The 54,249-nt window shown below is 67.5% G+C and carries 54 protein-coding genes and 1 pseudogene; 25 read left to right on the forward strand and 30 right to left on the reverse strand.

The genetic code is table 11. The annotated features are described in order from the left end of the window. From ACN0RJ_RS21630 to ACN0RJ_RS21645, 4 genes and pseudogenes are all read right to left on the reverse strand, one after another. Positions 1 to 77: pseudogene (locus tag ACN0RJ_RS21630) on the reverse strand (electron transfer flavoprotein subunit beta/FixA family protein); the annotation flags it as partial. Continuing rightward, positions 74 to 823, reverse strand: a complete 750-nt coding sequence (locus tag ACN0RJ_RS21635) for an enoyl-CoA hydratase (protein ID WP_417725638.1) — start codon at positions 821 to 823, stop codon at positions 74 to 76. The gene ACN0RJ_RS21635 and the pseudogene ACN0RJ_RS21630, both read right to left, overlap by 4 nt. 9 nt (positions 824 to 832) lie before the next feature. Further along, positions 833 to 1,852, reverse strand: a complete 1,020-nt coding sequence (locus tag ACN0RJ_RS21640; RefSeq protein WP_417725639.1) for a phosphotransferase family protein — start codon at positions 1,850 to 1,852, stop codon at positions 833 to 835. Continuing rightward, positions 1,849 to 2,808 carry a hypothetical protein gene (locus ACN0RJ_RS21645; RefSeq protein ID WP_417725640.1) on the reverse strand — a complete coding sequence of 320 codons (960 nt, stop codon included), beginning with the start codon at positions 2,806 to 2,808 and terminating at the stop codon, positions 1,849 to 1,851. Before ACN0RJ_RS21645 ends, ACN0RJ_RS21640 begins: the two co-directional genes overlap by 4 nt. A 154-nt stretch (positions 2,809 to 2,962) precedes the next feature. On the opposite strand from ACN0RJ_RS21645, the gene ACN0RJ_RS21650 reads away from it, so the two are divergent. Then, on the forward strand, positions 2,963 to 3,469 hold the full coding sequence (locus tag ACN0RJ_RS21650) for a PaaI family thioesterase (protein ID WP_417722530.1): 507 nt from the start codon (positions 2,963 to 2,965) through the stop codon (positions 3,467 to 3,469). 50 nt (positions 3,470 to 3,519) lie between these two features. Beyond that, positions 3,520 to 4,236 (forward strand): TetR/AcrR family transcriptional regulator, encoded by a 717-nt coding sequence (locus ACN0RJ_RS21655; protein WP_417722529.1) that lies wholly within the window; start codon positions 3,520 to 3,522, stop codon positions 4,234 to 4,236. A gap of 15 nt (positions 4,237 to 4,251) precedes the next feature. Here the strand turns inward: ACN0RJ_RS21655 and ACN0RJ_RS21660 are convergent, their stop codons facing one another. Beyond that, entirely contained in the window at positions 4,252 to 5,403 is a 1,152-nt protein-coding gene (locus ACN0RJ_RS21660) for a CaiB/BaiF CoA transferase family protein (protein ID WP_417722528.1), read from the reverse strand. A gap of 220 nt (positions 5,404 to 5,623) precedes the next feature. Here ACN0RJ_RS21660 and ACN0RJ_RS21665 point away from each other — a divergent pair, with 220 nt between their 5' ends. The 9 genes from ACN0RJ_RS21665 to ACN0RJ_RS21705 all read left to right on the forward strand — a co-directional run bounded on the left by ACN0RJ_RS21665 (position 5,624) and on the right by ACN0RJ_RS21705 (position 14,733). Beyond that, entirely contained in the window at positions 5,624 to 6,781 is a 1,158-nt protein-coding gene (locus ACN0RJ_RS21665) for a 2-hydroxyacyl-CoA dehydratase subunit D (RefSeq protein WP_417722527.1), read from the forward strand. Between the two features lie 26 nt (positions 6,782 to 6,807). Then, positions 6,808 to 8,145 (forward strand): 2-hydroxyacyl-CoA dehydratase subunit D, encoded by a 1,338-nt coding sequence (locus tag ACN0RJ_RS21670; RefSeq protein ID WP_417722526.1) that lies wholly within the window; start codon positions 6,808 to 6,810, stop codon positions 8,143 to 8,145. A 28-nt stretch (positions 8,146 to 8,173) separates the two neighbouring features. Next, entirely contained in the window at positions 8,174 to 9,142 is a 969-nt protein-coding gene (locus tag ACN0RJ_RS21675; RefSeq protein ID WP_417722525.1) for an acyl-CoA dehydratase activase, read from the forward strand. A gap of 436 nt (positions 9,143 to 9,578) precedes the next feature. Continuing rightward, on the forward strand, positions 9,579 to 10,775 hold the full coding sequence (locus tag ACN0RJ_RS21680) for an ABC transporter substrate-binding protein (protein ID WP_417722524.1): 1,197 nt from the start codon (positions 9,579 to 9,581) through the stop codon (positions 10,773 to 10,775). Positions 10,776 to 10,845: 70 nt separating this feature from the next. Continuing rightward, entirely contained in the window at positions 10,846 to 11,730 is an 885-nt protein-coding gene (locus tag ACN0RJ_RS21685; RefSeq protein WP_417722523.1) for a branched-chain amino acid ABC transporter permease, read from the forward strand. 1 nt (position 11,731) lies between these two features. Beyond that, complete coding sequence (locus ACN0RJ_RS21690) at positions 11,732 to 12,745, forward strand: branched-chain amino acid ABC transporter permease (protein ID WP_417725641.1); 1,014 nt, start codon at positions 11,732 to 11,734, stop codon at positions 12,743 to 12,745. Then, positions 12,742 to 13,548, forward strand: coding sequence for an ABC transporter ATP-binding protein (locus tag ACN0RJ_RS21695; RefSeq protein WP_417722521.1), 807 nt, complete (start codon positions 12,742 to 12,744; stop codon positions 13,546 to 13,548). The genes ACN0RJ_RS21690 and ACN0RJ_RS21695 overlap by 4 nt, the downstream gene beginning before the upstream one ends. Beyond that, positions 13,535 to 14,266 carry an ABC transporter ATP-binding protein gene (locus ACN0RJ_RS21700; protein ID WP_417722520.1) on the forward strand — a complete coding sequence of 244 codons (732 nt, stop codon included), beginning with the start codon at positions 13,535 to 13,537 and terminating at the stop codon, positions 14,264 to 14,266. The genes ACN0RJ_RS21695 and ACN0RJ_RS21700 overlap by 14 nt, the downstream gene beginning before the upstream one ends. Then, complete coding sequence (locus ACN0RJ_RS21705; RefSeq protein WP_417722519.1) at positions 14,263 to 14,733, forward strand: MaoC family dehydratase; 471 nt, start codon at positions 14,263 to 14,265, stop codon at positions 14,731 to 14,733. Before ACN0RJ_RS21700 ends, ACN0RJ_RS21705 begins: the two co-directional genes overlap by 4 nt. A gap of 56 nt (positions 14,734 to 14,789) precedes the next feature. Here the strand turns inward: ACN0RJ_RS21705 and ACN0RJ_RS21710 are convergent, their stop codons facing one another. From ACN0RJ_RS21710 to ACN0RJ_RS21740, 7 genes are all read right to left on the reverse strand, one after another. Next, the gene (locus ACN0RJ_RS21710) at positions 14,790 to 15,557 is read right to left on the reverse strand and encodes a 3-ketoacyl-ACP reductase (RefSeq protein ID WP_417725642.1); all 768 of its coding nucleotides are present in this window, start codon (positions 15,555 to 15,557) and stop codon (positions 14,790 to 14,792) included. Continuing rightward, complete coding sequence (locus tag ACN0RJ_RS21715) at positions 15,557 to 17,212, reverse strand: class I adenylate-forming enzyme family protein (RefSeq protein WP_417725643.1); 1,656 nt, start codon at positions 17,210 to 17,212, stop codon at positions 15,557 to 15,559. Before ACN0RJ_RS21715 ends, ACN0RJ_RS21710 begins: the two co-directional genes overlap by 1 nt. Positions 17,213 to 17,274: 62 nt before the next feature. After that, on the reverse strand, positions 17,275 to 18,153 hold the full coding sequence (locus tag ACN0RJ_RS21720) for an SDR family oxidoreductase (protein ID WP_417725644.1): 879 nt from the start codon (positions 18,151 to 18,153) through the stop codon (positions 17,275 to 17,277). A 9-nt stretch (positions 18,154 to 18,162) separates the two neighbouring features. Further along, the gene (locus tag ACN0RJ_RS21725) at positions 18,163 to 18,963 is read right to left on the reverse strand and encodes an SDR family NAD(P)-dependent oxidoreductase (protein ID WP_417725645.1); all 801 of its coding nucleotides are present in this window, start codon (positions 18,961 to 18,963) and stop codon (positions 18,163 to 18,165) included. 95 nt (positions 18,964 to 19,058) lie between these two features. Beyond that, complete coding sequence (locus ACN0RJ_RS21730) at positions 19,059 to 20,417, reverse strand: 2-hydroxyacyl-CoA dehydratase subunit D (protein WP_417722514.1); 1,359 nt, start codon at positions 20,415 to 20,417, stop codon at positions 19,059 to 19,061. Between the two features lie 14 nt (positions 20,418 to 20,431). Then, positions 20,432 to 21,586: a 2-hydroxyacyl-CoA dehydratase subunit D gene (locus ACN0RJ_RS21735; protein WP_417725646.1), complete on the reverse strand. Its 1,155-nt coding sequence runs from the start codon at positions 21,584 to 21,586 to the stop codon at positions 20,432 to 20,434. 170 nt (positions 21,587 to 21,756) lie between these two features. Next, positions 21,757 to 23,400 (reverse strand): class I adenylate-forming enzyme family protein, encoded by a 1,644-nt coding sequence (locus ACN0RJ_RS21740; protein WP_417725647.1) that lies wholly within the window; start codon positions 23,398 to 23,400, stop codon positions 21,757 to 21,759. A 144-nt stretch (positions 23,401 to 23,544) separates the two neighbouring features. Between ACN0RJ_RS21740 and ACN0RJ_RS21745 the strand changes: the two genes are divergently transcribed. The 3 genes from ACN0RJ_RS21745 to ACN0RJ_RS21755 all read left to right on the forward strand — a co-directional run bounded on the left by ACN0RJ_RS21745 (position 23,545) and on the right by ACN0RJ_RS21755 (position 26,294). Further along, complete coding sequence (locus ACN0RJ_RS21745) at positions 23,545 to 24,690, forward strand: acyl-CoA dehydrogenase family protein (protein ID WP_417725648.1); 1,146 nt, start codon at positions 23,545 to 23,547, stop codon at positions 24,688 to 24,690. A gap of 78 nt (positions 24,691 to 24,768) precedes the next feature. Continuing rightward, positions 24,769 to 25,530: an SDR family NAD(P)-dependent oxidoreductase gene (locus ACN0RJ_RS21750; RefSeq protein ID WP_417722510.1), complete on the forward strand. Its 762-nt coding sequence runs from the start codon at positions 24,769 to 24,771 to the stop codon at positions 25,528 to 25,530. After that, entirely contained in the window at positions 25,527 to 26,294 is a 768-nt protein-coding gene (locus ACN0RJ_RS21755; protein ID WP_417725649.1) for a tyrosine-protein phosphatase, read from the forward strand. The genes ACN0RJ_RS21750 and ACN0RJ_RS21755 overlap by 4 nt, the downstream gene beginning before the upstream one ends. Before the next feature lie 38 nt (positions 26,295 to 26,332). Here ACN0RJ_RS21755 and ACN0RJ_RS21760 read toward each other — a convergent pair whose 3' ends face one another. From ACN0RJ_RS21760 to ACN0RJ_RS21790, 7 genes are read right to left on the reverse strand one after another with little or no spacing between them, the layout of a single operon-like run. Then, positions 26,333 to 27,199: a MaoC/PaaZ C-terminal domain-containing protein gene (locus ACN0RJ_RS21760; protein WP_417725650.1), complete on the reverse strand. Its 867-nt coding sequence runs from the start codon at positions 27,197 to 27,199 to the stop codon at positions 26,333 to 26,335. Next, a complete protein-coding gene (locus ACN0RJ_RS21765; RefSeq protein ID WP_417722507.1) occupies positions 27,184 to 28,098 on the reverse strand; it encodes an SDR family NAD(P)-dependent oxidoreductase in 915 nt (304 codons plus the stop codon). Before ACN0RJ_RS21765 ends, ACN0RJ_RS21760 begins: the two co-directional genes overlap by 16 nt. A 32-nt stretch (positions 28,099 to 28,130) precedes the next feature. Beyond that, the gene (locus tag ACN0RJ_RS21770) at positions 28,131 to 29,306 is read right to left on the reverse strand and encodes an acyl-CoA dehydrogenase family protein (protein WP_417722506.1); all 1,176 of its coding nucleotides are present in this window, start codon (positions 29,304 to 29,306) and stop codon (positions 28,131 to 28,133) included. A 13-nt stretch (positions 29,307 to 29,319) separates the two neighbouring features. After that, positions 29,320 to 30,195: an HpcH/HpaI aldolase/citrate lyase family protein gene (locus tag ACN0RJ_RS21775; protein WP_417725651.1), complete on the reverse strand. Its 876-nt coding sequence runs from the start codon at positions 30,193 to 30,195 to the stop codon at positions 29,320 to 29,322. Beyond that, positions 30,192 to 30,644: a MaoC family dehydratase gene (locus ACN0RJ_RS21780; RefSeq protein WP_417722504.1), complete on the reverse strand. Its 453-nt coding sequence runs from the start codon at positions 30,642 to 30,644 to the stop codon at positions 30,192 to 30,194. Before ACN0RJ_RS21780 ends, ACN0RJ_RS21775 begins: the two co-directional genes overlap by 4 nt. A 13-nt stretch (positions 30,645 to 30,657) precedes the next feature. Then, positions 30,658 to 31,860: an acetyl-CoA acetyltransferase gene (locus tag ACN0RJ_RS21785; protein ID WP_417722503.1), complete on the reverse strand. Its 1,203-nt coding sequence runs from the start codon at positions 31,858 to 31,860 to the stop codon at positions 30,658 to 30,660. 3 nt (positions 31,861 to 31,863) lie between these two features. Then, on the reverse strand, positions 31,864 to 33,294 hold the full coding sequence (locus ACN0RJ_RS21790; RefSeq protein ID WP_417725652.1) for an OB-fold domain-containing protein: 1,431 nt from the start codon (positions 33,292 to 33,294) through the stop codon (positions 31,864 to 31,866). 151 nt (positions 33,295 to 33,445) lie between these two features. On the opposite strand from ACN0RJ_RS21790, the gene ACN0RJ_RS21795 reads away from it, so the two are divergent. The 6 genes from ACN0RJ_RS21795 (at position 33,446) to ACN0RJ_RS21820 (ending at position 38,776) form a co-directional block, all read left to right on the forward strand. Continuing rightward, positions 33,446 to 34,189 (forward strand): glucose 1-dehydrogenase, encoded by a 744-nt coding sequence (locus ACN0RJ_RS21795; RefSeq protein WP_417722501.1) that lies wholly within the window; start codon positions 33,446 to 33,448, stop codon positions 34,187 to 34,189. Further along, positions 34,189 to 34,620 (forward strand): PaaI family thioesterase, encoded by a 432-nt coding sequence (locus ACN0RJ_RS21800; protein WP_417722500.1) that lies wholly within the window; start codon positions 34,189 to 34,191, stop codon positions 34,618 to 34,620. Before ACN0RJ_RS21795 ends, ACN0RJ_RS21800 begins: the two co-directional genes overlap by 1 nt. Before the next feature lie 10 nt (positions 34,621 to 34,630). Then, complete coding sequence (locus ACN0RJ_RS21805; protein ID WP_417722499.1) at positions 34,631 to 35,425, forward strand: enoyl-CoA hydratase-related protein; 795 nt, start codon at positions 34,631 to 34,633, stop codon at positions 35,423 to 35,425. Then, the gene (locus ACN0RJ_RS21810; RefSeq protein ID WP_417725653.1) at positions 35,425 to 36,624 is read left to right on the forward strand and encodes an acetyl-CoA hydrolase/transferase C-terminal domain-containing protein; all 1,200 of its coding nucleotides are present in this window, start codon (positions 35,425 to 35,427) and stop codon (positions 36,622 to 36,624) included. Before ACN0RJ_RS21805 ends, ACN0RJ_RS21810 begins: the two co-directional genes overlap by 1 nt. Before the next feature lie 88 nt (positions 36,625 to 36,712). After that, entirely contained in the window at positions 36,713 to 37,873 is a 1,161-nt protein-coding gene (locus ACN0RJ_RS21815; protein WP_417722497.1) for an acyl-CoA dehydrogenase family protein, read from the forward strand. Positions 37,874 to 37,882: 9 nt separating this feature from the next. Then, positions 37,883 to 38,776 carry a DMT family transporter gene (locus ACN0RJ_RS21820; RefSeq protein WP_417725654.1) on the forward strand — a complete coding sequence of 298 codons (894 nt, stop codon included), beginning with the start codon at positions 37,883 to 37,885 and terminating at the stop codon, positions 38,774 to 38,776. Positions 38,777 to 38,897: 121 nt separating this feature from the next. Here the strand turns inward: ACN0RJ_RS21820 and ACN0RJ_RS21825 are convergent, their stop codons facing one another. Then, positions 38,898 to 39,830 (reverse strand): 3-keto-5-aminohexanoate cleavage protein, encoded by a 933-nt coding sequence (locus ACN0RJ_RS21825; protein ID WP_417722495.1) that lies wholly within the window; start codon positions 39,828 to 39,830, stop codon positions 38,898 to 38,900. 221 nt (positions 39,831 to 40,051) lie between these two features. On the opposite strand from ACN0RJ_RS21825, the gene ACN0RJ_RS21830 reads away from it, so the two are divergent. The 3 genes from ACN0RJ_RS21830 to ACN0RJ_RS21840 all read left to right on the forward strand — a co-directional run bounded on the left by ACN0RJ_RS21830 (position 40,052) and on the right by ACN0RJ_RS21840 (position 42,292). Further along, positions 40,052 to 40,567 carry a MarR family winged helix-turn-helix transcriptional regulator gene (locus tag ACN0RJ_RS21830; RefSeq protein WP_417725655.1) on the forward strand — a complete coding sequence of 172 codons (516 nt, stop codon included), beginning with the start codon at positions 40,052 to 40,054 and terminating at the stop codon, positions 40,565 to 40,567. A 76-nt stretch (positions 40,568 to 40,643) separates the two neighbouring features. Continuing rightward, positions 40,644 to 41,789 carry an acyl-CoA dehydrogenase family protein gene (locus ACN0RJ_RS21835; protein WP_417722493.1) on the forward strand — a complete coding sequence of 382 codons (1,146 nt, stop codon included), beginning with the start codon at positions 40,644 to 40,646 and terminating at the stop codon, positions 41,787 to 41,789. Continuing rightward, on the forward strand, positions 41,789 to 42,292 hold the full coding sequence (locus tag ACN0RJ_RS21840) for a PaaI family thioesterase (protein WP_417722492.1): 504 nt from the start codon (positions 41,789 to 41,791) through the stop codon (positions 42,290 to 42,292). Before ACN0RJ_RS21835 ends, ACN0RJ_RS21840 begins: the two co-directional genes overlap by 1 nt. A 46-nt stretch (positions 42,293 to 42,338) precedes the next feature. On the opposite strand, the gene ACN0RJ_RS21845 is transcribed toward ACN0RJ_RS21840, so the two are convergent. After that, on the reverse strand, positions 42,339 to 43,106 hold the full coding sequence (locus tag ACN0RJ_RS21845) for an enoyl-CoA hydratase/isomerase family protein (protein WP_417725656.1): 768 nt from the start codon (positions 43,104 to 43,106) through the stop codon (positions 42,339 to 42,341). Next, complete coding sequence (locus ACN0RJ_RS21850; protein WP_417725657.1) at positions 43,103 to 43,984, reverse strand: SDR family oxidoreductase; 882 nt, start codon at positions 43,982 to 43,984, stop codon at positions 43,103 to 43,105. Before ACN0RJ_RS21850 ends, ACN0RJ_RS21845 begins: the two co-directional genes overlap by 4 nt. Before the next feature lie 172 nt (positions 43,985 to 44,156). On the opposite strand from ACN0RJ_RS21850, the gene ACN0RJ_RS21855 reads away from it, so the two are divergent. After that, complete coding sequence (locus ACN0RJ_RS21855) at positions 44,157 to 45,473, forward strand: enoyl-CoA hydratase-related protein (RefSeq protein WP_417725658.1); 1,317 nt, start codon at positions 44,157 to 44,159, stop codon at positions 45,471 to 45,473. A gap of 55 nt (positions 45,474 to 45,528) precedes the next feature. On the opposite strand, the gene ACN0RJ_RS21860 is transcribed toward ACN0RJ_RS21855, so the two are convergent. Further along, the gene (locus ACN0RJ_RS21860; protein ID WP_417722488.1) at positions 45,529 to 45,966 is read right to left on the reverse strand and encodes a PaaI family thioesterase; all 438 of its coding nucleotides are present in this window, start codon (positions 45,964 to 45,966) and stop codon (positions 45,529 to 45,531) included. 129 nt (positions 45,967 to 46,095) lie between these two features. On the opposite strand from ACN0RJ_RS21860, the gene ACN0RJ_RS21865 reads away from it, so the two are divergent. Beyond that, positions 46,096 to 46,893, forward strand: a complete 798-nt coding sequence (locus ACN0RJ_RS21865) for an enoyl-CoA hydratase/isomerase family protein (protein ID WP_417722487.1) — start codon at positions 46,096 to 46,098, stop codon at positions 46,891 to 46,893. 230 nt (positions 46,894 to 47,123) lie between these two features. Here the strand turns inward: ACN0RJ_RS21865 and ACN0RJ_RS21870 are convergent, their stop codons facing one another. The 7 genes from ACN0RJ_RS21870 to ACN0RJ_RS21900 all read right to left on the reverse strand — a co-directional run bounded on the left by ACN0RJ_RS21870 (position 47,124) and on the right by ACN0RJ_RS21900 (position 54,188). Then, complete coding sequence (locus tag ACN0RJ_RS21870; RefSeq protein ID WP_417725659.1) at positions 47,124 to 48,125, reverse strand: branched-chain amino acid ABC transporter permease; 1,002 nt, start codon at positions 48,123 to 48,125, stop codon at positions 47,124 to 47,126. Next, positions 48,122 to 49,003: a branched-chain amino acid ABC transporter permease gene (locus tag ACN0RJ_RS21875; RefSeq protein WP_417722485.1), complete on the reverse strand. Its 882-nt coding sequence runs from the start codon at positions 49,001 to 49,003 to the stop codon at positions 48,122 to 48,124. Before ACN0RJ_RS21875 ends, ACN0RJ_RS21870 begins: the two co-directional genes overlap by 4 nt. Positions 49,004 to 49,012: 9 nt before the next feature. After that, entirely contained in the window at positions 49,013 to 49,705 is a 693-nt protein-coding gene (locus ACN0RJ_RS21880) for an ABC transporter ATP-binding protein (protein WP_417722484.1), read from the reverse strand. After that, positions 49,698 to 50,450: an ABC transporter ATP-binding protein gene (locus ACN0RJ_RS21885; protein ID WP_417722483.1), complete on the reverse strand. Its 753-nt coding sequence runs from the start codon at positions 50,448 to 50,450 to the stop codon at positions 49,698 to 49,700. The genes ACN0RJ_RS21880 and ACN0RJ_RS21885 overlap by 8 nt, the downstream gene beginning before the upstream one ends. A 102-nt stretch (positions 50,451 to 50,552) precedes the next feature. Then, positions 50,553 to 51,746, reverse strand: a complete 1,194-nt coding sequence (locus ACN0RJ_RS21890; RefSeq protein ID WP_417722482.1) for an ABC transporter substrate-binding protein — start codon at positions 51,744 to 51,746, stop codon at positions 50,553 to 50,555. Between the two features lie 187 nt (positions 51,747 to 51,933). Then, the gene (locus tag ACN0RJ_RS21895) at positions 51,934 to 53,076 is read right to left on the reverse strand and encodes an acyl-CoA dehydrogenase family protein (protein WP_417722481.1); all 1,143 of its coding nucleotides are present in this window, start codon (positions 53,074 to 53,076) and stop codon (positions 51,934 to 51,936) included. Beyond that, entirely contained in the window at positions 53,073 to 54,188 is a 1,116-nt protein-coding gene (locus ACN0RJ_RS21900) for a CaiB/BaiF CoA transferase family protein (protein ID WP_417722480.1), read from the reverse strand. Before ACN0RJ_RS21900 ends, ACN0RJ_RS21895 begins: the two co-directional genes overlap by 4 nt. Between the last annotated feature and the right edge of the window lie 61 nt (positions 54,189 to 54,249).

Here is a 54,249-nt window from a genome sequence, read left to right on the forward strand (position 1 = left end):
ACCCCGCTCCCGTCCGCTTTCACGCGAACCTTCACGTTGTAGTCGATCACGCGCTTCACGGGTACGAGTACCTTCATGTTCCTTCTCCCTTCCCGGTCGATCCTTCTGCCGCGAGCGTGACCTCGCGGTTGCTGTCCATGGCAAAGCGCGACTCGAAGGCCAGCGCCTCGCCCAGCGGCAGGGCGAGCCCGCCGTCGATCAGCGCCTTGATGTTGCGTGTCCCCGCGCGCGGCCACCGGGCCACCTCGCGGGCCAGCGACAGGGCCTCCGGCACCAGCTCCGCGTCGGGCACCACGCGGTTGACGAAGCCGAGGCGCGCCGCCTCTTCCGCGCCGACCTTTCGCGCGGTGAGCGAGATTTCCTTGGCCCGGTAGGCCCCCGCGACCCGGGGCAGCCGCTGGGACAGTCCCCAGCCCGGCAGCAGGCCGATCTTGGCATGGGTGTCGCGGAACCAGGCGGTTTCGGCGGCGATCACCATGTCGCAGCACAGGGTGATCTCGAAGCCGCCGGTCACGGCGAGGCCGTTGATCGCGGCGATGATCGGCGTGCCGCAGCGGCTCAACGCGCCGCCGATGTCGCCGTCCGAGACGTTGTCGGTGACGTTGCGCCCGGACTCCGCCAGTTCCTTGACGTCGAGCCCCGCGCAGAACGCACGGCCGGTGCCGGTGAGCACGATGGCGCGCACGGTGTCGTCCGCGTCGAGCCGGGCCAGCGTTCCGACCAGCGCCGCCCGCAGCGCGCCGTTCAGCGCATTCAGCGAATCCGGCCGGTTGAGCGTCAGCAGCGCGACCCCGTCCGAAATGTCGACAAGCAATTCAGTCATGGCGTGCCCTCAGACCGTCAGCGGCGTTGCGAGAAACCGCTCTGCGGCGGCGATGAAGCGCGGCGCCTGCGTGGCGTCGGCGTAATAGGCGTCGCGCGCCTCGCGGTGCTGGTAATCGTAGAGCACGGCCAGCTTCCACGCCGCCATCGCCGCGTACCAGCCGAGCCGCGACAGGTCGGCGCCGGTGTGTTCGGCGTAGCGCGCCAGCACCGCATCGCGCGGCGGCACGCCGGGGGCGAGCAGGGCCGCGGACAGCTCCTGCGTGGGCGTCGGCGCTTCGCCCGGCACCGGGTAGCAGCAGGCGAAATAGCCGAGGTCGAGCAGCGGATCGCCGATGGTGGCCAGCTCCCAGTCGAGCACGGCCAACAGTTTCGGCAGCGCATCGGGCGACCAGATGACGTTGCCCAGCCGGTAATCGTTGTGCAGGATCGCGTCGCCGCTTTCGGGCGGCACATCGCGCCCGAGCGCCGCGGCCATGTCGGCCAGATGCGCGGGCACCGGGCCGTCGCGCATCTCCATCAGCCCGGTGAGGCGTTTGAGATGGCGGGCGTTGAAATTCTCCGGACGTCCGAAATCCCCCAGCCCGCAGGCCCGCCAATCGACCGCGTGAAGCTGCGCCAGCCCCTCGACCAGACCGAAGGCCAGCGCCGCACCATTCTCGGGCCCGGCGAAGTTCGCGGGCAGGTCGGCGGTAAGGATCGGGCCGGGGATGTGCTCCATGATGTAGAAGGGCACATCCAGAACCTCGCCCGCCTGCGCGACGGCGTGCACGGCGGGGGTGGGAACCTTCTCGTCGCCGAGCGCGGCCAGCACCCGCGCCTCGCGCAGCACGTCGTTGGCGCCCTTGGGCAGCGGCGGCGGCGGCGGGCGGCGAAGCACGGCGTTCCCGCCGGCCAGCCGGATCAGGTAGGTCAGGTTGGAATGCCCGTCACCGATCCGGCGCGGCGCGGGATCGCCGCCGTGCAGCCCCCTGTCACGCAGGAAGCCGGTCAGCGCGGCAAGCGTGGTATCGTCCCAATCCCAGCTCATGCGCCCGCCGCATTCAGCTCGATCAGGTTGTCGAGGTAGCCCTTGGGCCACTGGCATTCGAACTGCCCGGCGGCGGCCTGACCGTCGATGCGGGCGGTACAGGCGGCCTCCATGATCATCGTGGCATAGCGCCCGCCGGTGGGCAGCTTGACGAGGCCGAACCGCTCCATCTCGAGGTCGCAGGTGCCGCCGCGGATGTCGGTGATGGTCACGGCGACACGGCGCTGGGTCATGTCGTCGTCATACTCGGCCTTCTGGTCGACGCTGGCGATGGGCACCAGTTCGCCGTCGCGGATGACATAGCCGCCGACGCCCCAATCGCCGCGCGCCTGCCAGATCCAGGCGTTCACCACGCGGCTGGCGTCGGGCGTGTAGGCGACGAGCCATTTCCAGTGCTGCGGGGCCTGCCAGTGGCGCACGCCCCAGGAGTGATCGCGGTGGCCGATGCGGTCGAAATCGACACGCTTGCCGTCCCATTCGACAAAGCCGCGGACCCAGCCCGACTGCTCCAGCCGGTTCTGCGCGAACCACGCGGGCAGGCCGTCGGGGTTCGACCGGTAGCTGAAGGGGTCGTGAAAGCCTTCGAAGACATATTCCAGCGTGACCTTGTCGCTTTGGTAGCGCACCGTGGCGCTGCGCTGGTCCGCCGGTTGCGTGACGTGCAGCCCGTCGAGGCGGAAGTCGTCGAAATCCATCGCCTCGGGCACGTCGCCCTGCACCAGTTCGATGACATGGGGCCTGCGCTCCTTGCCCCAGAGGATGACGTTGAAACCCGCCTTGCCGTCGCCGGTCAGGTAGAGGTAGCACTGAAAGCCGAGCTCGTGATCCGGCATCATCAGCTGCCAGAACAGGGAATCGCGCGCCTTGCCCCCCGGCTCCGGGCGGTGGCGCAGATCGTCGGTCGGCAGATAGCCGGGGTCCGCCACTTCGGGCGCGGTCCTTATCCAGTCGATCATCTTCCCCTCCCCTCGGGTCTTGCGTCGTCGGGCGCAGAATACATGGGATGAAAAGTATATCAACATGCATATAGTAATCTAGTGAATTATTTTCTGGACAGTCCGGCGCACCCGGGGTTCTCATGGGCGGAGCACGACAGCGGAGGAGAAAGCCATGAGCCGCGAGGACGCCGCAGAACTGGTGTTGAACGACATTCCCGACGACCCGCCCGAGGGGTTCCGCCCCCTGCCGATGGGCGACGGGTTCAATCTCTACCTCGGGCCGGTCTACGGCAAGATGATCGACGGAAGCCTGCGTCTGGGGATGCGGGTGGGGCGGCGGCACCTCAATCCGCACCGGACCATGCACGGCGGGATCACCGCCTCGTTCGCGGACATGCAGCTCTATGCCAGCCAGCAGCACGACCCGGCGCTGCGCACGCAGCTCATGCCGACGATCTCGCTCTCGCTCGACTACATCTCGCCGGTGGTGGCGGGGGACTGGCTCGAAGGGCACACGATGACGCTCAAGGCGACGCGGGCGGTGCTGTTCCAGCAGACCCTCGCCAAGGTCGGCGAGCGGATCGTGTTCCGGTCGAGCTGCGTCTACCGGCTGTCCGGGCGCGAGGCACCCGAGGGCAGCACCCTCGGGGCGACGTTTTCGGACATTCCCGTGGATTGATGGACAGACCGCCGGATTTCGTGCAAGGAAGTCGCCGGACCCAACAAGGCATGACTTCCGAGATGGCGCAGCCCAGCACGAACCGACCGGCCGCCCGCCGCCTTCCCCGCAGCCAGCGCGTCGCGGCGATCCTTCAGGCCGCGCGGGGTGTCCTGCGCGAACGCGGGTCCGAGCAGTTCACCACCGCCGAGGTGGCCGAGCGCTGCGGCACCTCCGAGGGCACGATCTACAAGTATTTCCCGACGCGGCGCGATCTGCTGGTGCAGGTGGCCGAGGGCTGGCTGGACGAATTCCTGGCCGAGGATTTCCCCGCCCGCACCAGCGGCCCGATCCGCGAACGGCTCTACCACGCGATCTGGTGGTCGCTGTCGAGCATCCGGCGCGAACCGGCGCTGACGCGGTTCATCCTGATGGAGCTGCGCGCCGATCCCGGCTACCGCAAGCTGCGGATCTACGAGCAGAACCGCGAGATCGTCAGCCGCGTGATGGCGGTGATCGCCGACGGTCAGGCTTCGGGCGATTTCCGCAAGACGCTCGACATGTACCTGGTGCGCGACATGATCTTCGGCGCGATCGAGCACCAGACCTGGGCCTACCTGCGGGGCGAGGGCAACTTTTCGGTCGACGAATCCGCCAGCGGCATCACCGAGGTGGTGATCCGCGGCCTGCTGACCGCGGATGCGGCGAACGACCCGCTGAGCGGCGCGGTGGCGCGGCTCGAACGGGCCGCCGAGCGGCTCGAGGCAAAGCTCGACAAGCCGGACTGAGGGCCGCCCCGCCCGTCAGCCCGCCCCCGCGATCAGCCCCGCGCCGCGCAGGCGTTCGATCCGGTCCCCGGCAATCCCCCAGTCGCTCAGCGTGGCGACGGTCGTCGCCTTCGCATCCGGCGGCGGGCCCTGCACCGCGCCCTGCGTGCGGCTGAACCGCGGCGCGGGGGCCGGTTCGATCACCCCGTCGCTGTCGAGATAGGTCTTGCGCGCGGTGGCCGAGGGGTGGCGCGGCGCTTCGTCCATGTCGAGCACCGGGCTCACGCAGGCATCGGTGCCGGCAAACACCGCCTCCCATTCGTCCCGCGTCCGTTCGGCAAAGCGCGCGGCGAGGATGGCGCGCAGTTCGTCCCAGCGCTTGCGGTCGTTCTGGCCGGGCAGGGTCGCCATGTCGAGGCCGAGCAGCGCGATCATCTCGGTATAGAAGCGCTTTTCGACCGCGCCGACGGCCATCCACCTGCCGTCCTTGGTGGCATAGGTGGTGTACCAGGGCGCACCGCCGTCGACGGCATTGGTGCCGCGCTCGAGCGACCAGAAATCCGCCTGCCGGTAGCCCATGTGCATCGCCATCAGGCTTGCCACGCCGTCGACCATCGCCGCATCGACCACCTGCCCCCGGCCCGAGGTCCGGGCCTCGGTCAGGGCGGCCAGCAGCCCCATGGCAAGGTAGAGAGACCCGCCGCCGAAATCCCCCACCAGGTTCAGCGGGATCGCGGGGGCCGCATCCTTCGGGCCGATGGCGGCCAGCGCGCCGGTCATGGCGATGTAGTTGATGTCATGACCGGCCATGCTGGCCATCGGCCCCTCCTGCCCCCAGCCGGTCATGCGGCCGTAGACCAGTTTCGGATTCGCCGCATGGCAGACATCGGGCCCGAGGCCCAGCCGCTCCATCACGCCGGGGCGGTAGCCCTCGATCAGCAGATCGGCCCCGGCGATCAGGTCGAGGACCAGCGCGACCCCTTCCGGCGCCTTCAGATCGACGCCGACCGCGCGCTTGGAGCGGTTGAGGAAATCGAACCTCGGGTCGATGGCGAACCCCAGATCCCCCGCCGCCAGTCGCTGCACGCTGACCACCTCGGCCCCCAGGTCCGCCAGCAGCATCGCGCAGAACGGCGCGGGCCCGATGTTGGACATTTCGACGATTCGCACCCCGGTGAGTGGCCCCATAATTCCCTCCTGATGAGTCTGTCTTTACTTGCATTTCCGGCGGTGGACAGGTCCGCTGCCGGGTCCGCATTGCACATTTATTCCGTGTAGAGTCATGCACTTGATGCGCCCTTTCGTCAAACAAAAACGCTAGCGTACAATTTCCGTTGATCTGGTGATTAGGTGAGTTATACTCATTAACAGCAAGGGACGGGTTGCCGTCACGCCAAGGGAGGCCGACATGAACAGAACCGAGATCATCGGGCGCTTTGCCGAGGTGGCAAAAGACCCGCTGGGATATGCAGAGGAGTGGAAGGCGCGCACCGGCAAGAAGGTGATCGGGTCCTTCCCGATGAACTTTCCGGGCGAGCTGGCCCATGCCGCCGACACGCTGCCGATGATCCTGCAGGAAAGCGACGAGGCGATCACCGTCGGCCACGGCGTGCTGTTCCCGTTCTACTGCGGCTACACCCGGTCGATGGTCGACCAGGCGGCGACCGGCAAGTTCGAGGTGCTCGACGCGATCATGTTCGGCGACCACTGCGTGCAGCTTCTGGGCGCCGCCGACGCGATCCGGATGAAGCTGGAAAACACGCGGGTGATCTTCTTCCAGCTGATCTCGTCCATGTGCGATCCCTGGACGCAGGGCCGGTCCGAGGAAAGCTTCGGCAAGCTGCGCGAGGAACTGGAGGATTTCATCGGCCGCCCGGTCGAGGATGCCGCGCTGCATGACTCGATCAAGCTGTTCAACCGCAACCGCACGCTGATCCGCCAGCTCTACGAGATGCGCAAGGCGGGCACCGCGCCGCTGACCTCGGTCGAGATGCAGCACGTGGTGAAATCCTCGATGGTCATGGACAAGGTCGAGCATACCGCGCTGACCGAGGCGCTTGTCGCCAGTTTCGAGGCCGCGCAGCCGCGCAACGACCGCAACCTGCGCCTGCACCTTTCGGGGCATTTCTGCCAGGCGCCCAAGCCCGAGCTGCTGGCGATGATCGAGGAGTGCGGCGTCACGGTCGTGGGGGACGATCTGTTCCACGGCTTCCGCTACATCTCCACCGACGTGCCGGAAACCGGCGATCCGGTGGCCGGGCTGGCGCAGTGGTATCTGGACCGCAACACCGGCGTGCCCTGCCCCACCCGCGTGCAGAACAACGTCGACTGGGACGCCTTCCTGCTCGACGCCATGCGCGACGAACGGGCCGACGGGATGATCGTGCTGATGGCCAAGTTCTGCGAGCCGCACATGTACTACTACCCCGAGGTCAAGGAAGCCTTCGAAAAGGCCGGTGTTCCGCATCTGCTGATCGAAACCGAACACGAGGGCATGGCGCTGGAAAGCCTCAAGACCCGTGTCGAGACCTTCGTCGAAATCGTCAAACGCCGCGAAGCCGCCTGAGCCCTACCGCGAACAGGAGAACCCCCATGAACATCGCCGTACAGCCGACCAACACGAAGAAAGCCAACAAGCTGGCCTCGACCCGCATCGCGGGCAAGCTGGTGAACGAGTACTGGGAAATGGTCTGGCGTGCCAAGGAAGAGGGCAAGCTGATCTGCTGGTACGAGGGATCGGCCATCAACCCCTTCCTCGAAGCCGCCGACATCTGCTGGGTGCACGGCGAGGCCTATTCCGCCATGCTCGCCGCCCGTCACCAGGAGGTGAAGGCGCAGCAGGTGGCCGAGGAACGCGGCTACATGCGCGAACTCTGCTCCTATGCCCGCACCCACCTCGGCTGCGCGGTGTCGAACCAGCGCCTGCGCGGCGACGGCACCGGCGCCGCGGTCCCGGACGAGGACGACCTGACCTGGAAGCTGCCCGCGCCCGACATGATCATCTCGGCCTATGCCTATTGCTCGACCGGGCAGCAGTGGGACGAGATGACCAGCCGCGTCTTCGGCAAGAAGGTCCCGATCTTCAACGTCTCGATCCCGTGGATCTGGGGGGCCAAGCCCGATGCCGCCTACCTGCAGGGGCAGGAATGGGAGGAAACCTCGGATTACGTCGCCAAGCAGCTGAACGACATGGTGGCCTTCATCGAGGAACAGACCGGCAAGCCCTATCCCTGGGATCGCCTCTACGAGCTGATGGCCGACATCAAGCGCGCCTCGGAACTGCGGCTGGAGGCGATGGACCTCTGCACCGCGCAGCCCGCGCCCGCCAGCTTCTTCGACTGGGTGGTGTCGATCGCGCCGATCAACAACCTGCCGGTGGCCGGGGTGAAGGACTACTTCGAAACGGTGCTGGCCGAGGTCAAGCAGCGCGTCGCCACGGGCGAAGGCGCGGTCCCGGACGAAAAATACCGCCTGTTCTTCGACGGCATCATGAACTGGAACAAGGTCGGCTGGCTGGCCAACAAGTTCGCCAATTACGACGCGGCGGTGATCGCCGGGCGCTACACCCACATGGCGTTCTGGCAGGAGCCCAAGCTGATCGACCCGAACGCACCGCTGCGGGGCATGGCGCAGAACTACCTGATCTGCCCGAACAACCACGCCTCGCCGATCCTCATCAAGCTCATCATGGACCTGTGCCGCAAGTTCCAGGTCGACGGCATGGTGATCCACGCCTCGCGCACCTGCCGGGCCTTCACCAACCCGCAGTTCATGATCGCCGAGACCGCGCAGCGCGAACTGGGCATCCCCAGCTCGATGTTCGAGGGCGACGTGACGGACGAGAGTTTCTACAAGGACGAGGTGCTCAACAGCCGGGTGGAAGCGATGCTCGAAGCCATCGAATCCCGGCGCATGGCAGGCGCGGCCTGAGGCCCGCCCGCAACGAAAGGAGCAGAGCATGAAACGTTATGTGCTGGGGGTCGATTTCGGCTCCACCACGGCCAAGACGGTCATTCTGGACCTGAAAGGCAATATCGTGTCGCATTCCGTCGCCCATATGGGCGCGGTGTCGGGCGACGGCGTCAAGGCCTCGATGAAACAGGCGCTGGACCAGGTCGGACTGACGCAGGCCGACATGGGGCGCACGGTGTCCACCGGCTACGGCCGGCGGATGCTGGACGAGGCCGACAAGAACTACACCGAGATCACCTGCCACGCCCGCGGCGCCGTTTCGATGGTGCCCGGCGCGCGGCTGGTGATCGACATCGGCGGGCAGGACAGCAAGGTCATCTCCGTCGACAGCAACGGCCTCGTGGCGCAGTTCGCCATGAACGACCGTTGCGCGGCGGGCACCGGGAAGTTCCTCGAAGTGCTGGCCCGGGCGGTCGAGATCGACCTCGAAGAACTGGGCGCCACCGCGCTCGGCGCCAAGGAAAAGCTCAAGATTTCCTCGATGTGCGCGACCTTCGCGGAAACCGAGGTGATCTCGCTTCTGGCCGAGGGACACCCCAAGACCGATGTGCTCGGCGCGGTCCATGCCGCCATCGCGGCGCGGACGCTGGGGCTGGTGGGCCGGGTCGGCAAGGTCGGGCCGGTGGTGATGACCGGCGGCGTGGCGCGCAACCCGGCGGCGGTGCACTACATCCAGGAGGCGCTCGGCATGCCGCTGATCCTGCCGGAGCGTCCGCAGATCGCCGGGGCGCTCGGCGCCGCGCTGATCGGGCTCGACGATTACCGCAAGGAGCATCGTCACGTCATCTCCGAGGAGGAGGACATGGCGCACGAGGCCCAGATGGCCGAGGACAAGGCCTGCATTCCCGGCTGCCGCGGCGTGCCGGAGCTGGCCGTCGATCCCCGCGAAAAGCAGCCCGCCCCGCGTCCCGGCGGCCTGAAGACGACGCTGGCGAGCCTTCAGAACCCCACCTGACGGACGCGCCCCGAGACGACCCGTGGCGCGACTTCCTGCCGGCCCTCCGTTCCTGAAGCGCGGAGGCACCGGCGCCACGTCCGCGGGCCCGCGCTCACCGGCCTTTTCCTCTGGCGCGTGGCTCGCGCGCCTGGCCGGTGAGCGCCCCTTGCCCCGCCCCGCGCGGCCCCTGCAGAAAATCCAGGTAAGTAAGCATCACCTGTTCCGAAACTCCGGAACAGCTGCGTTGCCATGCGCGCCATAACCAGCTTTTATGGGCACATCAGAGACCCTTCTCAAAGGTGAGTTATCATCACCTGATACATCAAAAAGCTTGTCGTGCAAAAATTAGTAATGTACCGTATAAAAATGCTGCGTACGGCCTTCTGGGAGGAAACGGCCCCGCCGCAGACCGGGAGGCCCGCACGGGCACCGGAGCAAAAACGGGAGGACCAAAATGTTTGAACCAGCAAGAACGGCAGCGCGCCTTGCGACCGCCACGGCAGCCCTGGCGCTGAGCGCGGGACTTGCCATCGCCGAACCGCTCGACCTCGTCATCTGCGACGTGGACGACCGCTCCGGCGCCGCGGCCGATACCGGAATCGAGAGCCTGAACGGCCTCAACATGGTGCTCGAACCCCTCAACGAGGCGGGCGGCATCAACGGGCAGAAGATCGAGCTCGTCACCTATGACAGCAAGACCGACCCCCAGCTTGCCGCGAACTTCGGCACCCGCTGCGCCGAGGATGACAAGGCGCTGATGATCATCGGCGGCAGCCCCTCGGCGGTGGCGAATTCGCTGGTCACGGTGGCCAACCAGAACAAGATCCCGCTCTACATCCTTGCCGCCGCCTCGCCCGACCTGACCGACGATGCCAAGTACCAGTTCCGCTTCGGCCCCAAGGTCACGCAGGATTCCATCGCGGTGGCGGATGCGCTGGCCGAAAAGGGCGTGAAGAAGGTCGCGATCATCAACAACTCCGTGCCCTTCGGCATCTCCGGCGCGGCCTCCGCGACCGAAAGCCTGGCGCCCAAGGGGATCGAGGTCACGACCCAGCAGACCTACGATGTCTCGGCCACCGACGTGACGCCGCAGATCATCAACGTGATGCAGAGCGACCCCGAGGTGATTCTCATCTATCCCTACCCGGCCGACGGTGCCCGGGTGATGCGCACGATCCGCCAGCTCGGCCTGACCCAGCCGGTCATCATGCCGCGCGTCGGTCTTATGAAGGCCTTCCGCGATCTTGCTGCCGAAACCGGCAACGGGGTGATGATCCCCTCCTCCGTCGATCCCGCGCGCGAGGATGTCGCCGCCTTCTTCGACGACTACATCGCGAAGTTCGGCCCGCTGGCGCTTTCGCCGTCGCCCGCACAGGGGCACGATGCCGGCACGCTGCTGGTCAAGGTGCTGCAGGATGACGCCGTGCAGGCGCAGATCCAGGCCGGCGACCTTCAGGGCGCCCGCGACGCGATCGTCGAGGCCACGACCCGACTCGGCGCCTTCGGCGGGCTGCAGGGCCAGAAGGGCGTGGACTACGACTTCACCAGCGGCCACCACGGCCCGCCCGACAACGGCTTCTTCGTCTTCGTCGAAGTGGCCGGCGACGGTCAGGAGCTGATCGGCGCCGACACGTCGAAACTGGCCAACTGAGCGACACCGCGGCGGACGCCCTCGACGCGTCCGCCGCGATCCCAGGACCTATCCCAGGAGCGCACCAGCCATGCTGATGAAATTGAGTTACCTTCTGCTGGCCGGGCTGACCAACGGCAGCGTCTACGGGCTGATCGCCCTGTCCCTGTCCGTCATCTACGGCGCCTCGCGCGTGATCAACTTCGCGCAGGGGGAATTCGTCATGCTCGGCGCAATGAGCGCGGTGCTTTTCCTCGTCACCCTCGCCCTGCCCTGGCCGATCGCGCTGGTCGCGGTGCTGGCCGTGTCGGTGGTCGTCGCGCTGGGGCTGGACCACGGCGTCTACCGCCCGCTGGTGCGCCGCCGGGCCGAGCCGCTGACCATCATGATCGGCACGCTCGCCGCGGCGATCATCCTCTACGGGCTGGCCTTCCTGGTCTGGGGCCCGGATCAGAAATTCGTCCCGCCGCTGCTGTCGCTGACCCCGCTCCGGATCGGCGTGCTCATCACCAATGCGCAGCAACTGTCGCTGATCGCGCTGTTCTTCTCGTTCCTCGCGCTGACCTGGTACATCCTCTACCGCACCCGCTTCGGCCTGTCGGTCCGGGCGACCGGGGTCGATCCCAAGGTCGCGCTGCTTATGGGCATCCGGTCGGAACGCATCGTGCAGTTCACCTTCATGTATTCCGCCGTGATCTCGGGCTTTGCCGGGCTGATGGTCGGCCCGCTGCTGGGCGCGCATGTGGGGATGGGGCTGCTGCTGACGGTCAAGGGCTTCATGGCCGCGATCCTCGGCGGGCTCGGATCGCCCTTTGCCGCCGCCGCCGGGGGCATCGCCATCGGCATGATGGAGGCGCTCATGGCCGGCTACGGCACCTCGCTCTACGCGGAACCGGCGATCTTCCTGCTGATCCTCGTGGTGCTGGTGGTACGTCCCTACGGCCTGCTGGGCGATTACGAAGCGGAGCGTGGCTGACATGGCAAACCGACGTCCCCCCGAAGCGCCCCGCGCCCCGACCCTGCTGCCGGTCCTCGTGTTCCTCGCACTCGGCGCGCTGCTGCCGGTGCTGCTGACCAGCGGCTTCCACATCCGCCTTGCCATGCTGGTCTGGATCTATGCGATCCTGTGCATGGGGTTCAACCTGCTCTACGGCTTCACCGGGCAGATCTCGCTCGGGCTGCCGGCCTTCTACGCCATCGGCGCCTATGCCTTCGGGATGCTGCAGACCATGCTCGGCTGGTCGCCGCTGCTGGCTTTTGCCGGCTCGCTGGCGCTGGTCGCCGTGCTGTCGCTGCTGATCGCCCTGCCGCTGCTGCGGTTGCGGACGCACTACCTGGCCATGGCGACGCTGGCCTTCATGCTGATCCAGAACGGCGTCGCCAACCGCTGGATCGAGTTCACCGGCGGCCAGAGCGGCATCCCCGTGCCGCCGCTGGAATGGGGCGGCGAACCCGTGGGCCGGACCGGCATCTACTACGTGGTGCTGATCCTTGCCGGGCTGACCCTGCTGCTGCACGATTTCCTGATCCGCTCGCACCTCGGCCGCGCCATGCAGGCGATCCGCGACGACGAGACCGCCGCCCAGGCGCTCGGCGTTCGGGTGACGCGCTACAAGCTCCGGGTGCTGGTGATCTCGGGCGTGCTGGCCGCGGTGGCCGGGGTGTGCTTCGGCCTCACCTCGCTGCGGGTCGACCCCTCGCTGTCGGAATTCCACGTGCTCGTGTCGATGCTGACCATCGTGGTGATGGGCGGGCTCGGCACCCGCTTCGGGCCGATCGTCGGCGCGGTGATCGTGGTGCTGCTGCCGCAGTTCCTCACCAGTTTCGGAGAGCTGGAGACGGTGATCTACGGTGCCTTCATCCTGATCTTCCTGCTGTTCCTGCCGCATGGCCTGTCGGGCCTGTTCGAGCGTCACCACTGGATGGCCGGGCGCAGCACCTCGCCCAAGGCACGGGCGCAGGCACGCGAGCTGAAGGGAGAGCTGCAATGAAGGATACGCTGACCCCCGCCCCCGCCGGGCCGCTGCTGCAACTGGAAAACGTGGTGCAGAAATTCGGCGGGCTGGTGGCCGTGAACGACGTGTCGTTCCGCATCGAGCCCGGCGAGGTCAAGGGGCTGATCGGCCCCAACGGCGCCGGCAAGTCGACGACCTTCGACCTGGTCACCGGCGTGCGGCCTCCCACCTCGGGCGAGATCTTCTTCAAGGGCGCCCGCGTCACCCGCCAGCCCGCCCATACCCGCAGCCCGATGGGCATGGCGCGCACCTTTCAGGTGGTGCGGCTGTTCCGCGGCCTCACGGTGCTGGAAAACGTCCAGATGGGCATGCATCCGGATTTCCCGGACGGCCTGTTCCCGGCGCTGCTGCGCGGCGGCGACCGTCGCCGTCACGAGGCCGAGAGCCGCAAGCGCGGCATGAAGCTGCTCGACTTCGTCGGTCTTGCCGACCGGGCCGGGTCGCGGATCGAGACGCTGACCCTCGGACAGCTCCGGCTGGTCGACATCGCCCGCGCGCTGGCCTCCGGGCCCGACCTCCTGATGCTCGACGAACCCGCCGCCGGTCTCAACGATGCCGAGACCCGCAACCTTGCCGAGATGCTGGCGCTGCTCAAGAAACGCGGGATGAGCATGCTGCTGGTCGAGCATGACATCGACTTCATCATGTCCGCCTGCGACACCGTGGTGGTCATGGATCGCGGCGGCAAGATCGCCGACGGCACCCCGGCCGAAGTCAGCCGGGACCGCAAGGTGATCGCCGCCTATATCGGAAAGAGGGCCGCCGATGCTACGGTTTGAAAACGTCACCGCCGGGTACAATTCCTCGACCGCGCTGGAAGGCGTGTCGCTGGAGATCCCCGAGGGCAGGATCGTCTCGATCGTCGGCGCCAACGGCGCGGGCAAGTCGACCACGGTCAACACCATCTCGCGGCTGGTCTCGACCTATTCCGGCACGATCTGGCTGGACGGGCGCGACATCACCCGGCTGAAACCGGCGGACGTGGTGGAACTGGGCGTGGTGCAGGTGCCCGAGGGGCGGCAGCTTTTCGCGCCGCTCACGGTCGAGGAGAACCTGCGGCTCGGCTTTCACCGCCTCGCCCATCTTCCCGACGCGGCGGAGCGTTACCGCGAGCGGCTGGACTATGTCATGGACCTCTTCCCGGTGATGAAGGAGCGTTTCACCCAGCGCGCCGGCACCATGTCGGGCGGCGAGCAGCAGATGGTCGCGGTGTCGCGCGCGCTGATGGCGGCGCCCAGGCTGCTGATGCTGGACGAGCCGAGCCTCGGCCTGGCGCCGATGGTGGTCGACCGGATCTTCGAGATCCTCGCCCGCCTGCGCGAGGACGGGCTGACCATCCTGCTGGTCGAACAGCACGCCGACGCGGCGCTGGAACTGGCCGATTACGGCTATGTCATGGCGGTGGGCAAGGTCCGCGCCGAAGGCCCCGGCCCCGACCTGCGCAACGACCCGACCCTGCACCAGAGCTATCTCGGCAACGTGGGGGCCTACCATTGACCCGGCATTATCCCGACCCGCAGGACTGGTACGAGGATCAGGCCGTCGGCCATCGCGGGCTGTCCCCGACGCGCACGGTGACGGCGGCCGACATCGGCACCTTCGCCGGGCTGACCGGCGACATGGCCGAGCTGCACACCAGCGAAACCCACGCCGCCGCGACCGAATTCGGCGGCCGCATCGCCCACGGGATGCTGAACCTCGCGCTGATGCACGGGCTCGTGGTGCGCGGCGGGCGGCTGGTGTCCTCCGGCCTTGCCCTGCTCGGCTGGTCCGAGGTGCGCTTCACCGGCCCGGTGCGGATCGGCGACACCGTGCAGGCCGAGTGGGAAACCATCGCCCTGCGCGAAAGCGCCTCGCGCCCGGAGGCGGGCATCGTCACCGACCGCGTGAGCCTGCGCAACCAGCATGGCGAGGTGGTGGTGACCGGAACCGTGACGGAACTGGTGCGCAAGCGTCCGGTCTGACCGGCGCCGCCCACGGCCCCGCGGCCCGGCGCGACGCCGGGGCCGCGATCGGAGGATCAGAAAGCCTTGAACCGCATCCCGCCGTCGACGTGGATCGTCTGCCCCGTGGCATAGCCCAGCGTGCCCGAGGCCAGCATGGCCACCGCGCGCCCGACCTCCGAAGTCTCGCCCCAGCGTCCGGCGGGGACGAAACCGCTCGCGATCAGCGCGTCGTACTTGCCGGTGGTGGTCGAGGTCATCTCGGTCTTCATCATGCCGGGACGGACCTCGTAACAGTCGATCCCCTCGGGCTCCAGCCGCACGGCCCAGTGTTGCAGCGCGTGCGCCAGCCCGGCCTTGGCGGTGGTGTATTCCGCCAGCACCCGGGCGACGTGGTGATCGACGGCAACGGTCGTCACGGTCACGATGCTGCGGCGCTGCGCGGACGGCGTGGCGATCATCCGCTTCGCCACCGCCTGGATCAGAAAGAACTGCGCCCGCAGGTTGACCGCGATGCTGCGGTCGAAGCTTTCGGTCGTCACGTCGAGGATATCCCCGCGCGACATCACCGACACGCCGGCGTTGTTCACCAGCGCGTCGAGCCGCCCGAAGGCGTCAAAGGCCGCCTCCACGAAGCCCGGCCGCGCCGCGTCGTCGGACAGGTCGTTGGCCAGCAGCGCCACCTGCGCCCCGGTGCCGCGCAGCGCCTCGGCGCGGGCCTCGAACCCGGGCGTGATGCTCTGTCCGGCCAGGACAAGGTCGAACCCCGCCCCGGCCAGCTGTTCGGCGATGGCGCCCCCGATGCCTCCGGAGGCGCCCGTGACCAGGGCGACGCGGCGTGCCATCAGGCGATCTTGGAATCGCGCTGCGGCCGTTCCCAGCCATGCGGCACGATGCGGCCCTCGTCATACCATTCCCGCAGCACGTTCTTCTGGATCTTGCCGGTGGGCGTCATCGGGAAATGATCCACGAAGATCCAGTGCTCCGGCGTCTTCTGCGGCGACAGGCGTTCGCGGCAATGGGACCAGAGCGCGCAGCAGTCGGGCAGGTTCTGCGGATCCTCGGGATGGATCACCGCGCAGACCACCTCGCCCCAGGTGTCGTCGGGCAGGCCGATCACCGCCACCTGCGAAACCGCCTCATGCTCGAAGAGCGTGTTCTCGATCTCGGCCGGATAGAGGTTCATGCCGCCGCGGATGATCATTTCCTTCAGCCGCCCGGTGATGCGGAAATAACCCTGCGCGTCCATCATCCCGAGGTCGCCGGTGCGCAGCCAGCCGTCGGCGGTCAGGGCGGCCGCCGTCTCGTCCGGCTTGCCGTAATAGCCGGTCATGGTGTTGAACCCGCGCACCCACCATTCGCCGATGGTGTCGATCGGCACGGTTTCCAGCGTCTCGGGGTCGACCACGCGCACCTCGACATGGGGGATCGGGCGGCCGATGGTCTGGGCCTGCAATTCGTCGCTGTCGGTGGTGAAGGTCTCCAGGAACGGCCCGTTGGATTCGGTCTGGCCGTACATGATGGCGAACTGCACGCCGAATTCCGCCTTGGCGCGTTTGACCAGCGCCTCGGGCACCGCCGCCGCCCCCGACAGGATCGAGCTGAAGCTGCTCAGGTCGCGGGTCCTGGCATCCGGGTGGTTGAGCAGCGCGAGAATCATCGTCGGCACGATGAGCGAGCTCTGCACGCCCTCTTCCTCGATCAGCTGGAGGAACAGCGCGGGATCGAAGCTCTGCATCAGCAGGAAGGTGCCCTGCCGCGAGAACACCCCGATCTCGGACACGATGGAGCCGCCGATATGGAACATCGGCATGGTGTTCAGCCAGACGCCGCCCATCGGAAAATCCGCGCGTTCGATGATGAAATGCGCCGCGTTGATGACCCCGCGGTGATGCAGGCAGGCGCCCTTGGGAAAGCCCGTGGTCCCCGAGGTGTACTGGATCTGGATGATGTCGTCGGCCTGCTGCGCGGGCAGCGGGCGGGCGGGATCGGCCGCCGCCTTCATCGCCTCGATTTCCGAGACGTTGATCGTGACCGTCAGGTGATCGAGCTTGCCCGACACCTCCTGAACGATGGCGGTCAGGTTCTTGCCCCGCGACACGTCGGCATGGATCACCCCGGTCGCCTTGGCATTGCTCAGAACGTATTCGACCTCGCGCGCCGTGTAGGCGGGGTTGATCGGCACGCTGACGAGACCGGCAAAGCTGAGCGCGTGCTGGAACAGCACCCACTCCGGCGTTTCCGGCGCCAGCAGGCCGACCCGGTCGCCCGGCGCAAAGCGCTCGAGCAGCGCGCGGGCCAGAAGCAGCGCCTCGTCGACAAGCTGGCGATAGGTCCAGCGCCGCCGCCGCGCGGGATCGGCCACGCCTTCGACAAGGGCGAGCCGGTCGGGCACCTCGGCCGCATTGCGCAGCATCAGCTCGCCCAGGGTGCCGCCGATCAGCGGGCCGGTCTCGTATTTCGGAAAATAGCTCGTGGTGAACGTGTCTTGCGCAGTCATATGGTCCTCCTCCATCGGAATCGGGGCTCCTCCTTCCCCGGTGTTCCGCACATGCGTTCCGTCTAGCTCGTCTGTCCCTTCTTCAGGATCTCGGGCATCTCGGCCCGATGGAACCCGTTGAATTCAGGTATGTTCCTTGCCTCGTAGGCGCCGGTCCAGGTCTGGCGCGCATTGGGTGCGCCGCCATCGACACGCAGGCAGGTGCCGGTGACATAGGCGGCGGCGGGCGACAGCAGGTAGACCACCGCCGCCGAGATCTCGGCCTCTGTCCCGTAGCGGGGCAGCGGCACCTTGGCGGCGTATTCCAGCAGGCGCTGGGTGATGTGCGGCTCGTACTGATCGAACCCGGAGGAGGCGATGCCCCCCGGCGCAACCGAATTGACCCGCACCCCGGAATGCGCCCATTCGCAGGCCGCCGTTTCGGTCAGGGTGAACATGCCGCCGCGCGCCGCGCCGGAATGGGCGAACTCGGGCCAGCCGTTCCAGATGTCGGCGATGATGTTCACAACCGCGCCGCCATGCGCCTCCATCCAGCGATTGTAGGTCTCGCGCATGAAGATGAAGCCGCCGGTGAGGTTGTTGCGCACGACCGCCTCGAAGCCCTTGGTCGACAGGGTCTTCATCTCGGCCCGGTACTGGCCGCCGGCGTTGTTCACGAGGCCGTGGATCGCGCCGAACCTATCGACGGTGCCCTCGATCACCGCGATCACCTGCTCTTCGTCGCGGATGTCGCAGGGCATGGCGGCGACCTTGCCGCCATCCTCGGTGATCTCGGCCACCACGGCGTTCAGCTTGTCGGGGTTGCGCCCGACGATGACCACCTGCGCCCCGAGGTGCGCCAGCTCGTGCGCCATGCAGCGCCCGAGCCCCGAGCCGCCGCCGGTGACGATGATCACCCGGCCGTCGAACAGCCCGGGCGCAAAGACGGAGTTATAGCCCATGCCCCGCCCTCACGCCGCCGAGATGCCGCCGTTCAGGCTGATCGCCTGACCGGTCATCTTGGCTGCCGCCGGGCTGGAGAGGAAGCAGATCAGGTCTGCCATCTCCTCGGCATTGACCACGCCGAGCTGGGCCATCTGCTTGGCCTTGGCAAAGAGCTTGCCCGAGAATTCGCCGCCCATCACGGTGTCATGGGTCAGCGTGCCCTCGATGATCGACGGGGTGACGCAGTTCACCCGGATGCCCGAGCGCTTGGCCTCCATCGCCAGCGTCTTCGTGAACATGATGATGCCGGCCATCAGCCCGCCGATGATCGATTCACCGGGGGTCGTCGCCTTGCCCGCGTCCGAGGCGATGTTGATGATGACGCCTTGTTCGCGCTCGCGCATGCCGTCCATGACGGCGCGGCACATCAGCAGGTGCGGCATGATCTGGCTCAGCACCATGCCCTCGATGTCGTTGATGTCGATCTTGTGGAACAGCGTCGGATAGGGATAGGCGCTGACCGTGGTGTTGACCAGCACGTCCACCCCGCCCATCGCGTCATCCGCCGCGGCCCCGAGACCGATCGCCTGATCGGTCTTGCCGCTGTCGGCGGCCAGGAAATGCACGCGGCACTCCGGGAAATCCGCCTGGAGGGCGGCGCGGGCCGCCTCTCCGCGCTCGGGATTGCGGCCGTTGATAGAAACCTCGGGCGCGCCCATCGCGGCGAACTTGCGGGCGGTGGCAAGGCCGACGCCGGCGGTGCCGCCCGAGATGAGGATGCGTGCCTCGGTGATCTTCAGCGGGGTGCGCTGCGGGGTGTCGAACATCGGGATTCTCCTCCTTGACCCATGTCCAATTATGGTAATCTAGCGTACGATAATGCAATGCTTATTTTCGCCGGGATCACCTTTTGCAAGCGGGCTCAGGCGGCCCGTTTGCGCGCATCCATCGCCTCGACCATGGCTTCGAGACGGGTGTTCAGAAGCTCGTCCTTGTAGAAGCTCTCGTCGGCCACGTCGCCTTCGAAGAACATCGCCTGGCGGCCGTATTTCTTGGCCGATCCGGCGATCAGGAACTGCGAATTGGTCATCCCCCGGCAGGTGCGCGAGGCATGGCAGACCACGCCGTCGATGTGGAACTTGTCGCAGAGGTTCTCGATCTCGCCGATCATGATGGGGGCGCCGTGGTTGTTGGGGCAGATCAGGTAGTTCTGCGCCATGCCCAGCACCGGGTCCTTCAGGTCGATCAGCTGCGGTTCCTGCCAGAACGACATATGCGTGTAACGCCCCGCCACCACGCAGGCATTGACCGAGGCGAACTTGTCCGCCAGCCAGCCGACCTTGTTCCAGTTCATCATGCCGTCGAAGAACAGGCGGTATTTCTCGTCCTTCACGGCGCCTTCGCCGTCGGCGATGCGCTGGACGATCTCGGCCTTCACGCCCTCGAAATAATCGACGAGGTTCTGATCCCCCGGCAGGAAATTCACCGGGGCGATCGACACGATCCAGTCGAAGAAGCTGGCGGGCGACGGCGTGGCGGTGCAGAGATCCATCGCCTCGAGCCGCAGCTCGGCGGCCTTCTTCACGTAGCCCATCGTTTCGGACAGCCGGTCGAAATCGAACTTCCGCCCGGTGTTTTCCTCAAGGAACCTGGTCAGCGCGACAAGCTGCTCGGCCACGTAGCGCGACCGCTCCTGCCATTCCTCGCCCTGCATGTAGCCGGCATCCTTGCGCCCGCCCCAGAGCATCGGGATCTGCACGGTGAACATCGGGATCTTCTTGCCGAACATCCGGTAGGTGATGTCATCCCACTGCTGCCCGGAGGAGCAATAGGGATAGGCGTTCACGATCATGTCCGGCGCGGGCAGCTTCAGCATGGTCTCGATGCGCGGATCGGTGGGATCAAGGGTCGAGGTGCCGTTTTCCAGCTTGTCCTTCTCGATCAGCATCTGGCCGATGTGGGTGCGCGCGTAGGAGCACAGCTCGCGGTCATAGCCGCGCTCGTCGCCGCGGGCCTGCGCGCCGATCTCCTTGTGGCGGGCGGCCAGCATCGCGGCCCAGGCCTCGCCGTGGACCCAGACCAGGTCGTGCGAGTGAAAGAACGGCGGGATGTAGGTGCCGTTGTACCAGACGACCTTCTTGCCCTCTTCCTTGGCGCGGAAGACGTGTTCCCAGTATTCCGACACCAGGCGGCCGCCGAACTTGGTGGCCTTGAGCTTGTTGGCGCGCTCGCCGTTGCCGAAGACGGGTTTGGCGGCGGGGGTATCTGTAAGGGTTTGCATGGCGGACCTCCTGTTCACGCGGCCTCGGTGGCGCGGCGCTTGGCGATTTCGACAAAGGTTTCGACGCGGGTCTTGAAGGCCTCCATCGGCATCTCCTCGTGCTCGGTCTCGATGAGCAGATGCGGGACGTCGGCGGCGTCGCAGGCTTCCTTGATCTCGGGGTAGAAGAACATGTGCGGCTCGCAGAACTTGACCATCAGGATCACCAGACCCTGCGCGCCCGAGGCCTTCATCTCGCCCAGCAGGAACTGTTCCCAGTCCAGCCCCTTCATGGTGCGGGTCGGACAGGGCAGCTTGCGGTTCTTGTCGAGATACCAGTCGGCCATCGCCTCGACCGGGGCGGATTGTTCGTTCATGTCGGCGTGGATGAAGCGCCAGCCGGTGAAGAGATCGTCATTCACCACCCGCGCGCCGCATTGCTCGATCATGTCGAGAAGCTCGGGCTTGGGGGCGTGACACATGTGCCCGGACAGGTAGATCGGCAGATCCCCGGCATCGGGGGCGCGGCGCGGCACCGCGTCGAGCAGGCGATCCATCAGCGCCACGTGCTCGGCCTTTTCCATGATCATCGACGACTTGATGATCGTCTGCATGTCGCGCGCGGACAGCGCGATCTCGCCCCGGCGGCGCATGGCGTAGAGCCGGCGCATCTGGGTGCGGTTGCGGTTGTAGGCGCGGATCGACGCGCGCGCGGTCTTTTCCGGGATCGCCGCGCCGGTCAGCTCCTCCAGCTCGGTCCAGAGCTGGGTGAAGGTGCCGAGCGTCTCGCGCCGCGCCCAGGAGGCATCCAGCGTCGTGCAGAGCTGGTTGAACAGGATCGGCAGATCCGGCTTTTCGGCGCGGATCACGTCCGCCGTGCCCAGAAGCTGGACGCAGTGATCGCCGAACAGGATCGCGTCGAGCCCGTCGAACGCGCCCCGCATCACCTGATCCACGAGAGAGCGGTTCAGCCCGCAGTAGAAGTTGAAGACATTGGCCTGCCCGACCGTCACCGGCTCGGGATCGTCCTGCAGCAGCACCGGCAGCGCACCGGCCGCATGGGCCAGTTCGGCGGGGAAATGCATCGGCAGCAGGCCGATGACCTTGCGCCCGGTCCTCGCCTTCCAGGCCGCCGCGTAAACCATCGGCGCCGCGACCGCCCGGGCCATCTGTTCGAGTATGTCCTGCAACGGGGGACCCTCCGCTCGATTTGCGATATTGAACACTAGCGTACTAAGTTTTTATCACCAATCAACATGTATTTTTTAGTGACGTTAATACAGCATCTTACGTCATAAATCTGGATGTAGTTGCGACCTATAACGAACCTTGGTGAGCATCACTCACCCGCCGAATCGCCTCAGACCTGCTGCAACAGCGGCAGCGTGCCGTCGCGGATCGTCTCGACCAGCCGGAACTTCTGCACCTTGCCGGTTTCGGTCACGGGCAGCGCGCGGGCGACGTACCAGAGGCGTGGCGCCTTGTAATGCGCAAGCTCGGCGCGGCAGAGCGCGAACAGCGCGGCGACATCCGGCACGGCATCGGGATCGCGCATGACCAGCACCGCGCCCACCTGCTCGCCCCACTTCGGATCGGGCACACCCAGCACGGCGACCGAAGCCAGGCCGGGCACCTCTGCCAGAAGCAGCTCGATCTCGCGCGGGTAGATGTTTTCGCCGCCCCGGATGATCATGTCCTTGATCCGCCCGGTGATCCGCACGAACCCCCGCGCATCCATCGCGCCGAGGTCGCCCGACCGCAGCCAGCCGTCCGGCAGCAGCGTTTTCGCCGTCTCCTCCGGCATGTCGAAATAGCCGATCATGTTCTGGTAGCCGCGGGTCTGGATCTCGCCCTGTGCGCCGATGGGCAGGGTTGCACCCGTCACCGGGTCGGCGATGCGCAGTTCCATGTGCGGCAGCGGCTGGCCGATGGTCTCGGCCATGTCCGTGTCGCTGTCGTCGGGATGGGTGCCGGTGACGCTGCCCTGCATCTCGGTCTGCCCGTAGATGTTGGAGATCGTCGCCCCCAGTTCAGACCGCGTCTCGCGGATCAGCCGGGCCTCGACCACCGAGGCGCCGGAGGTCAGGCGGCGCAGGCTGGTGAGGTCGTACCCGCTCCGCGCCGGATGGGCGAGCACCTGTTCGATCATCACCGGCACCAGCAGCGAGAAGGTGCCGCGATGTTCGGCAACCTGCGCCATGTAGGCCTCGGCCTCCCATTCCGGCATCAGCACATGCGTCGCGCCCAGCATGACCGACCCGATCCCGGCATGGCCGAGCGAACCGATATGGAACATCGGCATCGGGTTGACGAAAACCCCGCCCGGCCGCAGCCCGGCGCGGGTCTGGGTGAAACGGGTCATGTTGGCGACGCCGGTGTGGTGAAAGATCACCCCCTTCTGCGCCCCGGTGGTGCCCGAGGTGAACATGATCACCGCCGCGTCGCGGGGGTCGACCCTCGGCAGCGGCCCGTCCGGCCCGCCCTCGTCGAGCAGCGCGGGGATGTCGCGCAGGGGGATGATCTCGCGCAGGTCGGGCAGGTCCGCGGCCGCCTCGCGCGCCGTCGCCTCCAGGTCGTGCCCGCGGTAGATGTCGTTCACGAACAGCCCGGCGGCGCGGGATTTGCCCAGCACGTATTGCAGTTCCCGCCGCCGGTAAGCCGGGTTCACCGTGACCAGCACCAGCCCCGCCATGGCACAGCCGTAGAACACCGGCAGCCATTCCGGCACGTTGTGCGCCCAGAAGGCCACCCGCTCTCCCGGCCGGAACCGCTGCGACAGCGCCCGCGCGATGCGCTCCGCGTCGCGGCAGAGTTCGGCATAGCTCCAGCGCCGTCCGCCCTTGCGGCCTTCGATCAGCGCGGGGCGATCCGGGGTCGCGCGCGCCGTCCGCCGCAGCGCATCGCCGAGCGTGATCTCCTCCATCCCGGGGTCCGCAAAGGCGGGCCAGTGCGACTCCTCCAGAACCCGGTCGCGGTAGTCTCCGGATGCGATTGCGTCTTTCATGCTGTCCTCCCTCGCGCTGCGCCGCCGACCTCCTCGCCGGTGGTGAGTCTCACTCATTATTGCCGCTTCGCTTGCGGGATCAAGAAAATATATCTAGCTTTCAGTTAGCTTGCGTACGAAATTGCCGATCATGAGGAGGACTCGATGGATTTTTCACTGACCGAGGATCAGATCCTGCTGGTGGACAGCCTCAAGGGCTTTGCCCGCAAGGAGCTGCTGCCGCGCTATTCCCACTGGGACCGCACCGGCAGCTTTCCCGCCGAACTCTGGCCGCGCATGGGCGAGATGGGGCTGTTCGGCCTGCGCGTGCCCGAAGCGCTGGGGGGCACCGGGCTCGGCTATCTCGACGCGGGTCTGGCGATCGAACAGGTGGCGCGGGGCGATTTCAACCTGTGTTACGGCATTCTCAACGCCTGTTTCGCGGGCGACATCCTCAGCCGCTTTGCCGCGCCCGACCTGTGTGCCGACTGGCTGACGCCGCTCGCGGCGGGGGAAAAGGTGCTCTGCGTCTGCCTGACCGAACCGCATTGCGGCTCGGACGCGGCGGCGATCCGAACCCGCGCGGTGCGCGACGGCGGCGACTACGTCATCACCGGCGAGAAATCGGCGATCACCCTGCTGATGGCGGGCGACGCGGGCATCGTCTTTGCCAAGACCGATCCCGACAAGGGCGCGCGGGGCGTGTCGGCCTTTCTCGTGCCGCTCGATGCGCCCGGCCTCACCCGGACCCCGTACGAGGACATGGGCGCCCGGGGCATCGTGCGCGGCTCGCTGTTTCTCGACGGGGTGCGGGTGCCCGAGGCGCACCGCATCGGGCCGGAGAACGCGGGCTTCACGCAGGTGATGGCGACCTTCGACTACACCCGCGCGCTGATCGGGCTGATGTGCCTCGGCGCCGCCGAACAGACGCTGGAGGAAACCGTGACCTACGTCACCGGGCGCGAGGCCTTCGGCCAGCCGATCACCAGGAACCAGGGCGTGTCCTTTCCCCTGGCCGAGGCCCGTTCGCGGCTCGAGATGCTGCGCTGGCTGTGCTACCGGACGCTCTGGCTGCGCGACGCCGGCCTGCCCCACACCGCCGAGGCCGCCATGTGCAAGGCCGAGGGGCCCGCGCTTTGTGCCGACGTGATCCGCGATTGCCTCGTGCTGCACGGCCACTACGGCTACACCCGGGATTTCCCGGTCGAGCAGCGCCTGCGCGACGTGCTCGGGCAGATCATCGCCGACGGCACCCCCCAGATCATGAAGATGATCATCGCGCGGCACATGCTGGGCCGGGACAAGGTGTGATCCCCCTGCCGTGATCCTCTTGTCATATACGTAGCGTATGATACGAAAGATTATCAAATGGCGGAGGAGGAGAACGCTATGGGACGCTACGACCTGGAAGGCAAGCGGGCACTGGTCACCGGCGGAGGGTCCGGCATCGGCCTCGCCACCGCGCGGCTCTACCTGCAGAACGGCGCCCGGGTGGCGATCTGGGGCCGCAACCCCGACAAGCTCGCCTCCGCCGTCGCGGAGCTGTCCGACCTGGGCGAGGTCACCTCGGCCCCGGTCGACGTCTCGGACGGCGAACAGGTCGCGGCCGCGGCGCGGGCGCTGCTGGACGACTGGGGCGGGCTCGACATCCTGTTCAACTGCGCCGGTCACTCGGTCGCCTTCGGCCCCTTCACCACCCTCGACCCGGGCGTCTGGCGGCAGGCCATCGCGATCAATCTCGACAGCGTCTATCACACCTGCCAGGCCTTCCTGCCCGGGATGCTGGAGCAGGGCTGGGGCCGCATCGTCAACACCACCAGCCAGGCGGCCAAGGACGGCAGCCCCCTGATGGCGCCCTACGTGGCGGCCAAGTCCGGTGTGATCGGCCTGACCAAGTCGCTGGGTCGGGAACTGGCAACCTCGGGCGTGCTGATCAACGCGGTCTGCCCGACGGTGTTCGAGACCCCCCTCTCGGACGAGATGTCGGGCCGCACCCCGGGCGCGATGGAAGCGGCGGTCAAGATGATCCCGATGCAGCGCAAGGGCCGCCCGGAGGAGGCCGCCGAGCTGGTGGCGTGGCTGTCCTCGCCCGCCTGCAGCTACAATGCCGGCGCCGTCTTCGACCTCTCCGGCGGGAGGGCGGTGTATTGAGCGCGACCGCCACGACGGAGGACTTTCCCGGCACGCTGAACTTTCGCGCCGTGGCCGCCTGCCCCGCGACGGGCGGCAGGCTGCGCGGCGACACCCTCTGGCGCAGCGGCGCCTTCGACGACATCGCCGCGCCGGGGCTGGAGCGGATGCGCGCGCGCGGGATCACCCGGGTCTTCGATCTGCGCAGCGACACCGAGAAGGGGCGCCGCCCCTCGCCGCTGCTGGACCGGCCCGGCTTTATCGTGATGAGCGAGGCGCATGACATCCGCTCGGGCGACCTCGCGGCGGTGCTGGCCGCGCCGGGGGCCACGCCCGAGGATTGCGCCGGGGTGATGCGGGCGGTCTACGGGCGGCTGCCGCAGGAATTCTCCGGGATCTTCCGCCGCTACATCCGCGCCCTGCTCGACGACGAGCGCGCGGTCGCGGTGCATTGCACCGCCGGCAAGGACCGCACCGGGGTCGCCGTCGCGCTGGTGCTGGACCTGCTGGGCGTGTCGCGGGACGACATCGTCGCCGACTACCTGCGCACCAACGCCGTGCGGGCGCTGCTGCGCGAGCGGCTGCAGAGCCGCAACCAGGGCGTGGATTTCGGAGAGGTCCGCACCGATCTGCTTGAGCCGGTGATCGCGGCGGACGAAACCTACCTTGCCGCCATGTTCGCCGCGCTCGACGACCGGCATGGCGGCATCGCGCGCTACGCCGAAACCGCCCTGGCGCTGAGCCCGGCAGAGATCGACGCCCTGCGCGCCCGTCTGGTCGACTGACGCCGCGCGGGGGAGCACATCCGCGCGGCGCCGCAGGATCAGGAGATGTCGGACACGCCCTGATCTATCACGACGCGGTCGCCCACGCGGACCTCGAACAGCACGCGCCCGCCCTCCTGCCAGCAGGAGAAATCCAGCCGGTCGCCCGGAAAGACGATCCCCGCGAATCGCAGGTCGAGCGAGCGCATCCGCGCCGGATCGCCGCCGCCGAAGGCCCGCAGCAGCACCGCGCAGGCGGTCCCGTAAGAGGCGAGCCCGTGCAGGATCGGCGCGTCGAATCCGGCCCGCCGGGCCACGTCGTAATCCGAATGCAGCGGATTGTAGTCGCCCGACAGCCGGTAGATGTAGGTCGCGCGCGGCGAGGTTCCGACGCTTTGCACGTGGTCCGGCGCGCGGTCGGGCATCTGCGGGCGCGGCTGTCGCGGCATCGGCGCTCCGCCGAACCCGCCGTCGCCGCGCATGGCGACGGTCTGGTCGATGGTCGCGTAGAGCGTGCCGTCGTCGGTATCGCGCACCTCGCGGCGCAGGATGCAGACCGACCCCTTGTCGGCTCCCCGGTCATACAGCTCGGTGATCTCGGCCCGGCTTTCGACGCGGGCCTCGGGCGGCAGCGGCGTGTGGAATCGGCAGGCGTGCGCCATGTGCAGCACCTTCTCCCAGGCGATCTCCAGCTCCGGCAGCTTGGGCCACATGCCCGGAGTCGCCAGCGTCACCGCAAAGGACGGCAGCACGCGCAGCGCGTCTTCGGTCAGGAAACCGAGGTCGTCGCTTTCGCCCGGCTCCAGCGGCATGCCGACGCCGAGCGCGTAGAGCATCGCGTCCCGCGCGGTGTAGGATTGCGTCCGGGTGCCGAATTCCCAGGTTTTCAGGCGTTCCGCATCGAAGGGCATCAGACCGGGTCCCATGTAAAGACATCACCCGATTTGTGCAGCGGGTAGAAGTCGTTTTCGAACTGCGGAATGACCCGCTCGACGATGGCCTCGGGGGTCCAGCCCTCTGCGGTGTGGGCGGTGCGCAGCGGGCGGGGCTGGGAGAACAGGTAGATCTCGTTGTTGCGCGAGCCGAAGACCTGCCCGCTCACCCCCGCCGCGCCGTCCGAACACAGCGCCACGCAGAGCGCCGCGACCTTTTCCGGCACCAGCTTCTTCAGCCCCTCGACGCGCTTCTGCTGTTCCGGCGTGTCGGTCGGGATGGAGGACACCATGCGCGTCCAGGCAAAGGGCGCCACCGCGTTCGAGCGCACGCCGAAGCGCTGCATGTCGATGGCGATGAGCTTGGACATGGCGACGATGCCCAGCTTGGCCGCGCCGTAGTTCACCTGCCCGAGGTTGCCGATCAGCCCCGAGGTCGAGGCCATGTGCACGTAGGCCCCCGAACCCTGCGCCTTGAAATGCGGCGCGGCGGCGCGGGAGGTGTTGAAGCTGCCCTTGAGGTGCACGGCGATCACCGCGTCGAATTCCTCTTCGGTCATCTTGTGGAACAGCACGTCGCGCAGGTTGCCGGCGTTGTTCACCACCGCGTCGATCCGCCCGAAGTTGTCCAGCGCGGTCTGCACCATGCCGTGCGCCTCGTCCCAGCTTGCCACCGAGCCGAAGTTGGCGACCGCCTTGCCGCCCATGGCGCGGATCTCCTGCACCACCTCCTCGGCGGGCTGGGTGTCGGAATGGTCGTCCCCCTTGAGCGAGACCCCGAGGTCGTTGACCACGACCGAAGCCCCGGCCCGCGCCATTTCCACCGCGACCGCCTTGCCGACGCCGCGCGCGGCGCCGGTGACGAGAACGACCTTACCGTCCATCAAACCCATGATATCCCTCCCAATTGTTCCTGCCCTGCCGATCAGTAGCTTTTCGGCAGGTCGAGCACCTTTTCGGCGATGAAGCTCTGGATGAGCTGTTCCGTGACCGGCGCGATGCGGGTCACGGTGACTTCGCGCAGCAGGCGCTCGACGTGGTATTCCTTGGCGTAGCCGAAGCCGCCGTGGGTCAGCACCGATTGCAGGCAGGCGTCATAGCCCGCGCGCGCGCCGAGGAACTTGCCGGCGTTGGCCTCGGCCCCGCAGGGCTTGCCGCCGTCATAGAGCTCGGCCGCCTTCATCAGCATCAGCCAGGCGCTTTCGAGGTACATCCACTTTTCCGCAAGCGGGTGCTGGATGCCCTGGTTCTGGCCGATGGGCCGGTCGAAGACGATCCGCTCGCGGGCGTATTTCGCCGCCCGCGCCAGCGCGTCCCGCCCGATGGCCACCGCTTCGGTCCCGACCAGGATCCGCTCGGGGTTGAGCGAATGCAGGATGTAGGAAAAGCCCTTGCCCTCCTCGCCGATGCGGTGCTCTTCGGGAATGAACAGGTCGTCGATGAAGATGGCGTTGGAATCCACCGCCTTGCGGCCCATCTTGGGGATGCGCTGCACGTCGATGTGGGCACGGTCGAGATCGGTGTAGAAGATCGTGATGCCGTCGGTCGGCTTCTTGCAATCCTCGTATTTCGTGGTGCGGGTCAGCAGCATGATCTTGTTCGCCACCTGGCCCGTCGAGGTCCAGACCTTTTGCCCGTTCACCCGGTAGCCGCCGGGCACCTTTTCGGCAAAGGTCTTGATCCGCGTGGTGTTCAGCCCGGCGTCCGGCTCGGTAAAGCCGAAGGCGACCTTGTCCTGCCCCGAGACGAGGCGCGGAATCCACTGCGATTTCTGCTCGTGCGTGCCGAAGACCACCACCGGGTGCGGTCCGAAGAGGTTGATGTGCACCGTCGACGCCGCCGCCATGCCGCCGCCGTGGCTGGCGACCTCGTGCATCATGCAGGCCGCTTCCGTCACGCCGAGCCCGGTGCCGCCGTACTCCTCGGGCATGGTGATGCCCAGCCAGCCACCGTCGGCCATCGCCTTGTGGAACTCGTGCGGGAACTTGCCGTCGTCGTCCCGGTCGAGCCAGTAATCCGCGTCGAACCGGCTCACCACGCCGCGCACACCGTCGCGGATGGAGGCCAGCATCTCTTCGCGTTCTTCCGCGCTGTCGTACATGGGTCGTCCTCCCTCAGGCCCCATCCACCGAGGCCAGCGTGCGCCGCGCAGCCTTGAGGTGGGGGATGTCGTACATTTTCCCGTCGATCCCGATGGTGCCGAGACCGGGGTTCTCGTCGAAGGCCGCGACGATGCGGCGGGCCAGGGCCAGGTCCTCGTCGGACGGGGCAAAGGCCGCGTTGATGCCGGCGACCTGCGCCGGGTGGATCGCCAGCCGCCCGAGAAACCCGTCGCGGCGCGAGATCCGGCAGGCCGCGCGCAGCCCGTCGTCGTCGCGGAAATCGGAATAGAGCGTGTCGAGCGCCGGAACCCCCGCGTTTGCCGCCGCCATCAGGCAGAGCGAGCGCGCAAGCTGGTAGGGCGCGGTCCAGTCGCCGCCCGGCTCCTTGTTGGCCGTGGCGCCGATGACGGCCGAGAGGTCCTCGGCCCCCCAGGTCAGCGCGGCAAGGCGCGGATGGGCGGGGGAGTAGCTGGCAAGGTTGAACATCGCCGCCGGGGTTTCCGTCGCCACGACGATCACCCGGACCGTGCCGGGCGCCATGCCCGCCGCCGCCTCCAGCGGGTCGAGCAGCCGGCCGAGCCGCGCCAGGTCCTGCCCGCCGTCGGCCTTGGGCAGCATGATCCCGTCCAGCCCCGGGCGCACGATGGCGCGCAGGTCGGCCTCCGTCAGGCCGGTGTCGAAGGGGTTGATCCGCACCCAGAGGTCCCAGTCGCGCGGCCCCGCGTGATCGGCGATCCAGCCCGCGAGCGTGTCGCGCGCGGCAGCCTTGTTGGGCGGGGCGACGCTGTCCTCGAGGTCGAGGATGAGCCCGTCCGCACCGATGCCCTGCGCCTTGACGAATTTCCTTTCGCTGTCGGCGGGCACGAAGAGGAGCGAGGTCAGTTTCATACCGGTTCCCGCATCATCAGGGCGAGACGCTTGCATTCGCAGACCACCTCGTCGCGCTGGTTGCGGCCGCGATGCAGGAAGGTGACGATGCCCTGCGTCGGGCGCGACTTGCTCACCCGCATGTCGATCACCTCGGTCTCGGCGCGGATGGTGTCGCCGATGAACACCGGCTTGGGGAACTTGACCTCTTCCCAGCCGAGGTTGCCGACCGTCGTGCCGAGCGTGGTGTCGCCCACCGACAGCCCGACCACGAGGCCCAGCGTGAAGACCGAATTGATGAGCGGTTTGCCGAACTCGGTCTTTGCCGAATAATCGTAGTCGAGATGGATCGCCGCCGGGTTCATGGTCAGCGTGGAAAACAGCACGTTGTCCGTTTCCGTCACCGTCCGCCGCGTGTCGTGACGGATCACCTCGCCGCGCTCGAAACCTTCGTAATATCGTCCTGCCATGGCCTGTCCTCCCTCAAAGCCGCCCGAAAATGGAAACCGCGGCGACCGCGTTCGACGGCTGGCCCCCGAGATTGTGCGTCAGACCCGCGTCGACATTGCGCAGTTGGCGCTGTCCGGCCCGGCCCAGAAGCTGGGAATGGACCTCGTAGGCCATGCGCAGCCCCGAGGCGCCGACCGGGTGGCCGAAGCATTTCAGCCCGCCGTCGACCTGCGCCGGGATCGCCCCGTCGCGGTCATAGCGCCCCTCGAGATAGTCGAAGGCCCCGCGCCCCGCGTCGGACAGGCCGAGATCCTCCATCGTCACCAGCTCGGTGACGGAAAAGCAGTCGTGGACCTCGGTCATGTGGATGTCGGCCCGCGGATCGGCGATGCCCGCCTCGGCATAGGCCTTGGCCGCCGCCGTCCGCGTGCCCGGCACATAGGAGCCGTCCCAAGCGCCGTACTGGCTTTCCCAGCCGTGGCTGGTGCAGACCTGAAGCGCCTTGACCGCGACCGTCTCGTCGCGCGCGCGGCCCAGCGACCGGGCGATTTCCGGCGTGGTGATGATGGCGCAGGCCGCCCCGTCCGACACGCCGCAGCAGTCGAACAGCCCGAGCGGATCGGCGATCAGCGGCGCGTTCAGGATCGTGTCCATGTCCACCGCCTTGCGCAGGTGCGCCTTGGGCGACAGCGCGCCGTTCTGGTGGCTCTTCCAGCTCACATGCGCCATGCCGCGCTTGAGATCCTCGGCGCTGACGCCGTGTTTCGCACGGTAGGCCCCGGCCAGTTGCGCAAAGGTGCCGGGGGCCGAACCGTAGGGCATCCAGAGGTCGTTGACCGAGCCCTTGGTGCGGATCGGCAGCCCGCCGAACCCGCTGTCCTTGAGCTTTTCCACCCCCAGCGCCAGCGCGATGTCCACCGCGCCCGACGCGACCGCGTAGACCGCGCCGCGCAGCGCCTCGGTGCCGGTGGCGCACATGTTCTCGACCCGGGTGACGGGAATGCCCTGCAGGCGCAGCGCCGTCGCCAGCGGAATGGCGGAATTGCCGACGTTCACGTCGTCCAGCGCCGAGCCGAGCCAGGCCGCGCCGATGCGGTCCTTCTCGATCCCCGCGTCGGCCAGCGCCTCGGTGAAGGCCTCGACCATCAGATCGTCCGAGGACATGTCCCAGCGTTCGCCGAACTCGGTGCAGCCCATGCCGAGGATGACCGCCTTGTCCTTGATGCCGCTTGCCATGGCTCAGGCCTCCTGCGTCAGTTCGGGGCGCGCGATCGGCGCCGCTTTCCAGAAATAGCTGCGGAACCGCCGCTGCCGGTCGATCGCCTTGATCCGGAAACGCATCCGCACCGGGGCGCCGACCTCGGGCGCGGGGCCCTCGACGTCGCAATGCTCCATCACCACCCGCGCACCGTTCTCGAACTGCACGAGGCCGAAGTGGAACGGCGGATCGGGGGTGAAGTTCAGCCGGTCCGCGGTGATCGAGGCGACGGTGCCGGGCACGTCGCGCAGCACCACGTCGTCGTACTCCTCGGGGCCGGTGGCATCGGGGCGCACCGGGATCGGGGTCTTGGGGAACTGTACGTTGCCGCCCCGGTCGCGCCCGCCGACAAAGCCGTGCATGTCGCGCCCGTGCCGCAGCAGGGTGCTGGCCGAGACCTTCTGGTTGACCTCCGCGCGCGGACCCCAGTCGAGCCCCAGCGTGCCGGTGAGGTTCAGGAACCGCGTGTAACTGTCGAGAATCGCGCCCTGCGTCAGCGCCTGCGCGGCGCTGCCGTTGCCCGCGCCGGTCACTTCGAGCACCAGCACATCGGCGCCGTTGCCGAAACCGGCGACAAGGATCTTGTCGCCGAAACGCGCCCGGTCCAGCGCCAGCGCCAGCCCGAACAGCGGCATCGCCGCGCCGAGATCGCCCGCCTGCGCGGCGATCTCCTCGCAGAGGTTGGCGGCCTTGAGCCCGCATCCCCTCGCCAGCGCGCGATAGGTGCCGGCCACCGGCTCGGGCACCACGGCCAGCGCGATGGCCGCGCCGTCCAGCCCGGCATCCGCCAGCGCCGCGCGGATCGCGGGGGTGTAGACCTGCGCCACCGCCTCGTCCCGCACGAAGCGGTCCTCGGCGCCGTAGGGCGTGCCGCGCTCGGCGGTGGTGTTGACGTCGAGCAGATCGGCATGGAGCGAGGCCGCGCCGAGCAGCCGCGCGACCCCCGGTCCCGGCCCGGTCAGCACGGCCCCGGCCCCGTCGCCCCAGTTGAGATGCGGCCCGGTGCCCGGCGCCGCGGCGCGCTTTTCGCCCGCCGCGATCAGGTCGGTCCCGCCGCCCCGCAGGGCGCGCAGCAGCGCGGTGACGGCGGCGCGGCGGGTGTTGGCCACGTCCTGCGTCATCACGCCCGAGGGCAGATGCAGCGCATCCACCACGATTCCCGCCTGCGAACGGTCGGTGAAGGGGGCCGAGGTCGAGGCAAAGACCACCGCATCGGGCGCATCGCCGCCCAGCACCCCGCGCGCCGCCTCGACGCTCATGGTCACCGGGTCCTCGTCCCAGCCGGCCACGGCGCGCAGGCCCCGGCCGGAGCCGCCGAGCCCCGACCAGCGCAGCTCCTTGCGGGCCACCTTGCGGTCGAACCGCAGCATCGGCAGATAGCCCGCCGCGGATTTCAGACTGGTCTCGGCCATCGTCACGCCTCCCTTCGTTGATCTCAAGAAATACCTTGCAAGCTTACCGTACGCAAGCATATTAATTACACAAGAGATGTTTTCAAGACCGGGTGCTATCGTGCCCATAGCCAGGATAAGGGGAGGCAACGTGCTTGATCTAAAGGAAAAAATGGCCATCGTGACCGGCGGCGGTCAGGGAATCGGCAAGGCGATCACGCTGCGGCTGGCCGCCGAGGGCTGCAAGGTCGCGGTCTTCGACCTGCGCCCTGATGCGGCCGAAGAGACCGCGAAAGAGGCCATCGCGGCCGGCGGCGAGGTAAAGATCTACGGCGTCGACGTCTCGGACAAGGCAGCGGTCGAGTCGGCCGTCGCACAGGCCGAATCCGACCTCGGCCCGACCTGGCTGCTGGTCAACAACGCCGGCTGGGACAAGCCCGCGCCGTTCCTCAGCACCGACAAGGACCTCTGGGACAGGATCATCTCGATCAACCTCAACGGCCCGCTCAACACCCACAAGGCCGTGCTGCCGGGCATGGTCGAACGCGGCGGCGGGCGCGTGGTCAACATCGCCTCGGATGCCGCCCGCGTCGGCACCGCGACCGAAGCGGTCTATTCCGCCTGCAAGGGCGGCATGATCTCGTTCACCAAGTCCATCGCGCGCGAACTCGCGCGCTCGGGCGTGCTGCTGAACACGGTCTGCCCCGGCCCGACCAACACGCCGATGATGCAGTCGGTGCTGGGCGAGGGCGAACAGGCGGTCAAGTGGAAGGACGCCATGGTGCGCGGCATTCCCCTGCGCCGCATGGGCGAGCCCGAGGATTATGCCGGCATCGTCGCCTTCCTCGCCTCCTCGGACGCCAGCTACATCACCGGCCAGGCCATCTCGGTCTCGGGCGGGATGAACATGGTCTGATGGACGACGCCGACGACAACGCGCCCGAGGGCTTTGCCCCGTTGTTGAACGTGACGGAGCTCGAACGCTTCAACGGCCCCTTCTACATGCGCAAGGGGCCGGAGGGCGCGGCGCTCGGCTTTCGCTGCAAGGCGCGGCATCTCAATGCGGCGGGCACCTGCCACGGCGGGCTGCTTGCCGTGTTTGCCGACATGCTCGGCTACGGGATCGAGGTCGGCGACCATTCCGGCGCCGCGCCGACGATCACCCTTGCCATCGACTTTCTCGCCCCGGTGCGAGAGGGCGACTGGGTCGAGGCCCGGCCCGAAATCACCCGCGACACGCGCTCGCTCACCTTCTTTCAGGCGCTGATGCGCGTGGAGGAGGAGACCGTCGCGCGCTGCAACGGGATCTACAAGAAACGGAAATCCGGCCCCCGCGCCGAACGCTAAGGAGGACCCAATGGCCACCATCCCCGAATTCACCGACATCCTGTACGAGGTCAAAGGCCGCGCCGCCTGGATCACCATCAACCGCGAAAAGGTCTACAACGCCTTCCGCGGCCAGACCCTCGAAGACCTCATCACCGCCTTCAACCTTGCCGCCAACGACAAGGGCGTGTCCTCGGTCGTGCTGACCGGCGCGGGCGCCAAGGCGTTCTGCACCGGCGGCGACCAGTCCGCGCACGAGGGCAACTACGACGGCCGCGGCGTCGTCGGCCTGCCGATCGACGAGTTGCAGGGCCTGATCCGCGACATTCCCAAGCCGGTCATCGCCCGGGTCAACGGCTTCGCCATCGGCGGCGGCAACGTGCTGGTGACGCTCTGCGATCTGGCCATCGCCGCGACCTCGGCCAAGCTGGGCCAGGTCGGCCCCAAGGTCGGCAGCTTCGACGCCGGCTGGGGCACCGCGCTCCTGTCCCGCGTGGTCGGCGAAAAGCGCGCCCGCGAGATCTGGTATCTGAACGAGATGTACACGGCAGAGGAAGCCGTCGCCATGGGTCTGGTCAACAAGGCCGTGCCGATGGAGGAACTGGACGCCGCAGTCACCAAGTGGACGGACACCATCGCCGAACGCTCGCCCACCGCGCTGGCCTTCCTCAAGCGGTCGTTCAACGCCGACAGCGACAACATCCGCGGGATCTCGAACCTCGCGCTGCACGCGGTCAAGCTGTACTACGCCAGCGACGAATCCAAGGAAGGCGTCAACGCCTTCAACGAAAAGCGCAAACCCGACTTCCACAAATACGTCGACTGATGCCCGCGCGGATTTCTCCCGAAGAGCTGGGCCGCTTTCTGCCCGAAACCGGCCTGTGCTGGATCGGTGGCTGTTCGGGCGAATCCGGGGCGTTCCGGGAGGGGCTTTCCGGCCTCTCCCGTCCCGGCCTCACTTTCACTTCGATCTTCGTGCCCGGCCTCAACCGGGCGGGCTATCTTCTCGAGACCGGGGCGAAGGTCACGACCTTCTTCATGCTGCCCGAGTTCATCGGGCAGGCGCGGGTCGAGTTCCTCCCCCTCCCCTACCGCGAGATCCGTCTCTGGCTCGCGCGCAATCCGCCCTCGGCGATGCTGGTCATGGTCTCTCCGCCCGATGCGGAGGGGATGTGCAGCCTCGGTCCGGTGACGGATTTCGCCGCCGACATCCTGTCCGGCTGCGAGACGGTGATCGGGCATGTGAACCCCCTGATGCCCGCGACGCGCGGCACCCCCGGCATTCCCCACGACCGTTTCGCCGCGGTGATCGAGACCCCGCAGGAGCTGGGCACCCAGGACCCCGGCAGCGATCCGGTGGCCGAGGCCATCGCCCGCCATGCCGCGGCGCTGATTCCCGACGGCGCCACCCTGCAGGCGGGGATCGGGCGCATCCCCGAAGCCGTGCTGCGCGGCCTCACCGCCAAGCGCGACCTTGCCATCCACTCCGGGCTGATCGGTGATTCGACCCTGCACCTGCTCGACGCAGGTGCGCTGCGCGCCGACTCCCCCATCACCGCCGGGGTCGCCATCGGCACCCGCGCGCTCTACGACGCGGTGTCGCGCCCGGCCTTCGGCTTTCACCCGCCCTCTGTCACCCACGACCTTGCGCGGCTTGCCGCGATTCGCGGTCTCGTCACCATCAACTCCGCCATCGAGGTCGATCTCGACGGCCAGGTCCGGGCCGAGGCGACGCCCAAGGGGCCGATTTCGGGCCCCGGCGGGGCGTCGGATTTCGCCGCCGGCGCGCGCGGCGACGGCGGCCTGCGCATCATCGCCCTGCCCGCCAGCGCCGCGCGCGGCGCGGTCTCGCGCATCGTGCGGGTCGCGGATGCCTGCGGGCCGGTCTCGCTCGGGCGGTTCGACACCGATGTCGTCGTCACCGAACACGGCGCGGCGGACCTGCGCTGCCTGTCGCCCGACGCCCGCCGCGCGGCGCTGATCGCCATTGCCGCCCCCGAGCACCGGGCCGCCCTGTCCTTGTGACCATTATTATCATCCGAATCCAAACTGTAAGCTTGTTTACGAAAAATCCCGGTGATAAAGTACACTAGGTTACGAAAAGGGTTCCGTCATGATCGAAAGACACCTGTTCCGCGAAGAGCACGACATGTTCCGGGACTCCGTCCGGAAATTCGTGGAAAAAGAGATCGTGCCCTACCACGCACAGTGGGAGAAGGACGGCATCGTCCCGCGCGAGCTCTGGCTGAAGGCCGGCGAGCAGGGCATGCTCTGCTGCACCGTGCCCGAGGAATACGGCGGGCTCGGACTCGACTATCTCTTCGACGTCGTGGTGTTCGAGGAACTCTGGCGCGCCGGTGCCTCCGGCCCCGGCTTCCTGATCCACACCGACCTCGTGGCGACCTATATCGCCAGCTTCGGCAGCGAGGAGCAGAAGAAGAAATTCCTGCCCAAGATGGTCAGCGGCGAATGGATCGGCTCGCTCGGGATGACCGAACCGCATGCCGGCTCCGACCTCAAGGCGATCAAGACCCGCGCCGTGCGCGAGGGCAACGAATTCGTGGTGAACGGCCAGAAGGTCTTCATCTCCAACGGTCAGCTCTGCGACGTGCTGGTGCTCGCCACCAAGACCGACAGCGAGGCGGGCGCCAAGGGCGTGACCCTGTTCCTGGTCGAGGGCGATCGCGAAGGTTTCACCCGGGGCAAGAACCTCGACAAGCTGGGGATGAAGGCGCAGGACACCTCCGAGCTGTTCTTCGACAACATGCGCCTGCCCCCCGAGAACATGCTCGGCGCCGAGGGCGAGGGCTTCAAGATCATGATGACCAAGCTCAGCCAGGAACGGCTGGCGCAGGCGGTCCGCTCCACCACGGTGGCCGAGACGGTGATCGAGCAGACGCTGGATTACACCATCGACCGCAAGGCCTTCGGCAAGTCGATCTTCGACCAGCAGAACACCCAGTTCAAGCTGGCCCAGCTCAAGGCCGAAACCGTGTCCATGCGGGTCTTCACCGACAAGTGCATCGACCTCTTCATGCAGGGCAAGCTGGATTCCGTGGATGCGGCGATGCTCAAGATGCTGTCGACGGACCTGCACTGCAAGGTGGTGGACGAATGCCTGCAACTGCATGGCGGCTGGGGCTACATGTGGGAATATCCCATCGCCCGGGCCTATGCGGACGCGCGGATCACCAAGATCGCCGGCGGCTCGACCGAGATCATGAAGCTGATCATCGCGCGGCAGATGGCGCAGGACGCCAAGGCGCGGGCCTGAGCGCCCGCCGTGGCCGATATCCCGGTCCGCCGCACCCTGCCCACCGCGGCGGAGTCGCTGCGCGGGATCGCCTTCATGGCGGGCGGGTTCTTTTTCTATGCCACCTCGGACATGCTGGCCAAGCTGCTGACCCAGTCCATGCATCCGCTGCAGGTGGCCTGGACCCGGCAGCTCGGCCTGCTGGCCTTCGTGCTGGTGCTGCTGGTGCGGCACGGGCTGCCCATCCTGCGCAGCCGCCATCCCGGCCTGCAGGTCTCGCGCGGGATCACCGCCGTGCTGACCGCGACGAGCTTCATCTTCGCCCTCGCCTACGTGCCGCTGGCCGATGCCGTCGCCGTGACCTTCGTCGCGCCCTTCCTGGTGACGGCGCTGGCCGCGCTGATCCTGCGCGAACGGATCGGCCCCCGGCGCTGGATCGCCGTCGCGCTGGGGTTCGTCGGGACGTTGGTGGTGATCCGCCCCGGCGCGGGGGTGTTCCATCCGGCGATCTTCCTGGTGCTGGTCACCGCGACCGCCTTTGCCCTGCGCCAGATCCTGTCCCGCCTTCTGAGCGGTGACGAGCCGTTGCAGACCACCATCGCCTATACCGGCCTCACCGCCAGCCTGCTGCTGACGATCCCGCTGCCCTTCGTCTGGATCACCCCGCCCGACTGGCAGGTGGTGGCAATCATGGCGGGCACGGCCGTCACCGCCGGTCTGGCGGAACTCGGCATCATCCGCGCGCTGGACCTCGCGCAGGCGGCGGTTCTGGCGCCGGTTCAGTACACGCTGATGATCTGGGGCACGGTCTGGGGATTTCTGATCTTTGCCCAGCTTCCCGACCTCTGGACCCTGACCGGCGCGGCGATCATCATGGCCTCGGGCGGCTACAGCTTCTGGCGCGAATACCGCGCCGGACTCTGAGCCGCGCACCCCGATCGTATGGAAAAGCAAAGCGCCGGACCGGGGGGAGGGTCCGGCGCCAGCGCGGCGCCCTGCGGGCCGCGTGCCGCGCGTCGGGTCCCGAAGCCGGGACCGCGCGGTGTCAGAACGCCACGTTGTCCGCCCCCTTGAGACCGAGCAGCGCGCGCGCCTCGTCCGGGGTGGCGACCTCGATCGACAGCTCGTTCAGGATGCCGATGATCTTGCGGACCTGGTCGGCGTTGGACTTGGCCAGCTCGCCCTTGGCGATGTAGATCGAATCCTCGAGCCCCACCCGCACATGCCCGCCGTTGATGGCGTTCATCGTGGCAAACGGCATCTGGTGCCGGCCCGCCCCGAGGCAGGAGAACAGGTAGTCGTCACCGAACAGCCGCTCGGCGGTATCGCGCATGTGCATCAGGTGCGCGGTCTCGGCCGGCAGCCCGCCGAGGATGCCGAAGACCCCCTGGATGAAGAACGGCGCCTGGATCAGCCCCCGGTCCGCGAAATGCGCGAGATTGTAGAGATGGCCGATCTCGTAGCACTCGAACTCGAATTTGGAGCCGTTGGCCGAAAGCTCGGTCATGCCGCGTTCGATCTGGGCGAAGGTGTTCGAGAGGATGAAATCCTTCGTCATCTCCAGATAGGGTTTCTCCCACGGCTGCCGGAACTCGGAAATCTTGCCCGCCGCGCCGGAGATGTTGAAGTTGAGCGAGCCCATGTTCATCGAGGCGATCTCGGGCTTGGCCCACATCGCCGCCGCAAGCCGCTGATCCAGCGTCATCCCCAGCCCGCCGCCCGTGGTGATGTTCACCACCGCGTTGCAGGCCTGTTTCACCTGCGGCAGGAACATCTTGTAATGCTCCGGGTCCTGGCTGGGCGAGCCGTCCTCGGGCTTGCGCGCGTGCAGGTGCAGGATCGCCGCCCCGGCCTCGGCCGCGGCGATGGCCTCGGCGCCGATGCGCTCGGGCGTGACGGGCAGATGGGGCGACATGGTCGGCGTGTGGATCGAGCCCGTGATCGCGCAGCTCACGATGACCTTCTTGGATGTCCGCATCGGCACTCCTCCCGGATCGGATCAATTATCTATACTAGCGTACGGTATGCATTCGAACCGAAACTGTAAAGCGGGAATGCCGGAATCCGACGCATCGCGGCCACCGTATCCGAAAGTCACCACATCAAACGCAGGCATATGTTGCATTGCTATGACAGTATGATAGCTGATAAAGTCGAATTCTTACTGCATTCTGCATCGCAGAAGCTCTGGAGAGACGCATGAACGATACAAGATCTTGGGATCTGAGGCTTGGTTACCTCATACATGATGTTTCACGTTTGCGCCGGGTCTGTTTCGACCGCGAACTTTCGCCGCTCGGCATCACCCGGTCGCAATGGTGGGTGCTGGCCTTCATCTCGCGCAATGACGGGCTTCAGCAGACGCAACTGGCCAATGAACTGGACGTCGGAAAGGTGGCGCTCGGCTCTCTGATCGACCGTCTGGAAAGCGCGGGCTTCGTCGAACGCCGGCCCGACGACAAGGACCGCCGCGTCAAGCGGGTCTTTCTCACCGAAAAGGCCAGCGGCCTGATCGAGGCGATCGGCAAGATCAGCGACGAGTTCAACGGACGAATCCTCACCGGCATCTCGCGCGAGGATCTGGAACTGACGTCGCGCACGCTCTACGCGATGAAGCAGAACCTCATCACCCTGACCAATGACGAAGAGCTCAAGGCCGCCGGAGGCGACGAGCTGGACGGCAAGGGTCTGGAGCCGCGCATTTCGGCATTGTGATTTAAGTAAACTAGCGTATGGTAATCCAGCGAAGCAGGTCGGCGCGCAAAGCCGCCTGCGTGCCGGAGGAGAACACATGCTGGTCAACCGCGCCATCTACGACGACGATCACGCTCAGCTGCGCGACAGCCTGCGCCGCTTTGCCGCCGAAGAGATCGCCCCCCATTTCGACGCCTGGGAATCCGCCGGCATGGTGGACCGGGCGCTCTGGGCCAGGATGGGGGAGGCGGGCATCCTCTGCCCCACCGTCCCCGAGGAATACGACGGCCTCGGCGCGGATTTCCGGATGCATACGGTCGTTGCCGAGGAGCTGGCCTATTCCGGTTTCATGGGCCCCGCCGCGGATGTCTCGGTGCATTCCGATGTCTGCCTCGGCTACCTTCTGAAACACGCCACGCCGGAGCAGAAGGCGCGCTGGCTGCCGGGCATGGTCGACGGTTCGCTGGTCTGTGCCATCGCGATGACCGAACCGGGCACCGGCTCGGACCTGCAGGGCGTGCGCACCCGGGCGCGGCGCGACGGCGACGACTGGGTGATCGACGGCGCCAAGACCTTCATCTCCAACGGCCAGCACGCCGATATCGTCATCACCGTGGTGCGCACCGGCGAGGGCCGGGGCACCGGGGCGATGTCGCTCGTGGTGATCGAGGCGGACCGCGACGGGTTCCGCCGGGGCCGCAACCTCGACAAGCTCGGGCAGATCAGCGCCGATACCTCGGAGCTGTTCTTCGATGCGGTGCGGGTGCCGGTGGCCAATACCCTCGGGGCCGAGGGCCAGGCCATGGCGATCCTGATGAGCGAGTTGCCGCAGGAACGGCTGATCATCGGCACCACCTCCATCGCCGCCGCGCAGAAGGCCTATGACATCACCGTGGCCTACGTGCGCGAACGGCAGGCCTTCGGCAAGCCGGTCGCCGAATTCCAGACCACGCGCCACAAGCTGGCCGAGCTCAAGACCGAGCTGACCGTCGGCTGGGCCTTTGTCGACCAGTGCATCGCGCGCCACCTCGAAGGCGGGCTGTCGACCTACGAGGCCTCGATGGCCAAGCTCTGGTGCTCCGAGATGCAGGGCCGCGTGGTCGATGCCTGCGTGCAGTTGCACGGCGGCTACGGCTTCATGCGCGAATACGAGATCTGCCGTCTCTATGCCGATGCCCGGGTGCAGCGGATCTACGGCGGCACGTCGGAGATCATGAAGGAACTGATATCGAGGGCCCTGTGATGGATGGCAGCGTGACCGACCGCCACGCGGCGCTGATCGCCGCCGACCGTGCCGACCCGCCCGAGGGCTTTGTCGAGATCCCGCCCGTGGGCAATTTCGACACCATGCTCGGCGCGCTCTACGGGCGGCCGGACGGCGACCGGATGGTGATGGGCTTTCGCGTCTGCGAACGCCACATCAACGCCCACGGCACCTGCCACGGCGGGATGCTCGCCTCCTTCGCGGACATGCTCGCCTATGCCGCGCGGGTCGGGGCCGGCCTGATGGAAACCTCCATGCCGACGGTCACGCTGTCGGTGGACTACCTGCGGCCGGTGATGCTGGGCGATTGGGTCGAGGGGCGCTCCGATGTCACCAAAAACGGCAAACGCCTGCTGTTCTCGCGGATCACGGCAGAGGTCGACGGGGTCACGGTGATGACCGCGACTTCGATCAACGTGCCGGGATCGCACGATGCGACGGGCGGCGAGAGGCTGCGCCGGGTGATGGGCTCGGGCACCTGAAGCGGCGCCTGCGCCGGGCCGGGGTCGCCGGTCCCGGCGGCGCGCCTCAATCCTTTTTCAGGAACCCGCGCTCCGCGGCGCGGCGTTCCAGGCTGCCGGTGCCGCGCATCAGGATCTGGGTGCGGTTCTCCAGCTCGATCGCCGCCTGCAGGCTCCCGGTTTCGAGGTTGGCCCACATCCCGCGCTTGGTCATCCAGGTGCCCATGCGCCCGTTCCCGGCAATGGTCCCGGCCAGCGCGCGGGCCTCCGGCAGCAGCGCCTCGGGCTCCGTCAGGCGCAGCACGAGGCCGATGCGCTCGGCCTCCTCCGCCTCGACCATGCGGCCGGTCAGCATCATCTCGAACGCCCGCGTGGTGCCGAGGACGCGCGGCAGCAACCAGCTCACCCCGATGTCGCAGCTCGACATGCCGACGCGGATGAAGGCCGACGTGAACCGGCAGCCGGTGGCGCCGATCCGCGTGTCGCAGGCCAGCGCGAGGCCCAGCCCCGCCCCCGCCGCCGCGCCGTTCACCGCGGCGATGGTCGGCTGCGGGATCGCCCGCAGCCTGGTGACCACCGAGGCGTATTTCTCCTGCCGGGTCATCCAGAACCCCGCGTCGTCCGACGCCTCTGCCGCCAGCGACAGGTCGAACCCGGCGCAGAAGCCGCGGCCCTCGCCCGTGACGATCAGCACCAGCGCCTCCGAGGCGGCGACCTCGTCCAGCCGCGCCAGCAACTCGTCGACCATGGAATCGGTCAGCGCGTTGCGCTTGTCCGGCCGGTTCAGCCGCAGCGCCGCGACCGGCCCGTCGATGTCGAGCAGAACGTCGCTCATCGTCCCTGCCGTTCCTTTTCCTGGCTGGCCTTGAGCGCGGCGCGGGCGTTGGCCCAGTCCTCGTCCGTCATCTTCGACAGCTCGGCAAAGGTGGAATGCGCGGTCAGCCGGTGGCCGCCGTCGATGGGAATGGTGGTGCCGTTCACGTAGGAACATTCGTCCAGCATCAGAAAGATCAGGATGTTGCGCAACTCGTCCATCGCGCCGAAACGGCGCATCGGCACCATGTCGGGCTGCGTCGCCCCGACCGAGGAGCCGGGGATCGGGTTCAGCTTTTCCCAGGCGTTCTCGGTCGGAAACGGCCCCGGCGCCACGGCGTTGAGCCGCACGCCCTTGGGACCCCACTCGGCGGCCAGCGACATGGTCATGGCGTGGATCGCGGTCTTGGCCATGGCGCAGGGCACCACGTAGGCCGACCCCGAGAACACCCAGGTCACGAGGTTGGAAATCACCGTCCCCGGCGTGTTCCCGGAAATCCAGCGTTTGCCGCAGGCATGTGTGGCGTAGAAGCTGCCGTCCATCACCGTGGCGCGCACGGCATCATAGGCGCGGTGCGAGATCGACTCGGTCGGGGCGATGAAATTCGCCCCCGCGTTGTTGACGAGGCCGGTCAGCGGCGCGTCGTTCCAGAGATCGCCCACCATGGCGTCGACGGCCTCGGCATCGCGGATGTTGACCACGCGGTATTCCGCCGTCCCGCCCGACCGCTCGGCAATCTCGGCGCAGGCCTCCGCCAGCACCGACTCGCGGCGGCCGCAGATGGCCACATACGCCCCATGGGCGGCAAAGCCCACCGACATCTCCTTGCCGAGCCCGGTGCCGCCTCCGGTCACCAGAATCCGCTTTCCCTTCAACACGTCGCTGCGATACGGACTCATGCAATCCTCCCATCTGATCCGGGGCCAGACTATCCGCGCGGGCATTGCATGTATAGCATATAGTACGCTGCTTTATTATTTTCCGCAAAAGACGTAACGTCGCGATTGATGATGTGCGCAAGCTTACTATCCTGTGGCACATGATTTTCGCGCGAGGGGAGGCGACAGGCGCATGAGCGATTTGCCCAAGATGAACAATTTCCGCACCGAACGGACCGGGGACGGGATCCTGCACCTGATCTTCGACATGCCGGGACGGTCGATGAACGTGTTCTCGAACGAGGCCATCCACGAGGCCGAAGCCTTTGCCGACTGGCTGAAGGGTTCGGATGTCCGGGGGGTGGTGATCTCTTCCGGCAAGCCGGGCGCCTTCTGCGCCGGGGCGGACCTGGGCGAATTGTCCGAGGCCTACGAGATGATCAAGGCCGCGCCGGAGGCCGAGCGCGACGCGCTCACCGTGGCGCATTTCGCCCCCATCGGGCGCGGCTTCCGCAAGCTGGAGACGGCGGGCAAACCGGTCGCCGTGGCGATCCACGGGCTGGCCCTGGGCGGGGGCTGCGAATTCGCCCTCGCCGCGCATTACCGGGTGCTGACCGACGCGCCGGAAACCCAGATCGGCCTGCCGGAATCGCTGGTCGGCCTGCTGCCGGGCGGCGGCGGCACCCAGCGGATGCCGCGCTGCGTCGGGGTCGCGGCGTCGCTGCCGATCCTGCTCGAGGGCGCGCGCTTCGGCGCGGCCGAGGCGCTGGCCGCCGGTGCGGCCCATGCGGTCGTGCCTGCGGGCAGGGAACTGACGGCGGCCGAGGCCTGGATCCGCTCCGGCCCCGATCCGCGCCAGCCCTGGGACCGCGAGGACTGGACCCCGGAGACCGGGGCCGCGCTTCACGCGATCACCGACCCGGTGCGCGCCCGCTACCTGCGCGAGACCGGCGGCCATTTCCCGGCAGAGCTGGCAATCCTCGATTGTCTCGACCGCGGCCTGACGGTCGACATGGATGCCGGGGTGGCCGCCGAGATCGACATCTTCAAGGACCTGGTGCAGCGGGTCGAGCCGCGCAACATGATCGCGGTGATGTTCCTCGGGCGGCTCGATTACGACAAGCGCAAGCGCAAGAACGCGCTGCCCGAGGGGCTGGAAACCTTCGGCACGGCGGTTGCGGCGGCGATGGAGGCGCGCACCGGGGCGCTCGGCGATCTCGGCACCCGCGCCGCGGCGCTGGCCGGGATCGGCGCGCCCGCAGAGCGCGACGAGGCCGTGGCGCAGGCGATGGCCGACCGCAACCCGCAATGGTTCGAGGACCCCGCCACCCCGGAGGAAGAGGCCGCCATGTCGATCCTGTCGGCGGCGGCGATGGTGGCGGCGGACTGGCGCGGGCGCATCGCGGAGGAAGAGCGCAACCTCGCGGATTTCTACTGCGCGACCCGCGCCGGGTTCCCGCGCTACCTCGGCGGGCCCTTCACCTTCTACGCGACCTACGGCGCGAACTGAAGGCAGCACCGGATCGCCCCCGGGCGGTCCGGCAGCCCGACCCTGCCGCCGGTCGCTAATCGCGCTCCAGCTTGTAGATCCCGCTTGCCCGCAGGCAGGGCGTGCCGTCGGCGGTGACGAGCGCCTGGAAGAACAGCAGCCGCCCGGTCTCGCGCACCACTTCGGGCGTGCTCTGCACCCAGGCACCCTCCGGTGCCGGCGCCACGTAGTCCAGCGACAGCGACACCGTCGGGCTTTTCACCCTGAGCCCGATGGTCTTTTTCAGCGCCGCGCCCTGGATGTCGGCAAAGGTCGCCAGCACCCCGCCGTGACAATTTCCCATCCCGTTGAGCTTGGCCGTCGTCACCCGGAAGCCGAGCTGCCATGCGCCGTCCTCGAGGCGGCGTTCGTAGAACGGGCCGATGTGGGATTCGATCGCGGTCCGGCCGGTCAGTTGCGTGAACCCCTCGGGGGGTGCATCCTGCGCGCCGGGGCGCTCTGCAAGGTCTGTCATGGTCCCTCCCCTTCCCGCCGCCATCCGGGGCGCGGGCAAAATCCGGCGGCTGCCGTATATCGTGCTCTTGCTAATCGTACGCATATGTACAACATTGGCAAGAGCTTCGGAACCCCGGGAGGACGCAGGATGGACGAGATCGCACTGGACACGCTGACATGCCGCATCGACGACGGGCTTGCCGTCGTGACGCTGACGGAGGACAAGCGCGGCAATCCGATAGACGGGCCGTTCTGCCGCGACATGAACGCGATCTCGGTCGCCTTCGCCACCCGCTCCGACGTGCGCGCGGTGCTGATCCGGGCCGAGGGGCGGCTGTTCTCGGTCGGCGGCGACATCCGCAGCTTCGTCACCGACCGCGAGGGGCTTCCGGCCAAGGTGATCGGCTGGACCTCGGATCTGCACATGGCCATCGGGCGGATGCAGCGCATGAACGCGCCGGTGATCTGCGAGGTTCACGGCGACGTTGCCGGCGGGGCGGTGTCGCTCGTGGCGATGGCGGACGTGGTCTTTGCCGCCGAGACGGTCAAATTCAACGCGGCGTTTTCGATGATCGGGTTCTGTGCCGATTCCGGCTCGACCGTGTCGCTGTCGAACCGGATGGGGCTGTCGCGGGCCAAGCGGTTCCTGCTGTTGTCGGAATCGCTGGACGCGGCGCAGGCCGAGGCGGCGGGGCTGGTGGATTTCGTGACCCCGGCGGAGGCGCTTTCGGCCGCGTCGGAAAAGCTGGCGCGCAAGCTCGCGGCGGGGCCGACGCTGGCCTATGGCGAGATCAAGCGCACCATGATGAGCGCCCGCACCGAGGCCTTCGAGACCCAGCTCGAGAACGAGGCCCAGGCGCTGGCCAAGCTGGCCGCGACGGACGATGCCTGGGAAGGGCTGACAAGCTTTGCCGAACGGCGCAAGCCGGTGTTCCGGGGACGCTGAGAGGTCGGCAACGGGGGGCATTCTCCGCCCCCCCGGCGCCAGGTCGTGCCGAGCCGCGCGGGCGCCTGCCCGTGGGGTGGCGCTGCGACGGCTGAACGGCACGCGTCATGGTGCCATCGACTGCATCGCCCCGAGGTCCCTGAAAACGTCACAAACGCGCCGACCCGCAGGGACGGGCAGGCGCCCGCGCGGCGCCCTTCGGGCTTTGCTCCGCGCGGGGCGTTGCCGGCTTACAGGTGCTCCTTCCAGAGCCTCTGCAACCCGCCGATCAGCCCCTGGCGGAACACCAGCACGAAGGCCACGAAGACCACCCCCTGGATCAGCAGCACCCAGGGCCCGTAGGGTGCGAGGAAATGCTCCAGCGCCAGCACGAGGTAGGCCCCGGCCACCGGCCCGAAGATCGTGCCGATGCCGCCGACGAGGGTGATCAGCACCACCTCGGTCGTGGCGGTGACGGAGACGTCGGTCAGGGTGGCGATGCCGAAGATCACCGTCTTCAGCGAGGCCGCGAAGCCCGACAGCGCGGCGGAAAGGGTGAAGGACACCAGCTTGAAGCGGTCCACGTCGTAGCCCAGCGACTTAGCCCGCTCGGCATTGTTGCCGATGGCGCGCAGCACCTGCCCGAAGGGCGAATGCACGATCCGGTTGTAGAGCACCAGCACTCCCAGCACGATGACCGACATCATCCAGTAGAGCGCCGTGTCGTTGCCCAGATCGACGATGCCCAGCAGGGTGCCGCGCGGCACCGACTGGATGCCGTCCTCGCCGCCGGTGAAGGGTGCCTTCAGCGCGATGAAATAGACCATCTGTGCCAGCGCCAGCGTGATCATCGCGAAATAGAGCCCCTGCCGGCGGATCGCGATCCAGCCGAACACCGCCCCGAGCGCCCCGGCGAACAGCGTCCCCGCCAGCACCGCGAGTTCGAACGGCAGGCCCCATTGCGTCGCCGCATGGCCGCAGAGATAGGCCCCCATGCCGAAGAACGCCGCGTGGCCGAAGCTCATCAGCCCGGTGTAGCCGAGCAGAAGGTTGTAGGCGCAGGCGAAGATGATGAAGCAGTAGATCTTCATCAGGAAGATCGGGTAGAGCACCATCGGCGACAGCACCACGACGGCGGCAAAGACCAGGAACAGGATCGTCCGTGCCGGGGTGAATCCGAGGATTGCGAACTTGCCTTGATCGGCCACGCGCCTTGCTCCCTTGATGTGACGTTCGATGTCCGCGCCGTTCATGCCATCTTCCCGAACAGCCCGCGCGGACGCAGGATCAGCACCACCACCATCGCGACGAAGATGACGGTGGAGGAGGCCTCGGGGAAGACCGCCTTGGTCAGCCCTTCGAGCAGGCCCAGCCCGAGGCCGGTGACGATGGAGCCGAGGATCGAGCCCATGCCCCCGATCACCACCACCGCAAAGACCACGATGACGATGTTGGTGCCCATGGCCGGATCGACCGACATGATCGGCGCCGCCATGACCCCGCCGAAGGCGGCCAGCGCGACGCCGGCGCCGTAGGTCAGGGTCAGCATCACCGGCACGTTGATCCCGAAGGCCTGCACCAGTTTCGGATTGTCGGTGGCGGCACGCAGCTTGGCGCCGAGCGGCGTGCGCTCGATCACCGCCCAGGTGACGAGGCAGAGCACGACACCCGCCGCGACCACCCAGACCCGATAGAGCGGCATCACCATGAAGCCGAGGTTGACCGCACCGCGCAGGCTGGGCGGAATGGAGTAGGGCAGGCCCTGCGGACCGAAGACGATGCGGATGAAGCCCTCGGCGAACAGCGCGAGGCCCAGCGTCAGCAGCAGCCCGTAGAGGTGATCGAGCTTGTAGAGATGGCGGATCAGCGCCACCTCGACCAGCAGCCCCAGCGCGCCGATGATGAGCGGCGCCAGCACCAGCGCGCCCCAGTAGCCGATGCCCAGCGTCTCGCCCAGCATGTAGGCGACGAAGGCGCCCAGCATGAAGAACACGCCGTGGGCGAAGTTGATGACCCCGAGCAGGCCGAAGATGATGGCGAGGCCCAGCGACAGGATGGCGTAGAACACCCCGTTCACCAGCCCCAGCACCATCTGGCCGATCAGCAGGTTGATGTTGAAATCAAACAGCATGGCGTTCCCTCAGACCCCCAGCAGCCGGTCGACGCGGTCGATGTTGGCGGCGAATTCCGCCGCCTCCATCCGGTCGACGATGGCGCCGTTCTCGATCAGGTAATGCACGTCGGCGAGGCCCTCGACGAAATGCGCGTTCTGCTCGACCAGCAGGATGGTGTAGCCCAGCTCCTTGATCTCGGCGATGGTGCGGGCGATCTGCTGCACGATGACCGGGGCGAGACCCTCGGTCGGCTCGTCCAGCAGCAGCACCCGCGCGCCGGTGCGCAGGATGCGGGCGATGGCCAGCATCTGCTGCTCGCCCCCCGAAAGCTGCGTGCCCCGGCTCGATCCGCGTTCCTTGATGTTGGGAAAGAGCGTGTAGAGATGTTCGGTCGTCATGCCGCCGCTGGCGATGACCGGCGGCAGGAACAGGTTCTCGCTCACCGTGAGCGAGGGAAAGATCCCCCGGTCCTCGGGGCAGAGCGCGATGCCGCGCCGGGCGATCTGGTCGGGGCGCAGTTTCAGCAGGTTGTCGCCGCGCAGGGCGATGCTGCCCTCGGTCCGGTCCATCAGGCCCATGATGGCGCGCATCGTCGTGGTCTTGCCCGCGCCGTTGCGGCCGAGAAGCGAGACGACCTTGCCCTCGGGCACCGACATGTCGATGCCGTGCAGGACGTGGCTTTCGCCGTACCAGGCGTTCAGGCGTGCGATCTCAAGCATGGGCGGTCCCCAGGTAGGCTTCGACGACAAGCGGGTCGGCCGCCACCTCGTCATAGGTCCCGCGAGAGATCACCTGCCCCCGCGCCAGCACCGTGACCCGGTCGCAAAGCCCAGAGACCACCGGCAGGTTATGTTCCACCATAAGCACGGTTCGTCCGACGGCGACCTTGCGGATCAGGTCGGTGACGCGGCCGATATCCTCGCGCCCCATGCCGCTGGTCGGCTCGTCGAGCAGCAGCACCTTGGGGTCGAGTGCCAGGGTCGTGGCGATTTCCAGCGCCCGCTTGCGCCCGTAGGGCAGATCGCCCGCGCGGGTCCCGGCCCAGTCCGACAGGCCGAGATCCTCGAGCAGCGCCGCCGCGCGCTCGTTCAGCCGGTCGAGACGCCGTTCAGAGCGCCAGAAATCGAAGTTGCTGCGCCGCTCCTGCTGCAGGGCGAAGCGGACGTTGTTGAGCACGGTGAAATCGGGAAAGATCGAGGAGATCTGGTAGGAACGCACCAGCCCCTTGCGGGCGATGCGGTCCATCGGCAGGCCCGAGATGGTTTCCCCGTTGAGCCGTATCGTACCCGAGGACAGCGGCAGGTTGCCGGTCAGCAGGTTGAAACAGGTGGTCTTGCCGGCCCCGTTGGGCCCGATCAGGGCGTGTATTTCGCCCGTGGCCACATCCAGGTCGACTCCGTCCACGGCCTTGAACGCGCCGAAACTCCTGGTGATGCCCCGCACTTCGAGAGCCGTATCCGCCAACCGTTTCCCCTCCCGGTCCTGATGTTGCGGCGCGCGGGTTCGCGCGCGGGTGTCCGGACGGGGGAGCGCCTGAAGCTCGCCCCCCGCGTCCGCGAGGTCTCGTCAGCCGCCGGTCACCAGCGGGCAGGCGCTGTCCTCGAGCGAGGGCGCGATCTGGTCGGCCGCCACGGTGCCGGTGATTTCGAGGAAATCCCAGTCGCCGCTGCTTTCGGCAGGGGTCTTGGTCCGGTAGGAATAGACGTCGCGCAGGGTGTAGCCGTCGGGACGGATCGTCGCCGTCGCCCCGTTGATGAGCGGCATCGGGTTGTCCTGCAGCCAGGTCTGGATCGCATCCGCATCGGTGCCGCCGGTCGCCTTCACCGCGTTCAGGTAATGCGTCGTGAATTCATAGGCATAGGCGTTGGTAAAGGTCGGCGGACGGCTGTAGCCCTCCTGGAACCGGGTGGCAAAGGCGCGGGTGTCGTCGTTCTGGTCCCAGTAGAACTGGATCGTCCCGGTGACGTTCTGCAACGTGTCGAGCCCGGCGGAATGGATGTCGGTGATCGCCAGGTAGAACGGCGACAGGCTCGCCGTGACGCCGAATTCCTGCGCCTGCTTGGAGATGGTGTTCTGCCAGGCGCCGAAGGTCGCCATGCCGATGTTGCTTGCGCCGCTGTTCATCGCCTCCAGCAGGAAGGACGAGAAATCCGTGGTCTGCGGCGAATGGATGACCGATCCGACAACCTGCCCGCCCGCGCCTTCGATGGCCTTGGTGGCCTGCGCCTGAAGATCGTGGCCCAGCGAATAGTCGACAGTGATGAAGAACCACTTGTCGCCGCCCGCCTCGACCTGCGGCAGGGTGACCGCGCGCGCCAGCGCCGAGGTGTCCAGCAGCATCATCGACTGGTGCGGCCCGCAGCTTTCGTTGATGAGCTTGACGTTCGAGGCGCCCATCATCATCGTCACGTTCTTGTCGCGGATCAGGTCGCTGACGGCCAGCGCCACCGCCGAGTTATCGACGTTGAACATCAGGTTGACGTTCTTTTCGTCGACCCATTCGCGCGCGGTTCCGAGACCGACATCCGGCTTGCCGAGGTGGTCGGCGACCAGCACCTCGATCTTTTCGCCGTTCACCTCGCCGCCGAAATCCTCGATCGCCATGCGCACCGCATGCAGCGAGGCTTCGCCGGTCATGTCCGCCTGCGCGCCGGAAAGCGCGGCGAGATAGCCGATGGTCACGTCCGCCTGTGCCGGCAGGGCCGAGGCCACGGCCAGCGCGAGGGCCGAGATGGCCGATTTGGTCCAACGTAGAGTCATGTGATCGCTCCTCCCTATGAGCTGCGGCGTTTCCACTCGCCGCGACCGGGACCGGCCGGGCTGCGCGGTATCGGCGCCTCGGACATTTACCCCAGATTAAAATACGCTAGCTTATCTTATCGCATCTGCCAAGATTTAAATACGCTACCGTATTTTTTGCTGGATGATTTTCGCGCGCCCCCGCGGCTCAGTAGGGCACCGCCGCGCGGCCGATCTTCTGCCGGGCGATGATCTGCTTCATCACCCCCGCCGTACCGTCGCCGATCTGCAGCCCCATCACGTCGCGCATGCGCTGCTGGTGCGGGCTGTCCATGGACCAGCCGTAATGCCCGAAGGACAGCAGGCAGTTGTGGATCACCTCGGCGGCGAATTTCGGCCCCATCCACTTGCACATGGCCGCTTCGGAGGTATGGGGCATCCCCGCCTCGCGAAGCTGCAGCGTGTGGTAGGCCAGCTGGCGGATCGCCTCCATCATCGATTCGCCCTCGGAGAGCGGAAAGCTCACGCCCTGGAACTGGCCGATGGGCCGCCCGAAGGCCTGACGCTCCTTCACGTAGGCCCAGGCCTCGTCGAGCGAGGCGCGCGCCGCCCCGACGCATTCCAGCGCGATCAGGGCGCGGGAATAGTCGAATCCGTGCATCACCTGGGTAAAGCCGCTGCCCTCCGGTCCCAGCCGGTAGCGTTCGGGAATCACCACGTCGTCAAAGAACAGCGACCCGCGCCCGACGACCTTGTGACCGAAATCGTCGAAGACCAGCCGTTCGATGCCCGGCGTGCCTTCGGGGATGAAGAAGGCCGAGACGCCGCGCGCGCCCTCGTCGGGGCCGGTGCGGGCGAAGACAAGGAAGATGTCGGCACTATCGACGAAACTGATCGAGGTCTTTTCCCCGGTCAGCACGTAGTCGCCCCCGACCTTCCGCGCCCGCAGTTCCAGCCGCGCCGCATCCGAGCCGCCGCGCGGTTCGGTCAGGCAGATCGCCATGATCTTTTCGCCCGCGATCATCTGCGGCACCCATTCCTGCGCGATCTCGGGCGTGGCGTGCTGCAGCAGCACTGCGGCGTTCAGCGAGACGTTCACCGGGATCGCCGCGATGTTGAAATCGCCGTAGGCCAGCGCCTCGGCGACGATGCCGGTCATGATCGCATCGGCCCCGAGCCCGCCGTAGGCCTCGGGCAGATCGGTGCCGAGAAAGCCCATCGTGCCCAGTTCGCGCACGAGATCGCGGTCGAGCGGCACCTTCTCCCGCGCCTGGTAGCCGGGAGCGAGCACGTCGCGGGCAAAGCGGTCGGCGGCCTCGCGGATGGCGGCCTGATCGTCGTCGAAGATCATCGCGCCGCCTCCGTCACGCCCCAGTCGGCGAGGACCGCGGCGCTGTCCGCCCCGGGTTCGGGCGCGGGGTTGCGCAGGCTGCCCGGGGTCCGCGACAGGCGCGGTGCCGGGGCGGGCCAGGTCAGCCCGGCCATTTCGGCAAAGGTGCCGCGGGCCTGCATCTGCGGATGGGCGCGGGCCTCGTCCATGTCGAGCACCGGCGAGAAACAGGCGTCCCGCCCGGCCATGTGCACCTCCCATTCGTCGCGGGTGCGGGTGGCAAAGACCTCGGCAAAGCGGGCGCGCAGGGCGGGCCAGTTGGCGCGCACGTCGCGGTCGGGAAGTTCGGCCGCATCCAGCCCCAGCCCGGCGAGCAGGTTGGCGTAGAACTTCGGCTCCATCGCGCCGACCGAGACATACTTGCCGTCCCGCGTGGCATAGGTGCCGAAGAAGGGCGCGCCGCCGTCGACGATGTTGTCCTGACGGTTGGTGGTCCAGCTGCCCTGCTGGCGGAAGGCGTGGAAGGCGGACATGAGCTGCGACACCCCGTCGAGCATGGCGCAATCCACCACCTGCCCCTGCCCCGTGGCGCGGGCATGGTGCAGCGCCACCAGCAGCCCCGTGACGAGGAACATGCCGCCCCCGCCCAGGTCCGCCACCAGGTTCAGCGGCGGCGGCGGCGGCGCGTCGGCCTGCCCGATGGCATGCAGCGCGCCGGTCATGGCGAGATAGTTGATGTCGTGCCCGGCCTCCTGCGCCATCGGCCCGTCCTGCCCCCAGCCGGTCATCCGGCCGTAGATCAGCGCCGGGTTCAGCGCCAGGCACTCCTCGGGGCCGAGACCCAGCCGTTCGGCGACCCCGGGGCGGTAGCCCTCGATCAGGATATCGGCCCCGGCGATCAGCGCCCGTGCCGTCGCGCGCCCCGCTTCGGACTTGAGATCGAGCGCGACAGACCGCTTGTTGCGGTTGTAGAAGTCGAAGGGGCGCGGCACCTCGGGCTGCCAGCCGCCCTCGGGCGGGCGGTCGACGATCACCACGTCGGCGCCGAAATCGGCCAGCAACGCGCCGGCAAAGGGCGCGGGCCCCTGCCCTGCCAGTTCCACGATCTTCACATCGGACAATGGGCCAGTCACGATTCCGCTTCCTTTATTATGTACGTTATTACTATACTGTAGCTAACCATCTTTCACGGAC

This window comes from Salipiger sp. (assembly GCF_048261495.1).
GTDB lineage: Bacteria > Pseudomonadota > Alphaproteobacteria > Rhodobacterales > Rhodobacteraceae > Salipiger.

Excerpts from the sequence above, each read along its gene's own strand:
- ACN0RJ_RS21635 (WP_417725638.1), bottom strand. The coding sequence starts at position 823 with ATGACTGAATTGCTTGTCGACATTTCGGACGGGGTCGCGCTGCTGACG.
- ACN0RJ_RS21640 (WP_417725639.1), bottom strand. The coding sequence starts at position 1,852 with ATGAGCTGGGATTGGGACGATACCACGCTTGCCGCGCTGACCGGCTTC.
- ACN0RJ_RS21645 (WP_417725640.1), bottom strand. The coding sequence starts at position 2,808 with ATGATCGACTGGATAAGGACCGCGCCCGAAGTGGCGGACCCCGGCTAT.
- ACN0RJ_RS21650 (WP_417722530.1), top strand. The coding sequence starts at position 2,963 with ATGAGCCGCGAGGACGCCGCAGAACTGGTGTTGAACGACATTCCCGAC.
- ACN0RJ_RS21655 (WP_417722529.1), top strand. The coding sequence starts at position 3,520 with ATGACTTCCGAGATGGCGCAGCCCAGCACGAACCGACCGGCCGCCCGC.
- ACN0RJ_RS21660 (WP_417722528.1), bottom strand. The coding sequence starts at position 5,403 with ATGGGGCCACTCACCGGGGTGCGAATCGTCGAAATGTCCAACATCGGG.
- ACN0RJ_RS21665 (WP_417722527.1), top strand. The coding sequence starts at position 5,624 with ATGAACAGAACCGAGATCATCGGGCGCTTTGCCGAGGTGGCAAAAGAC.
- ACN0RJ_RS21670 (WP_417722526.1), top strand. The coding sequence starts at position 6,808 with ATGAACATCGCCGTACAGCCGACCAACACGAAGAAAGCCAACAAGCTG.
- ACN0RJ_RS21675 (WP_417722525.1), top strand. The coding sequence starts at position 8,174 with ATGAAACGTTATGTGCTGGGGGTCGATTTCGGCTCCACCACGGCCAAG.
- ACN0RJ_RS21680 (WP_417722524.1), top strand. The coding sequence starts at position 9,579 with ATGTTTGAACCAGCAAGAACGGCAGCGCGCCTTGCGACCGCCACGGCA.
- ACN0RJ_RS21685 (WP_417722523.1), top strand. The coding sequence starts at position 10,846 with ATGCTGATGAAATTGAGTTACCTTCTGCTGGCCGGGCTGACCAACGGC.
- ACN0RJ_RS21690 (WP_417725641.1), top strand. The coding sequence starts at position 11,732 with ATGGCAAACCGACGTCCCCCCGAAGCGCCCCGCGCCCCGACCCTGCTG.
- ACN0RJ_RS21695 (WP_417722521.1), top strand. The coding sequence starts at position 12,742 with ATGAAGGATACGCTGACCCCCGCCCCCGCCGGGCCGCTGCTGCAACTG.
- ACN0RJ_RS21700 (WP_417722520.1), top strand. The coding sequence starts at position 13,535 with ATGCTACGGTTTGAAAACGTCACCGCCGGGTACAATTCCTCGACCGCG.
- ACN0RJ_RS21710 (WP_417725642.1), bottom strand. The coding sequence starts at position 15,557 with ATGGCACGCCGCGTCGCCCTGGTCACGGGCGCCTCCGGAGGCATCGGG.
- ACN0RJ_RS21715 (WP_417725643.1), bottom strand. The coding sequence starts at position 17,212 with ATGACTGCGCAAGACACGTTCACCACGAGCTATTTTCCGAAATACGAG.
- ACN0RJ_RS21720 (WP_417725644.1), bottom strand. The coding sequence starts at position 18,153 with ATGGGCTATAACTCCGTCTTTGCGCCCGGGCTGTTCGACGGCCGGGTG.
- ACN0RJ_RS21725 (WP_417725645.1), bottom strand. The coding sequence starts at position 18,963 with ATGTTCGACACCCCGCAGCGCACCCCGCTGAAGATCACCGAGGCACGC.
- ACN0RJ_RS21730 (WP_417722514.1), bottom strand. The coding sequence starts at position 20,417 with ATGCAAACCCTTACAGATACCCCCGCCGCCAAACCCGTCTTCGGCAAC.
- ACN0RJ_RS21740 (WP_417725647.1), bottom strand. The coding sequence starts at position 23,400 with ATGAAAGACGCAATCGCATCCGGAGACTACCGCGACCGGGTTCTGGAG.
- ACN0RJ_RS21745 (WP_417725648.1), top strand. The coding sequence starts at position 23,545 with ATGGATTTTTCACTGACCGAGGATCAGATCCTGCTGGTGGACAGCCTC.
- ACN0RJ_RS21750 (WP_417722510.1), top strand. The coding sequence starts at position 24,769 with ATGGGACGCTACGACCTGGAAGGCAAGCGGGCACTGGTCACCGGCGGA.
- ACN0RJ_RS21760 (WP_417725650.1), bottom strand. The coding sequence starts at position 27,199 with ATGGGACCCGGTCTGATGCCCTTCGATGCGGAACGCCTGAAAACCTGG.
- ACN0RJ_RS21765 (WP_417722507.1), bottom strand. The coding sequence starts at position 28,098 with ATGGGTTTGATGGACGGTAAGGTCGTTCTCGTCACCGGCGCCGCGCGC.
- ACN0RJ_RS21770 (WP_417722506.1), bottom strand. The coding sequence starts at position 29,306 with ATGTACGACAGCGCGGAAGAACGCGAAGAGATGCTGGCCTCCATCCGC.
- ACN0RJ_RS21775 (WP_417725651.1), bottom strand. The coding sequence starts at position 30,195 with ATGAAACTGACCTCGCTCCTCTTCGTGCCCGCCGACAGCGAAAGGAAA.
- ACN0RJ_RS21780 (WP_417722504.1), bottom strand. The coding sequence starts at position 30,644 with ATGGCAGGACGATATTACGAAGGTTTCGAGCGCGGCGAGGTGATCCGT.
- ACN0RJ_RS21785 (WP_417722503.1), bottom strand. The coding sequence starts at position 31,860 with ATGGCAAGCGGCATCAAGGACAAGGCGGTCATCCTCGGCATGGGCTGC.
- ACN0RJ_RS21790 (WP_417725652.1), bottom strand. The coding sequence starts at position 33,294 with ATGGCCGAGACCAGTCTGAAATCCGCGGCGGGCTATCTGCCGATGCTG.
- ACN0RJ_RS21795 (WP_417722501.1), top strand. The coding sequence starts at position 33,446 with ATGGCCATCGTGACCGGCGGCGGTCAGGGAATCGGCAAGGCGATCACG.
- ACN0RJ_RS21800 (WP_417722500.1), top strand. The coding sequence starts at position 34,189 with ATGGACGACGCCGACGACAACGCGCCCGAGGGCTTTGCCCCGTTGTTG.
- ACN0RJ_RS21805 (WP_417722499.1), top strand. The coding sequence starts at position 34,631 with ATGGCCACCATCCCCGAATTCACCGACATCCTGTACGAGGTCAAAGGC.
- ACN0RJ_RS21810 (WP_417725653.1), top strand. The coding sequence starts at position 35,425 with ATGCCCGCGCGGATTTCTCCCGAAGAGCTGGGCCGCTTTCTGCCCGAA.
- ACN0RJ_RS21815 (WP_417722497.1), top strand. The coding sequence starts at position 36,713 with ATGATCGAAAGACACCTGTTCCGCGAAGAGCACGACATGTTCCGGGAC.
- ACN0RJ_RS21825 (WP_417722495.1), bottom strand. The coding sequence starts at position 39,830 with ATGCGGACATCCAAGAAGGTCATCGTGAGCTGCGCGATCACGGGCTCG.
- ACN0RJ_RS21830 (WP_417725655.1), top strand. The coding sequence starts at position 40,052 with ATGAACGATACAAGATCTTGGGATCTGAGGCTTGGTTACCTCATACAT.
- ACN0RJ_RS21835 (WP_417722493.1), top strand. The coding sequence starts at position 40,644 with ATGCTGGTCAACCGCGCCATCTACGACGACGATCACGCTCAGCTGCGC.
- ACN0RJ_RS21840 (WP_417722492.1), top strand. The coding sequence starts at position 41,789 with ATGGATGGCAGCGTGACCGACCGCCACGCGGCGCTGATCGCCGCCGAC.
- ACN0RJ_RS21845 (WP_417725656.1), bottom strand. The coding sequence starts at position 43,106 with ATGAGCGACGTTCTGCTCGACATCGACGGGCCGGTCGCGGCGCTGCGG.
- ACN0RJ_RS21850 (WP_417725657.1), bottom strand. The coding sequence starts at position 43,984 with ATGAGTCCGTATCGCAGCGACGTGTTGAAGGGAAAGCGGATTCTGGTG.
- ACN0RJ_RS21855 (WP_417725658.1), top strand. The coding sequence starts at position 44,157 with ATGAGCGATTTGCCCAAGATGAACAATTTCCGCACCGAACGGACCGGG.
- ACN0RJ_RS21860 (WP_417722488.1), bottom strand. The coding sequence starts at position 45,966 with ATGACAGACCTTGCAGAGCGCCCCGGCGCGCAGGATGCACCCCCCGAG.
- ACN0RJ_RS21865 (WP_417722487.1), top strand. The coding sequence starts at position 46,096 with ATGGACGAGATCGCACTGGACACGCTGACATGCCGCATCGACGACGGG.
- ACN0RJ_RS21870 (WP_417725659.1), bottom strand. The coding sequence starts at position 48,125 with ATGAACGGCGCGGACATCGAACGTCACATCAAGGGAGCAAGGCGCGTG.
- ACN0RJ_RS21875 (WP_417722485.1), bottom strand. The coding sequence starts at position 49,003 with ATGCTGTTTGATTTCAACATCAACCTGCTGATCGGCCAGATGGTGCTG.
- ACN0RJ_RS21880 (WP_417722484.1), bottom strand. The coding sequence starts at position 49,705 with ATGCTTGAGATCGCACGCCTGAACGCCTGGTACGGCGAAAGCCACGTC.
- ACN0RJ_RS21890 (WP_417722482.1), bottom strand. The coding sequence starts at position 51,746 with ATGACTCTACGTTGGACCAAATCGGCCATCTCGGCCCTCGCGCTGGCC.
- ACN0RJ_RS21895 (WP_417722481.1), bottom strand. The coding sequence starts at position 53,076 with ATGATCTTCGACGACGATCAGGCCGCCATCCGCGAGGCCGCCGACCGC.